Origin of the sequence: Paraburkholderia sejongensis, assembly GCF_020880815.1 — a bacterium.
Taxonomy (GTDB): domain Bacteria; phylum Pseudomonadota; class Gammaproteobacteria; order Burkholderiales; family Burkholderiaceae; genus Paraburkholderia; species Paraburkholderia sejongensis.
In genome coordinates this window covers 1-55,826 of sequence record NZ_JAJITD010000009.1, presented here as the reverse complement: position 1 = coordinate 55,826, position 55,826 = coordinate 1, and the positions used below count along the sequence as shown (strand labels likewise).

Genomic DNA, 55,826 nt, shown 5'->3' with positions numbered 1-55,826 from the left:
CACGCCGTCCGGGCGGTCGCGTTCGAGCAGTTCGTCGAGCGTGCGGTACAGCGGCACGCGCGCTTCGTTGGCGATCGCGACGGCCGCCGGCGACGGATCGACGATCGCCGCCAGCGTGCAGGTGTCGCTGCCTTGTGCGACCGCCATATGCGCGCGGCCGATGTAACCGGCGCCGGCCACGGCGATCCGGGTGCTGTTCATGACTCGGTTCCTCGGAAGTCCTGATTGAAATGGCTGGAAGAATGCGCGCTCAACTAGCCGATCAAGAGCGCGGTTAACTTCTCGCTTAACCGCGCGCTTAACCGCGCGCTTGAGTTCGCGTCAGGCGATGGCCTTCTTGCCCTGCGCCATGCTTTCCGCGCGCATCGCCTCGTAGCTGTCCTTGTCCATCGGCACCGCGCCCGGTTCGCCCAGATCGCTGAGCCTGACGCGGAAGTTCTCCCGCGCGCTCCACGCGGAGACCGCGCAGATGATCGTGATCGCGAAGGTGATCGCGCCGATCGTCAGCGGCACGTTGTTCGATCCCGGCGGCGCGACGAATGCGAACAGCGCCGGCAGCAGCGCGGTGATCGTCGTGCCGATGTTCTGGCCGATCGCCATCGCCGAGACGCGCGAACGGGTCGGGAACAGTTCCGGATAGAAGCTCGGGAAAATCGCGTTGTAGCCCTGATAGATGACGCCCCACATCAGGATCGACATCACCAGCGCGAGCGGCACGTTGTGGATGCTGATCGCGTACAGATAGCCGAACGACATCAGCCCGGCGCCGAGCGCGCCGACGACGATCGGCAGACGCCGGCCGATCCGGTCCGACAGATTGCCGACGTAGGGGATTACCAGCACCGCTACGATGTTGCCGATCACCGGAATCCACAGATACAGGCTCTTCGAAAAGCCGATCCCGTAGGCCGGCTGGACCGCGTACGCGGCGCCGAAAATCGTCGCGACGACCGGGATCACGTTCATCAGCGAGCACAGCACGACGCGGATCATGTCGCGCCAGTTGTACTTGAACGCTTCGACGATCGGCGAGCGCGGCACGCCGCCGCTCGAGTCTTCCTTCTCGAACGCCGGGGTTTCCTCGACTTCGCGACGGATGATGAAGCCGGCGATCAGCACCACGGCGCTCAGCAGGAACGGAATGCGCCAGCCCCACGAATTGAACGACGCGTCGTCCATGTAATAGGCGAGCGGCAGGAACACCGCGGCGGCGAGAATCTGGCCGGCCTGCACGCCTTGCAGCGTGAAGCTCGCGTAGTAGCCGCGGCGTCCGAATGGCGCGTGTTCGAGAATCATCGAACTGGCGCCGGAAATTTCGCCGGCCACCGCGAAGCCCTGGATCAGCCGCAGGACCACCAGCAGCACCGGTGCGAGGAAGCCGATCTGGTGGTAGGTCGGCAGCAGGCCGACCGCCATCGTCGAAATCCCCATCAGGAACATGCAGACCAGCAACACGTTCTTGCGGCCGTGGGTGTCGCCCCAGTGGCCGAGCACCAGCGCGCCGATCGGTCGCGCGACGTAGCCGACGCCGTAGGTCGCGAGCGACGCGACGATCGCGATTTTCGGATTACCGGACGGGAAGAACAGTTGCGGGAAGATCAGCGCCGCGGCTTGCGCGTAGATGAAGAAGTCGTAGTACTCGAGCGCCGAGCCGATCCAGCCGCTAGCGGTTGCCTTGCGAGCCTGCGAGCTGTGCCCGCCGGCCAACGATGCATTGGTTTGCATATCGCCTCCTGAATTGAATGTGTTTTTGTCAGCTTCTATGGCTGACTCATTGGCGCGCTTTAAACGAAGGAGCGCAAGCCAGGATTTTCCTCGGCATGGTTGCCGATTGCCTCGTTAGTCGGACGGCTCGAAGCGGCGTGAAACTTGCCGGCGCCGCTACGGGTTAACCATTGTTTGGCTATCCCGAGCATTGCTGAACCCATCCGTTGCCGCTAGGGTAATAGAGTTACAAGCCGACACAATGCGTCCAGATGCAAAATCAGAATGCGCTGACAGCCAACAATGAATCGTTCCTGCGCGATCTGCAGCTGTTCTGCCATATCGCGCGGCGCGGCAGTTTCGTCGCCGCGTCGACCGAGATGGGCTTGTCGCCGTCGCACGTGAGCAAGCGCATCGCGATGCTCGAAGCGGGGCTCGGTGTGAAGCTGTTTCAGCGCACCACCCGGCGCGTGAGCGTGACCAGCGACGGCGAGGCCGCTTTGCAGTGGGCGCAGAAAATCCTCGACGACGTGCAGGGGATGGCCGACGCGTTCGCGGACCGCCGCACCGAGCTGAGCGGGCTGCTGCGGATCAGCACCAGCCTGCGGCTCGGCCGCAAACACGTGTCGCCGATTCTCGCGCTGCTGCGTGAGCGCCATCCGCAGCTCGAAATCTGGCTCGAACTGCTGGACCGGCGCGCGGACGTGGTCGGCGAGAACTTCGATATCGACGTACGGGTCGGCGAAGTGCTGGAGCCGCATCTGATCAAACACCGGATGGTCGAGAGCGCGCGGATTCTGTGCGCGTCGCCCGCCTATCTGGAGCGGCGCGGCGCGCCGGCCGAACTGGCGGATCTGACCGGCCACGACTGCCTGCTGTTTCGCGGCCGCGACGACCGCTTCGGCGTCTGGCGGCTGAGCGGGCCGGACGGCGAGAAGAGCGTGAAGGTGACCGGCACGGTCGCGTCGAACTTGAGCGACATCGTCGTGCAGTGGGCGAAGGACGGTTACGGGATCGTGATGGTGTCGATCTGGGACGTCGCCGAAAGTCTGCGCGCGGGCGAACTGGTGCGGGTGCTGCCCGATTATCAGCAGTCCGCCGACGTGTGGGCGGTGACGGCCGAACGGCTGTCTTCGTCGGCGCGCATCCAGGTGTGCATCGAGTTTCTCCGCGAGCAGTTGACGAGCGGCCCGTATGCGCTGGTCACGCGCGGGGTCGGCGGGTTCTGAGCGAAGCGCGCGCGGCCGCGTGGTTCGCTCACACGCTCGACGCGGTATCTTCTTCCGCTTCGTCCAGCACGCTGCGCTGCACCGTCGTGACGGAATCCGGAACAAGCGCGGCGCTGACCGGGCGTGGGTCGTCGATGCTGTAACGCGGGCGCCAGCCTTCCACGTAGAAACGCAGCTGCCGGTAGCGCATCAGATAGACGAGGCCGACCAGCGCGGCGCCTACGCCCGACGCCGCGCCGACCCCGAGCGCCCAGCGCGGGCCGAAATTGTCGGCGACCCAGCCGACCACCGGCGCGCCGAGCGGGGTGCCGCCGAGCGACAGCGCGAGCAGGATCGCGATCACGCGGCCGCGCATCGCCGGTTCGGTAGTCAGTTGTACGAGGCTGTTGGTCGAGGTCGTGAAGGTCTGCGTCGATACGCCGATCACCACCAGCACGAGGCCGAACAGCAGATAGTTCGGCATCGCCGCGGCCGCCGCGCAGCCGACGCCGAACATCGCGGCGGCGCTGAGCAGCAAGCTCATGTTGGGGCGCGCGCGCCGCGCCGCGAGCAGCGCGCCGGTGACCGAGCCGATCGCCATCGTCGAGCTGAGCACGCCGTACTCGCTCGCGCCCGCATGAAACGCGGTGACCGACATCGTCGAGATGAAGATCGGGAAATTCAGGCCGAACGTGCCGATCAGGAACAGCATCAACAGCGCTGCTTTCAGATCGGGGCGCGTCCATACATATCTGAAGCCTTCGACGAAGCTGCCGCGCGAGCGCACCGCGCGCGGTTTGATATGCAGCTCGTCGAGACGCAGCATGCGCAGCGCGCCGAGTACCGCGACGAACGACAACGCATTGATCAGAAACACCCAGCCGCTGCCGACCGACGCGATCAGCAGACCGGCGACCGCCGGCCCGAGCATGCGCGCGGCGTTGAACGACGTGGAGTTGAGCGCGACCGCGTTGGCCAGATCGCGTTCGCCGACGAGGTCGGATACGAAGGTCTGGCGCGCCGGCGAATCGAACGCGGTCACGCAGCCGAGCAGGCCGGCAAACACGTAGACGTGCCATAGCTGCACGAGTCCGCTGATCGTGAGCAGACCTAACGCGAGCGCCAGCGTGCCCATTGCCGCCTGGGTCGCGAACAGCAGCTTGCGGCGGTCGAAGTGATCGGCCGCGTAGCCGGTGAGCGGCAGCAACAGCATCTGCGGCCCGAATTGCAGCGACATGACGATGCCCACCGCGGTCGCGTTGTGATGCGTGAGGCCGGTCAGCACCAGCCAGTCCTGCGCGGTGCGCTGCATCCACGTGCCGATGTTCGAGACGATCGCGCCGCTCGCCCAGACCCGGTAATTGAAAGTGCGTAGCGAACGGAACGTGGAACTCACAGCGGGATTTTCCTCAGCGCGGGGTGGGCCACAGGCGGGCAGGGCGCCCGCCTCGGTACGCGCTCGTCAGGCGCGGGTTTTTTCGAGCAGGTCGAGCACTTGCTGCACGGTGCCGGTTTCGCCCAGGCGCGGGAAGATGCGCGTGATGCTGTTCACGTGCGCGTCGGCGTTCAGGTCGGTCATCGCGTCGGTCACCAGCGTAACGTTGAAGCCGTGCTCGCTCGCGAAGCGCGCGGTCGACTCGACGCCGATGCTGGTCGCGATGCCGACCAGCACCACTTGCGTGACGCCTTGCTGGTGCAGCCATGCGGCGAGGTCGGTGTTGGTGAACGCGCCCCACGTGCGCTTGGTGACCAGATGGTCCGACGGCTGCTGCTTCAGTTCCGGCACCAACTGCACGAACTCGGCCGGGAACTCGCCGGTGTGCGCGCCCTGATCGGTGCGGCCCGGCGCGCCGGCGGCGACGTTCACCAGCACGACCGGCAGGCCGTGACGGCGGAACGCATCGAGCAGCACGGCCGAACGTTCGACGATTTCGTTGCTCGGATGCGGGGCGGTCGGCAATCCGACGATGCCCCGTTGCAGATCGATGACGACCAGAGCGGTCTTTGCGTCGAGAGTGGTGAGTGCCATGTTGTTACTCCTGCGAGTGGCGACACGCGTGATGCGCATCGCGAGTTACAAATCGACGAGACGTTTCAGTAAATCGACGCCCGTCGCGAGTTGGTGCTGTTCGGTCGAGGTAAAGCGCGTCTGGATGGAGCGATACAGCCAGTCTTCGCGCGCCGCGCGGCTGGCCTTGACCTTCTTGCGAAAAGTGGGAGTCAGCGAGAGAACGGTTTGCCGCCCGTCGTTCGGATCGGGCGCGCCGGTCACGAGACCGGCCGCTTTGAGCACCGCGAGCGTTTCGCCCATCGATTGCGGGCGCATTCCGAGGCTGCGCGCGAGCGCGGTGACCGTGGCCGGCCCTTCGCGTTCCAGCAGATTGAGCACCTGCACCTGCGACGGCGTGAAGTCGCCGACATGCGATTCTTCGCGCAGACGCCGGCGCAGCTTGCCCGCCAGCACGCGCAGATCTTCGGCGAGCGTGTGCAGCGCTTCGGGCGTGACTGGGGGAGGGGGCTTGCTCATGCGGAGGTTGTGCGCAAACTCAGGCTGCGAGGTGATGCGAAGGTTACCTTCGCATCTCGCCGAAGTCAAGTTTGCGAGCGGTCGGCCGGTCGGCCGGCCGGGCGGCGTTGCGGCGGCTTCAGCGCGCGCGCATGCGGCGGCGCTGCAACAGCCGCCATGCGGCGCCGCCGCCGAGCAGGATGCCGCCGAGCACGAAGCCCAGCACCACCAGCGAACTCAGGTGGTCGCGCAGCACCGGCGCGTTGCCGAACAGATAGCCGGCCGCCATCAGCGACACGACCCACAGCGCCGCGCCCGCGCTGACGTACGACACGAAGCGCGAGAAGGTCATCCGCGAAACGCCGGCGGCGAACGGCGCGAACGTGCGCACGACCGCGATGAAAGGCGACAGCAGAAAGGTCAGGCGTCCGCGCGCCTCGCTGAAGTCGTGCGCGCGGCGCAGCGCGTCGCGGTTCAGCCAGTAGTAGTTGCGTGTGTAGACCTTGTCGCCGACCACGTGGCCGAGCGCATAGCCCACGATGCTGCCGCCGATCGTCGCGACGAACAGCGACGGAGCGACGATCCAGATGTTCAACGCACCGGTCGCGGCGAGCGCGCCGCAGATGAAAATCAGCGGATCGCCGGGCAGGAAGAACAGCGGCAGAAACGCGTATTCGACGAACACGACGACGAACAGCAGCAGGTAGATGCCGGTGCCCAATTGCAGGATCAGCGCGCTCAGATGCTGGTCGAGGTGCAGCGCGATCTGCAGAAGGTTCATCAGATTCATCGGGGGATGCGTTCGGGGCGGGTTGAGAGTTTCACGAGTGTAGCCCCGCGCGGCGGTATTCAGTGAGTTCGCGCGGACGCGACGTTTCCGGCGCGCACGCGGATGCTTGTCGAACCGGGGTGAGGGATGTCAAGATCGGGCGATCTCTTCAGGACTGCCCGATGTCTGCCGAACCTGCCGTGAGCTTTCGTTTCGCCGTGCCGCCCGATGCGCACACCATTCGCGCGATCGAATTCGAAGCGGGCTTGCGCTTTGTCGGCGTCGGTATGGCCGGCATTGCCGATGCGCCGCCGATGGCGCTGGAACTCGTCGAACGCAAGATCGACGCGCGCGAGATCATCGTCGCGCTCGATGAAGATGGGCGTTGCGCCGGCTTCGTGATGTTCGAGCCGCAGCCCACCCGCATCTATGTGCAGGAACTCGACGTGCTCACTTCGCACGCGGGCCGGCGCATCGGCGCCGCGTTGCTCGACGAGGTCGCAAGGCTCGCGCGCTCGCGGCAACTGATGCAGCTCGTGTTGTCGACGTATCGCGAGGTGCCGTGGAATGCGCCGTATTACCGGCGGCTCGGCTTTCGCGAGCTGGCGGTCGACGAACTCGACGCGGCACTGCTCGCGCGGCGCGACGCGCATATCGCGCGCGGGCTCGACGAATCGAAGCGGGTCTTCATGCTGCGTGAGCTGGCCTGATTGCGAGGGCAAACCGCGCGCGGGCGGCAAAAAGCACTGCGGGCGTGAGCGCAGCGAACTGCGGTCACGCCCGTCAGGTCAGGCAGTTTCAGGCCCCGGCTGCGCCGATTACACCGCTTCCAGCGCCGGATAATCGGTGTAGCCGACTTCGCCGCGCGCGTAGAACGTCGCCGGATTCGGCTTGTTCAACGGCGCATCTTCAGCGAAGCGGCGCACCAGATCCGGATTCGCGATATACAGCTGACCCCACGCGACCGCATCCGCTTCACCGGCGTCGAGCACCTGTTGCGCGCTTTCCTTGGTGAACTTCTCGTTCGCGATGTACGGGCCGCCGAATGCTTTTTTCAGCTGCGGGCCGAGGCGGTCGTCGCCGAGCGCTTCACGCGCCGCGATGAACGCGATCTTGCGCTTGCCGAGTTCGCGAGCGACATAGCCGAACGTTTCGGCCGGATTCGAATCGCCCATCGTGTGCGCGTCGCGGCGCGGCGCGAGGTGCACGCCGACGCGGTTGGCGCCCCACACGCCGATGCACGCGTCGGTGATTTCGAGCAGCAGGCGCGCGCGGTTTTCGATCGGGCCGCCGTATGCATCGGTGCGCTTGTTGGTGCTGTCCTGCAGGAACTGGTCGAGCAGATAGCCGTTCGCGCCGTGAATTTCGACACCGTCGAAGCCTGCGGCCTTCGCGTTTTCCGCGCCCTTGCGGAACGCTTCGACGACGCCGGCGATTTCATCGAGTTCGAGCGCGCGCGGCGTCACGAATGGACGCTCCGGACGCACGAGGCTCACGTGACCGCCGGCCGCGATCGCGCTCGGCGCGACCGGCAGATCGCCGTTCAGGAACACCGGATCGGAAATGCGGCCGACGTGCCACAGTTGCAGGAAGATCAGGCCGCCCGCGTCGTGCACGGCTTTCGTGACGAGCTTCCAGCCTTCGACCTGCTCCTGCGACCAGATGCCCGGCGTTTCCGCGTAGCCGACGCCCTGCGGCGTGACCGAGGTTGCTTCGCTGAGGATCAGGCCGGCGCTTGCGCGTTCGGCGTAGTAGCTTGCCATCAGTGCGTTCGGCACGCGGATTTCTTCAGCGCGCTGACGCGTGAGCGGCGCCATGATGATGCGGTTCGGCAGTGTGAGATCGCCAATTTGCAGCGGATCGAAAAGAGTCGGCATGAGAGTTCACCTTTGGCGGCGGGCCGGGCCCGGGGCCTCAAAAAGACTGCGTGAAAAAGGAAGCGCGGCGATGCGAATGCGGCGCTCAGAGCTGCGTGTTCATGTATTCGAGGAACGCCTGAATCACGGGCTCGTTGCGCTTGAAAAACACCCATTGGCCGACCCGTTTCGACGTGACCAGCCCCGCGCGCTGTAGCGCGGCGAGGTGCGCGGACACGGTGGACTGCGACAGGCCACAGCGCGCGTCGATCTTGCCCGCGCATACGCCGTGGTCGAGCGGGAGTTCCTGGTCGGCGAAATGCCGCTGCGGCTCGCGCAGCCAGCCGAGAATCTCGCGGCGTACCGGGTTGGCCAGCGCTTTGTGGATCGCGTCGAAATCGGGCGTCATGTGGATGGTTTCAAGGTGATTCGACAACCGGCGCGCGGCACGCCGGGGCATGCGCGCGCTTGCATCGCTACGGGACGAATCATATATCGGAATTTGACGATATGTGTGAAGGCACTACTGCCAATGGGGGTGATAGGTGTCGACATACAAAAAAGTCCGCGACCACGGGGGAATCGACCGCGATTTCATCTGAAGTGGCGAGCACCCGTCCATGCGAGCCGTAAATATTGAATCCTGATAAACATTCCATTTGCACATGAAGTGATGCTGCCCGGCGAAAAAGGAAAGTCCGATTCATTGTTTGGCGGGATGCAGGACCTGGCCAATACTCGAAGCTTGCGCGCCTCTTCTGTGCGCGCCCTTCGCAGGACGTCCTCATGAGTGAACCCACGCTGCACGACCGCCACGCACACGAAACGCTGCGTCTCATCGGTCCCGATCCGGACGACTGGGTCGTCAGTCGCGCAGGCATCGATCACAATGTCGTCGTCGTGGGCGGTGGCCAGAGCGGCACCGCGTTCGCGTTCGGCTTGCGGCGCGCGGGTATCGGGAAGGTCAGCGTAATAGACGGCGCCGCCGCCGCGCCGCTCGCGGGCGTCTGGACCACGCGCGCGCGCATGCAGCGGCTGCGCACGCCCAAAACGCTGGCGGGGCCGGAAGCAGGCTTGCCCGCGCTGGGCTTCCAGGCGTGGTACGAAGCGCGCCACGGCGAGGCCGCCTACGCCGCGTTCGATCGCATCGGCCGCGAGGAGTGGGCCGACTATCTCGCGTGGTATCGCCAGTTCCTGGGCATTGCGGTTCGATACGGCACGACGCTCACGCGCATTGAGCCTGTCGGCACGCACTTCAGGCTGCATCTGCTCGTTCGCGATGGCGAAGCCGTCGAGCAACGCGTGGAAACAGCGCGCAAGGTCGTTCTCGCGAACGGGGTGGCGGGCAACGGCAAGCCGAATCTCATCGCGCCGCTGGCGTCACTGCCGCGCACGCACTTCGCGCATACGTCCGACGCCATCGACTTCGCCGCTTTGCGCGGACGCACAGTCGCGGTCGTGGGCGGCGCTGCCTCGGCTTTCGACGCGGCGGCTACGGCGCTCGAAGCGGGCGCCGCCGAGGTGCATCTGTTCGTACGGCGCGCGTTGCTGCCGAGCCTGCCGGTCACGCGCGCCCGCGCGTACCCGGGGGCGTACGACAACTATCCCGCGCTGCCCGACGCGCTGCGCTGGCGTCAGGCGCTACGCTTTCGCCGCGCAGGCTCGACGCCGCCCGCCGACGCGGTGTCGCGTGTGACGCGCTTCCCGAATTTTCATCTGCATCTGGACGCAGCGTGGCAACGCGCGCAGGTCGAAGGCGCGCGCGTGCAGGCGCGTGTGAACGACGCGACGTTTGCATTCGATTTCGTGATTGCGGGGACGGGCTATGGCGTCGATCTTCACGCACGGCCCGAGCTTGCCGATCTCGCCGCGCACGTGCGGCTCTGGCGAGATCACTACACGCCCGCCGCGCACGAGCAGGACGATGCGCTGGGCGCGCATCCGTACCTGGGCGCGGCGCTCGAGTACCTCGAGAAGACGCCTGGCTCGGCGCCGTTTTTGCGCAACGTTCACGTCTACAATCCGGCCGCGTTCGTTAGCCGCGGGCTGCCGGTCGGCGACGTGCCCAGCATGAAGCGTGACATTCCCGCGGTGATCCGGCGCATCAGCGAGGACTTGTTCATCGAGGATCTGGACGCGCACGAGGCGCGCATGAGTGGCCCGGTGCCCGCCGATTTCGAACCGTCGTTCTATGCGGACAGTGTGTACCGCGAGGCCCGCGCGGAGCCGGTGGATTTCCGCTAGGGGCTGCGTAGGCTATATGCGTTTTCGCGGGTTCGATAGCAGGAGATATTGGATTTAACGCGGCGCGTGTGGCGTTAGCATGGGCGTCCCTTCTTTTTACCTCTTCATGCAATGTCCCGTTCTTTCCCACGCTTTGGCATCTGGGCGCTCGTGCATGGAAGCCGCGCGGCGCTGCAGGACCCCGCTGAGCCCTACGACGCATCGTGGGCCCGCAACAAGGCGCTCGTGCTCGAAGCCGAACGCCTCGGTTTCGATTCCGTGCTCGTCGCGCAGCATACGGTCAATCCGCACGACCCCGCGCTCGATCAGCTGGAAGCGTGGACGGCCTCGGCCGCTTTGGCGGCGCTTACGTCACGTATCGAGATCATCGCCGCCATCAAGCCGTTTCTCTACCATCCGGTCGTGCTCGCGAAGATGGCGCAGCAGATCGAGCACATCAGCGGTGGACGCTTTGCGATCAACCTCGTGAACGCATGGAACCGGCCGGAACTGGAACGCGCGGGCATTGCATTTCCGGAACACGACGACCGCTACGCCTATGGCCGCGAATGGATCACGGTGGTCGATGCGCTGCTGCGCGGTCAGAACGTGAACCATCACGGCGAGCGCTTCCAGATCGACGATTACCGGCTGCTGCCCGCCGATCCGTTCCGCGCGCGTCCGCGCATTTATGTGGGCGGCGAATCGGAGCCGGCGCGCGAGCTGGTGGCCGCGCACGGCGACGTCTGGTTCATCAACGGCCAGCCGCTCGACGACGTCGCGGGCCTGATCGCCGACGTGTCGGCACGTGCCCGGCCCGACGGACACGATGCCTTGCGCTTCGGACTTTCCGCTTTCGTGATTGCGCGCGAGACTCAGGCGCAGGCTGAGGCGCACCTCGATTATCTGTTCACGCTGGCGGAGCGCGACAAGCCGCTGCGCGAGCGCCAGAAGGCCAACATCGATCCGAACGTCGAGATGTTCAAGACGTTCGCACGCTCGGCGCGCGTCGGCTCCAATGGGGGCACGGCAGCGGGACTCGTGGGCGACTACGACACGGTTGCGCGGCGCATCGCCCAATTCCACCGTGCGGGGATCGAACTCTTCATGCTGCAGTTCCAGCCCTTCGAGGAAGACATGCGCCGCTTTGCGCAGGAGATCGTGCCGCGCGTGCGCCGCGAACTGGCGGCATGAAACAACGGGCACGCGGCCTGCATCAGAAGAACGCACCCGTTGGCGGCAGCTGCCCGGTCAGCAGGTTCTGACCGAGCAGGCGCTCCTTGTAAAGGCGCGGGTTGTGCGAGGCGATCACCTTGATGTTGCGCCAATGGCGGTCGAGCGCGGCCGCGTTCGACACCACCGAGCCCGAGCCCAGATCGATGAGCCAGCTCGCGACTTGCGGCGCGAGATCGTCGATCACGACTTTGGCTTCCGAGGCGGCGAGCGTCGCGGCGAGGGTGTTTGCATACTCGTCGCGCGTGCCTCGGCTCTCTGAAGCGCGTTGCAACGCCTGCACGGCGCGCTCGGCGCTAGCCTCGATGCTCGCGGCGTAGGCGCGAATGCGTCCCAGCAACGCCTGTAGCGCCGGTTCGTCAGCGGGCCGTGCCGCGTCGCCATGGTAGAAGTTGCGCTGCCGCGTGCGCAGCACTTCCACCGCATCCAGAACCACGCGCCGCACGATGCCGGCAATGCAGTTGGTGAGGTAGACCTGATGGAAGGTGAAGCTCCACGGCGCGGCTTCGGGCGCTTTCGGCGGGTCTGGCGGATAGACATGCTCGGCCTTTACGGCTACGTCGCGAAATCTCGCGGTGCCGGAGCCCGTCAGGCGCTGGCCGAAACCTTGCCAGTCGTCTTCGGTGCCGACGCCGTCGCCACGTTCGAGCACGTATTGCACGGTGCTGTTCGCACGGCTCTCGACGGCTTGCCCGACAAATGCATCGTTGTAGAGATTGCCTGTCGCGTAGACCTTGTCGCCCGAGCCCACGTAGACCTGCTTGCGCTCGTCCCATTCCAGCCGGCTCAGCACGCGGCTCGGCCTCGCGCCCGCCGCCGTTGCATCGCTTTCTACGAAGCTCAGGCCGATCGTCTTGCGTTGGCGCACGAGGTCGAGCACGTGTGCGTGGAAAGGATGCTCGCGCCGTTCGAGGGCGGCCTCCACTTGCCAGAAGTGATTGCGAAAGGCATGGGCGATATTCGAATCGGCCGCGGCGACGTCGCGCGCCACGGCGAAAAGCTCGCTCAACGACACGCCGTGGCCGCCGTCATCGGTGGACAGGCGCAATGCGCCGAAGCCCTGTGCCTTCAGTGCGGCGATCTCTTCGTGCGGCAAGCGCTGCTCGCGCTCGCGCAGCGACGCTGTCGCTGCGATTTCGGCCAGGGTTTCGGAGAACCCGAGCGACGCCGACAACGGCGAGACGAGCGCAATGCCGCCGGACGGTGGAGTGTGGGTTTCAGACATACGCTTTCCTGTTCATCGCGCGTCATACCTTGACGCTGTAATCGGCGACCTTGATGGGCGCGCTGATGATCTTGCGTTGCGCGAGCCAGTCCGCCGCGCGTTGCAGTTGCGCCATGAAGGCCGCATCGTCCGGCTCGTGGAACTGGTTCACGCGCTTCAGGCTTGCCAGATAGTCGCGCACCTGATCCGGATACTTCGCCTCTCTTTGCACGAGCGCTTCCGATTCGGCAGGGTGCTGCGACTGCCAGGCGCCTTCCACGTAATACGCATCGAGCACGGCGCGCACCAGCTCCGAGTTTTCCTCGGTGAACTTGCGGCGCGTCACGAGCGAGCTATAGTCGATGAGGAAGTCGAGATCGCGCCCCTCGTTGAAAATGTCCCTGGCGTCGTTCGCATGGCGCGAGATATCGACGGCGGGCGACCACATCGACCACGCGTCGACTTTTCCTTGCGCAAACGCCGGTGCGGCATCGGGCGGATTCAGATAGACGAACTCGACCTTGCTGCGGTCGACGCGGTGCTTTTCCAGCGCGGCGATGAGCAGGAATTCGCCCAGCCCCGAGCGGTTCACCGCGACCCTGCGGCCGGCGAGGTCGGCCACCGAATTGATGCCGCTCGTCTTCTTCACGATGATGGCGGTGGAGCGCGGCGAATACACGTCGAAGCCGGTGAAGACGATGGGCGAACCCGCGAGCATGGCGGCGAGCGCGGGTGTCGTCGATCCCCAGAAGCCGAAATCGGCGCTGCCGCCGACCACCGCCTGGATCGACGGAGCATGGTTCGGAAACGGCCCGATCCATTCGACCTTGATGTTCTTCGCCGCGAGCGTTTTCTCGAATACACCACGTTGTTTGGCGATGTCGGGCAGCGCGCCGTAGCCCCAGCCAATGCGCACGGTGTCGGTGTTGCGCGTGAGCTTGCCTGGCTGCGCTGCGCGCGCGGGAAGGAGATGCGCGGCAGCGGCGCCGGCCAGCAGGCCGCCCGCCGCCCGCAGAAGCTGGCGCCGAGTCAGTGAGGCGTCGATCATTCGTGATCCTTGGTTTCGTGCGGAGGCGGCGGCTCAGTGAGACTGAACGCCGAGTTCCTCGAGTAGCGTGAGCCGCAATGTCTGCGGCGCGTGGTCTTTGGGTTGAAACGATGCGGCGATGCGCCCCGCGCGCATGACGAGAATCCGGTCGGCGAGCGCGAGCGCCTCGTCGACGTCATGCGTCACGAGGAGTACGCCCGGTGCGTGGCGTGCGACCAGTTCCTTGACGAGTCCGTGCATCTTGATGCGCGTGAGCGCGTCGAGCGCAGCGAACGGTTCGTCGAGCAACAGCAGCGCGGGGTCGCGCGCGAGCGCGCGCGCCAGGGCGACACGCTGCGCCTGGCCGCCGGAAAGGTTGCGCGGCCAGTCCTGCTCGCGACCCGCGAGGCCGACTTCCGCCAGCGCGCGCAACGCGCCGGCGCGGCCGATGCTCGACTCGTGGCCGAGCGCGACGTTCTCCCACAACGTGGCCCAAGGCAGCAGACGATGCTCCTGAAACACCACGGAAGGGCGCTCGGGTGCGCGAATCTGCCCGGCATCCGGCGTGTCGAGGCCAGCGAGTGCGCGCAGCAGCGTGGTCTTGCCGCAGCCGCTTTCGCCGAGCAGCGCGACGAATTCGCCCTTACGGATATCGAGGTCGAGTGCATCGATCACGACGCGCGCGCCATAACGGCGTTGGAGCCCGCGCACCGACACGGCCAACGGCGAGGTGACGGTTTCGGCTTCGCTTTCGCGGCGACTGACGGTGTTCGCGTGGCGCGGCAACGTGGCGGTGGCGCTCATTGCTTCTCTCCCTTCGCGTAGTTGGCGTGCCACGACAGGAAGCGTGCTTCGAGCGAACGCACAAGCGAGTCGGCGGCAACGCCGATGATCGCGTAAATAATCATGGTCAGCAGGATGACGTTGGTCTGCAGGAATTCGCGGGCATCCATGGCGAGAAAACCGATGCCTTTGGTCGTCGCGAGCGTTTCGGCGATCACGAGTGCGAGCCACGCGTGCGCAAGCGCATAACGCACGCCTGTGAGGATTGCGGGCATCGCGCCGGGCAGAATGATCCGGCGCACGACTGCCGGCCATTTCATCCCGATCACCTTGGCGAGTTCCTTCAGCTTCGGATCGATCTGCCGAATGCCGAGCATCGTGTTGATGTAGATGGGAAAGAGCACTGCGAGCGCGACGAGGAAAAACTTCGCGACTTCACCCACGCCGAACCACACGATGACGAGCGGCAGCATCGCGAGAAAGGGGATCGCGCGCACCATCTGGATCGGCCGGTCGATGAGCGCCTGGGCGAGCGGGGAAAAGCCGACCAGTACGCCAAGCGCGAGCCCGATTGCGCCGCCGGTCACAAAACCCGCGATAGCGCGCAGCAGCGAGACGCCGAGGTGAACGAACAGGTCGCCGTTGCGGGCAAGATTCCACGCCGTAACGGCGACGCTGCTTGGCGCGGGAAGCACCTGTGGCGTGATCCATTGCGCGCGCGCGGCGATTTCCCAAAGCACGACAATGAGCACGGGCACGGCCCACGAGACCCAGTAGTAAAAGCGCTCCGTCGAAAGCCGCGAACCCGCGCGCGACGACGCAATATGGCGGGTCGAAGAAGTGGTTACGTCAGCCATGGGGTTTCCCTGGTCATCGGTGCCGGGGGCATTGGGAAACCGACATAAGCGCGGACATAAGCGCGGACATAAGCGCGGACATAAGCGCGGACATAAGCGCGGACATAAGCGCGGACATAAGCGCGGACATAAGCGCGGCGCATGAAATGTTCCCTGGATAATGCGTACGAAGAGCAGACACGATACGGAGCGCATGCCTATAAGGCAAACGCATTGTTCTTCTATGGAAATATGCAGATTGCAAATACGAAGCGGCGCGAACGGATTCGTGATGCACTTGGGCGTGGCGCAAACCGTTACCCCGTTCAACCCATTATCTCTACAGGCATCCAGACCGCGTAGCGCATCACACTGCCTGATCCGCCAGCGCGTAACGGCTAACGGGGTACGAACGGTCAAACAATAAAGCGGAATATGGAAAGCCGAAAATATTGGTTCGGTCGGCATGAGGTGATTGCACACTATGTCCGATTGCCGTGTGACCGACATCGGTGTCGTCACGCTGGCGCAAAACATCAATCGGTTGAATCGACAGGACGACATCATGAGCGGGGTGCGTAGACGGCTGAAGACGTTGGTAGGCGCGGCGAGCGTGCTGTATGCGAGCGGCGACACCGACGCGGCATACGGCATACGCCGTGCGGCTGCGCTTGCACGCAAGGCGGAAGCGCACAAGGTCACGGGCCTCTTTACGGCCGACCTGTTGCACGCGGATGCAGCCGGTCTTTCCGGCATCACCGGCAGCCAGGAACCGATCGTCGCGCTCGCGGCGTTGAGCCAGGCCACGGAGCGGATCGGCCTCGTCGCGACGGTCTCGACGACCTACCACCATCCCTACAACATCGCGCGGCTGATCGGCACGCTCGATCACGTGAGCGGTGGCCGCGCGGCGTGGAATGCCGTAACGTCATCGGTGGGCGAAGAAAATTTCGGCGACGGCGCGCTCCCCGCCCCCGAGCGACGCTATGCGCGCGCCACCGAATTCGTCGAGGTGGTACAGGCGCTGTTCGATGCGAACCATCCTGCGGCGACGCGGCGTTCGGCAAGCGGCGGCGTCGCTGTCGACCCGGCCAGGCTGGGCGCGATCCACTATCGCGGCAGCCACTTTCAGGTGGAAGGACCGCTTAACGTTGCGCCACCGCCGCAGCGTATTCCAGTCCAGTTCCAGGCAGGTCAGTCGGCGAACGGCGTCACCCTTGGTGCGCGGTACGCCGAAGTGGTGTACACGTCGCAGCCGACGCTTGACGATGCCCGCGCGTTCGTCACCGAACTGCGCCGCCAGGCGATCGGCTTCGGGCGCGCGAACCGGCTGCCGTTCGTGATGAACTCATTTCATTCGTTGATCGGCGAATCTGATGCGGATGTCGCACGACGGCTGCGCGAGAAGCACGAGCGCATCGACTATGAGCAGGGACGGCTCAAGCTCGCCGACATGCTGGGCGGGGGCATCGACCTGGGCGATCTGCCGCTCGACCAGCCGCTGCCGGAATCGCTGCTGCCAACGGTCGACAGCGTCCACCGGCGGCGCGGGCGCGTGGCGATCTTCCTGGCTTATGCGCGGCAGCGGCTCAGCTTGCGTGAGCTGATCATCCGCGCGCAGGAGACCGGGCACTGGTTCGTCTCCGGGACGCCCGAACAGCTCGCTGACGCGATCGAGGAGCGCTACCGGGCCGGCCTCGTCGACGTACTCTCGCTGCACGGCCTGGGCCAGCCAGACCAGGAGGACCTGTTGCTCGACGGACTGCTGCCGGAGTTGCGCCGCCGCAAACTGATCGATGCCGACTATGTGGGCGAGGACTTTCGCTCGAATCTGGAATTACCGGCGCTGCAAGCATGGTCCGGCGGCAACACCCTGCGCGCGGCGAACGGAGGCTAAGCAGGCACTTCGTCATTCCTCGTTGTGCCAAGCATCGGAATTTCTGTATAGCCCGGCCTGTTCCTTTTTTTGTCATTCGGCGAGGGAAACGCTACGGCACTGGAAGATGCGCATCGTCACGCTGGTATTGCTGGGGCTGGCGTTCAATCAGGCCGTTGTAGTAGCCGAGCGGCGTCTGACGGCGTGGAAGGGCGAAGGCTGATGAGCTGTTTTCTAATGATGTTCTTCAGGACACGGACATACGGATGAGCGAAACAGCGGCAAGCAGAGGTCTCGAGCGCGTGGCGGCAGCCGACGCGCAGACATGGCATGACGCAGACGTGCTGGTGATAGGCGGCGGACCGGCCGGGACATGGGCGGCCATTAGCGCGGCAGCGAAGGGCGCGAAGGTCATTCTCGCGGACAAGGGCTTTTGCGGGACCTCGGGCGCCACCGCGCCGTCGGGGACGGGCGTCTGGCACGTCGCGCCGGAAGAAGCCGAGCGCTCGCGCGCCAAGGCGAGCCGCTATGCGCTCGGCGGCGAACTGGCCGAGCACGCGTGGATGGACCGCGTACTCGAACAGACGTGGATCAACAGCGAGCAACTCGCGCAATGGGGCTATCCGTTTCCCATCGATGAAACCGGCATCGAGCGGCGCAATTCGCTGCAAGGGCCGGAGTACATGCGGCTGATGCGCAAGCACGTCAAGCAGGCGGGCGTGCGCATTCTCGATCACAGTCCGGCGCTCGAACTGCTCGTCGACGAGCATGGCGTCGTCGCGGGCGCGGCGGGCGTGGACCGTCAATCGGATGAGACATGGATCGTGAAGGCGGGCAGCGTGGTCATCGCGACAGGCGGCTGTGCGTTCCTGAGCAATGCGCTCGGTTGTAACGTGCTGACGGGCGACGGCCAGTTGATGGCTGCGGAAGCGGGGGCGTCACTTTCAGGGATGGAATTTTCGAATGCCTACGGACTGGGTCCCGCGTTCGCTTCGGTCACGAAATCGTTGTTTTACAACTGGGCCACATTCTATGACCGTGAAGGCTCGGTGATCGAAGGGACGGGCTCGTCGCGCGGCCGTGGTGTGATCGCGAAGACGCTGGAGACGCAGCCCGTCTATGCATGCCTCGATCGCGCCGACGAAGCGATTCGCACATGGATGCGCAGCGCGCAGCCGAACTTCTTTCTGCCCTTCGACCGGCGCGGCATCGATCCCTTCACGCAGCACTTTCCCATCACGTTGAGGCTGGAAGGGACGGTGCGCGGTACCGGCGGTCTGCATCTGGTCGACGAGACGTGCGCGACGTCAGTGGAAGGCCTGTACGCAGCAGGCGATGCAGCCACCCGCGAACTGATCTGCGGCGGCTTCACGGGCGGCGGCAGCCACAATGCGGCGTGGGCAATGTCGTCGGGGTTCTGGGCAGGCGCGGGTGCCGCCGATCATGCGCGTTCGTCACGACGCACGCGAAGCACACGCACGCTGCTTCACGCTGGCCGTGTCGCGTTGCGCAATGGCGGGGGCGTAGCATCCTTCGATAGCGAGGCTGTGATCCGGGCAGTACAGCAGGAAGTATTTCCGACCCAACGCAACTGGACCCGAAGCAGTGATCTGCTCGACGATTCGCTGAGCCGTCTCGACGCGCTCTGGCTGCGTTTGCGTCACGCGGGCGCACCGCGCGATATACGGCAGGGCGTGCGCGCACGCGAAGCGGCTGCGATGCTCGCCACATCGCGCTGGATGTACCGCAGCGCATTACAGCGCAATGAAACGCGCGGCATGCATCGGCGGCATGAATATGCTGCGACCGATCCTGGTCAACGTCACCGGCTGTTGAGCGGCGGCCTTGATGAAGTGTGGGTCGAACGTGTCAAGGTGAAAGGAGACGTGGCACAGGTCGAAGGAGTGGCGGCATGATCGAGATCGTCGATACGTCGCGCTGCACCGGCTGCAACATCTGCGTGCGCGCCTGCCCGACCAATGTGTTCGATGCCGTGCCCGAAGGCGTGCCAGAGATCGCGCGGCAGCAAGACTGTCAAACCTGCTTCATGTGCGAACTCTATTGCCCGGAAGATGCACTGTTCGTCGCGCCTGAGACCGCACAAAACCTGGACCTCGCCGTCGACGCCGCATTGATGGGCAGCTATCGCCGCGCAGTCGGCTGGGGACGCGACAGGCGTTCGACCGCCAGCGACGACGCCAGCTTTGAACTGCTCAGCCGCGCGCATTGATAACTTTGTTGCCCCACCAGGATCTCCGGCGTTGGACGAAAACAGGCGGTTCAGTCACGTGGCGCCGACTCCACCGGCGCCACGACCTCAAGCCCTCTACCCGACGGCTAGATATCGATGAACGAATAACCGAACGGATCGCTGACGGCAGCCGGTGTGCCGGCCACGATTGCTGTGCGGTCTTCGTGGTGCCAGCCCGTCTGGAAGTTAAACCACAGCGCGTGAACGTGGCCGTCGGCCGAACGGAACAGGTTGTGTTGCTCCACCAGCCCTGTCGCGCTATTGACGAACGCGTATCCAAACGGATCCCCCACGGCGGCGGGCGCCCCTGCGGCCATGGCAGTGCGGTCTTCGTGGTGCCATCCGGTTGCGAAATTGAACCACAACGCGTGAATGTGACCGTCGGCGGTACGGAACAGGTTGTGCTGCTCCGTGACACCGGTCACTTCGTCGACGAGCGTGTACGCCCGTGGATTGCCGACCGAGGCAGGCGTGCCGGCCACCATGGCCGTGCGGTCTTCGTGATGCCACCCGCTCGCGAAGTTGAACCACAATGCATGGATGTGGCCGTCGGCCGTACGGAACAGATTGTGTTGTTCGACGACGCCTTCCTTGCTGTTCACGAAAGCGTAGCCGAACGGGTCTCCGACGGCAGCAGGCGTGCCTGCGACGATGGCAGTGCGGTCTTCGTGATGCCAGCCGGTCGCAAAATTGAACCACAGCGCGTGGATATGTCCGTCTGCCGTGCGGAACAGGTTGTGCTGCTCAGCGAGCCCGGTGGGAGGATTCACCAGGGTGTAACCGAAGGGATCTCCTATTGCCTTTGGTGTGCCCGCAACGATCGCGGTCCGGTCTTCGTGGTGCCAGCCACTCGCGAAGTTGAACCACAACGCGTGAATGTGGCCATCGGCGGATCGGAAGAGGTTGTGCTGCTCCGCTATCCCTGTCGGGTTGTTGACGAACGCATAGCCGAATGGATTGCCGGCGGCGGCTGGAGTGCCCGCTACGAGCATGGTGCGGTCCTCCTGATGCCAGCCGCTTGCAAAATTGAACCACAGCGCGTGGATATGTCCGTCAGCAGATCTGAAGAGGTTGTGCTGTTCGAGCAGACCTGTTGGATGGTTGACAAATGCATAGCCGAAAGGCCCGCCGACGGCTGCGGGGGTGCCGGGAACGATCGCGCTGCGGTCTTCCTGATGCCACCCGCTCTGGAAGTTGAACCACAGCGCATGGATGTGGCCATCGGCGGAGCGGAAAAGGTTGTGCTGCTCTGTGACGGGTCCAGCGGCGGCGGGCGCGATCACGCAAGCTGACTGTGCATTCGACCATTCTGTCTGTACGAGGAAATTGCCCAGTCGTACGCTCTGACGATTGCAGATGTCACCTATCTCGTCGCCGGGACCGGTCACAGGATCCCACCATGCATTGAGTTGCGGATCAGTTACAGCCTCTGCGAACTCGTGGCTGGCGACTTCGGTCAGCGTGTCGATGAAGTTACCGGGGAAGACACAGCCCGAACAGTTAACGAAGGGGATGACTGCGTAGTACATCCCTCCAACATGGTCGTGATAGCCGCAGTAGCCGCCCGCTCTGCAGGAGCCCGTACCGAAGCTCAATGAGGTAACGTTCGGCGGGAGAAACACGAAATAGAGCGTGTTGGCCGTCGTCGCCGGAGCGGTGCCAGCGGCGATCCAGCCTTGCAACGCGGTCTGGATCTGCGCGTCTGTGACCTGTCGGCCCGCCGGAGTGACCGTGCCCGGTTCGCTTGCGCTGACGTGTATAGAAGTCAACCGCGTCCCGTGCCCAATGGTGGTGGTCGGTGTGCTGTACTCCTTCAGCAGATCCATATAGGAACTGGTAACAATAAAATCGAAGAACGAGTCGAGTTGAGTCGCCAGGGCAGCGTTGGTGCCCGTGGCCCACGCCGCCCCCCAATAGATCGGAATCACTTCGACAGACCCGATGACCGGGCCCCCGTGATTCACCAACTTTGGAACGGGTGCGCCGGGAATGGGCGACACGCCGCGCGGCACGAAGTCGCCCGTCGGAACAATGCGCCGTGGACCGGTCACGATCGGAAAGGTGTCGTCTTTGATGGCAGCCACAAGGTCATCCATGATATTTCCCTCTATATGTCGGAAAAGATTCCAAAACCGAGGCGGGCAGCGCGAAGAACATGAGATCGTGTGTGACACCACGCACATCTGTACTGCTAACGACTTAATCGAAGGCTCGTTTCTTGTGTGGCGATGCAGTTCCGGAACGACGAACCGATACGGTCCGATACCCGCTCTCGAGAGAAAATCGACCTGCGCTACGCCTGATTCTTATATCCCCTTATTTCCTGTTTCCTGGCAACTGTCCACATAGAGGCACGCCGTTGCTTGATTGCCCGCGAAGGATAGACGAACGGCGTGCGCCAGTTTGAAAGCATGGCAAAGGGCCGTAACCCTGCCCCAGGAGCGAACTGATGCGAATGGCAGGAACGATGTCGCATAGCTTCGCCATTTCCGTCGCGGTGTCGACGGTTGACGGCCGGGCGACGAAGGAAATGACCTGCGCGCTCGCGGGCGATCTCCAGGCAATCGAGTGACCGTTCGTGAAGTGAAGCTGGCGGGTTTCACAGGAGGTCGAATGAATGGAGGGAGTAAGCCCGGTGTCCGGAACTGGTCGGTCACGACCTTTAGAATCGCGAACTTTTTCCGGGAGCGGAAAATGTCGTGGTTTATCTATGAAGTGCCTGAATACAACGAACATGGGGCGCGCATCGAGCCCTTCAGTGACCCAGCGCCGTGTCCGCGAGGTGAAGGTCGCGGGGAGCGGCGAACGCGGCTTTCGTTTTTCAGGCCGTCACTTCTTTGAATTGATTTTCATTAGAAAGAACGTGAGAGCGGCGATGACGAGCGACAAGGTGGCGCCGAACGGGGCGATTTCACGCGTGCCATCCCATGCGACGGCCTCGCGCAGGAACAGCACCGCGAGGACGGCAATCACCACGCTAACCAGATTGCCTTTCAGATCCTCGAGGTCGGCGACTTTCAGCCATTTGGGTAATAGCGCCGGTGTGTCGTCGATGAATAGCGAGTAGAGACCGATACTGGTGATATAGACAGCGACCGCGATCAGAAACACATCCACGGCCTCGACGATACCGACCGCCAGTATTTTTACCGACTTGGCGGAAAAGGAACCGTTCGCGATCATGTGGATCGTACTGGAACCCAATGCGATCAACTCGAAGATCGTCAGCGTGATGAAGCACAGGAAAGTCCCGAGGATAGGGATGAGCATGATGTAACGGCTCAAAACCAGAACGCGACGCAACATCAAGGCTCCTCCAGTAGTTAATCTGTCATGCGCCACCACCGGCGCATCATATCAACACTTCCAGCCACGGACGGCCCCCCGCGCGGGACGACGTTCTTGAAACGGTAGCCGAGGCTTTGTATATGATCGACGTAGCGCCCCGTCATTGCGGTCCTTATCGGGGCCCCTATTGCGGCCCTTATCGCCATCCGCGGGAAATGCCATGAGCGACACCACGCAGCCGCCGTTTTCGGTTCTGTTCGTCGACGACGAGGAGATCTCCCGCAATCACTTCGCGCGCGCGATCCGCGCCGACTACCGTGTGCACGTCGCGCAAGGCGCCGACGAGGCGATCGACGTGCTGGCCCGTCACGGCGCCGAAATCGCGGTGCTGGTGACCGATTTCCGGATGCCCGGCCGCGACGGCGACGATCTGCTGCGCCAGGTCGCGCACGAGTATCCGCAGATCGTGCGCATCCTCGTGACCGCGTATGCGGACAAGGACATGCTGCTGCAAACGGTCAATACCGGCGACGTATTCCGTATCCTCGAAAAGCCGCTGCGTGCCGACAAGGTGCGCGAAGCGCTGCAACTGGCGATCGCCCGTTATGCGGAGCGCGAGACCCGCCAGCAACGACTGCTCGCGATGAGCGAAACGCTCGGCTTTCTGGCCCACGAACTGAACACGCCGCTCGCGGCGATCTCGCTGTTTGCGCGCTCGGTCGAGAACGACGTCGCCGCCGACTACGATCCCGAACGGCAGAAGGACATCGGCGCGGCCGCGCGCGCGATGCTGAACAACGCGCAGTTCTGCCTGACGCTGCTGTCGTCGTTCTGGGCGACCGTGCACAAGAGCGGCGGCCAGCAATCGGTCGCGGAGGCGGGCGGTCGCGAAGTGCGGGCGACGCGGCTGATCGCGTCGCTGCTCGATACCTATCCGTTCGCCGGCGCGCAGCGCGACTGGATCGAGGTCGACGTGCAGGGCGATTTCGTCGTGCGCACGATGCCCAATTGCGTCGCGCTCGTGCTGTCGTCGCTGCTGTCGAATGCGCTGCGCGCGCTCGCCGACGTCGACGCGCCGTCGTTGCGGCTCGAGGTGGTGGACGGCTCGGAGCCCGAAATCCGCATGCGCGACAACGGCGGCGGCATCGCGCCGGAAATCCGCGCGCGGCTGTTGCAGGACCCTGTCACCACGCACGCGGGCAACGGCGGTCACGGCATGGGAATGATCTTCTGCAACCGGATCATGCAGTCGTTCGGCGGCCGGCTCGGCATCGAATCGACGCCCGGTGAGGGCACCACCGTGACGATGAGCTTTCCCGGGCCGAGAAATCGCCTGTAGCGTCGCTCAATCGCTCAATCGCTCAATCGCTCAGCGCATCGCGATGATCGCGGCGCGCCTTCGCCGTCGAGTAATAGCGTTGCAGCGCGTCGGTCGAGCGTGCGCTCAGCGCGTTCAGTTGCGCGAGCCAGTCGCCTGGCTGCGGCCATTGGCCGGCAATGACGCGTGGGTAGAGCTGCCGCGCATAGCGATGCAGCGCCTGCGCGCCGAGGTTGCCGCTCACGCCGAGCAGCGCGTGCAGCGTGGTGTGCGCGGCCTTGATATCGGCCGCCGCGCTGTCGGCCGCGAGTCGCGCGGTGTAAGAGCGAATCTGCCCGATGCCGTCGACGAACGATTCGTCGAGCAGATCGAGCGTCGCCAGCTCTTCGAGATGATCGGTATCGAGCAGGTCGTCGTCGGTGAAAGTGGCGGTGGGGGACGTGGTTGCCGAAGAATCGGCCAGCGCGACCGGCGTGGCCGCAAAACCCGCCTGCTCGCCGAGGCCGAGGCCGAGGCCAAGGCCAACGCCTGCGCCTGCCGCTTCGTTTGCCGGGCCGCTCGCGTTTGCGTTCGCAGCTTGCGCAGCCCCCGCGGCGTCCACCGCCTCCACCTGAGCGCCCGCCGCCTCTACCCGTGCGGCCGTCACCGCCGCAGCATCGCGCGTACCGAATTGCCGCGCGAGACACGCGTGCAGCGCGCCCGGCTGCACCGGCTTGGTCATCACTTCGTTCATCCCGGCGGCGACGCACGCCTGCACTGCTTCGGCATCCGAATGACTGGTCAGTGCGATGATCGGCACCGTCGCATACGCATCGCTGCGCGCGCGGATTGCTCTGGCGGTCTCGATGCCGTTCATCCCCGGCATGTTCACGTCCATCAGGATCGCGGCGATAAAGCCGTCCTCGCGCAGCCGCGTCAGCACCGCCTGGCCGTGCTCGGCCTCCAGCACGGTCGCGCCGCAGCGCTCCAGATAGGTCTTCGCGACGAGCCGGCTATAGGTGTCGTCGTCCGCGATCACGATCGTCTTGCCGGCGAAGCCGTCGTGCTGGCCGTCCGGATCGTGGCGCGCGCCGTTTTCGAACAGCGTCTGCACCGCGGTGATCAGCTCCTGCACGTTCGACGCCTTGCTGATGATCTCGTCCATGCCGGCGCGCCGCGCGCGCAGCCGCACCGCGTTGCCGGGCTCGGCGGTGTACGCGACGATCAGCACGTTGCGGTTCGGGCTGTCGCGCTCCGCGCGGATCCGTTCGGTGGTCGCGTAGCCGTCGAGTTCCGGCATGCTGATGTCCATCAGCACGAGGTCGTACGGCGCCGCGTGCCGCAGCGTCGCGAGCGCGAGTTCGCCGCTGGCGGCCTCGCTCACGTACGCGCCGGCCTTGGTCAGCACCTGGCGGGTGCGGGCCCGCAGCGTGTTGTCGTCGTCGACGACCAGCACGCGCTTGCCTTTGAACGCGGGCATCGCGCGCTCGAACAGGCGGCGCTCGTGCCGCGCGAGTTCATCGGCCGAGACCGGCGGAAAGCGCAGCGTGAACTCGGTGAATTTGCCGAGCTCCGACTGGCAGTCGATGCTGCCGCCGAACGCGCGCATCGCCCGCTGGCAGTACGCGAGCCCGAGGCCCGTGCCGCTCGAATTGCCGGCCGTGCGAAACGGCTCGAACAGATGCTGGACCATCTCCGGCGCGATGCCCGGCCCGGTGTCGCGCACGCTGACCGCGCCGTCGTCGACGGTGAGCGTCAGCGTCGCCTGCGGATGCGGCGCGATGTGATAGAGCGCGTTCTTGATCAGATTGAACAGCGTGAACAGATAGACCGTTTCGTCGCCCCGGAACGCGAAATCGCGCTTGACGACGACCCTCACCTTCGCGCGCTCCTTGTCGCTGTCGAAGCCGTATTCGTCGAGCGCCTTGCGGGTGGTGGCGCCCGCATGCAGATAGCCGAGGCTGTCGGTGCGGATCGATTTGGCGCTGACTTCGTCGAGCGTCATCGCGATGATGCGCAGCCCGCGCTCGATCGACAGCTGACCTTGCGCGACGTGGTTGTAAAGCAGCGACGTGGCGCCTTCGCTCAGGGTGGGCGCGGCGCCCGGTTCGGTGGTTGCCGGCAGTGCTTCCTCGACGCGGTCGAGCACGTGGCGCAACTGGCTCAGCGGGTTGCGCATCTCGTGCGCGATCGAGCCGGCGAGCGCCTGCAGCGCGCGATTCTTTTCGACGAAAATGCGCCCCTTGCTGATCGCGTGACTGAACGCCATGCTGCACAACACGACCACCGGCAGCAGCGCGAGATTCGATTTGTCGTCCGCGCTGAGCACGATCGGCTCCGGCGCGCTCAGTACCGCCGCGAAGCCCCCGGCAAACACGCCGATGCCGATGCAGGCCATCAGCAGCCACGGGCTGTCGATACACAGCGCCAGAATGAAGATCATCATCACCTCGGTCATCATCCACATGGTGGAGAAACCGTTTCTGACGGTGAGGAACGTGCAGACGAACGGCAGCACGTAGATCAGGCAGCAATGCCAGTAGATCAGCAGGTAGTGGTTATAGCGTTTCGGCCAGCGCGCCTGGAACAGCAGCGGAATGCACACCGCCGCCGCGCTGAGGCGTAACCACAGATTGTCGTACGGCTGCGGAAGAACGTAGGTCCAGACGATGTAATAGATGGGGTGGCACAGGAGGCCAAGTGCGCCTCCCCATCGAATTGCAAACCTGCTTCTTTCCAGCATATCCCGCAGCGTGTCGCGCGATATCGCCATCAGGCCTCCGTTTTCATCAGGACCCCATCATTTCATGCGTATTGGATTTCTGGGTTTCCAGCCCTTCGCCGCGGATCGGTTCGCCGTTCTTGCCGTGGAATGGGCCGACCGAAAAACCGTACTTCTTCAGGAGACCATGAGTATAAGAGACGGACCATACAGGCGGACTGCCGATGATGAAATCCGATGCAATTCCCTCATGCCATGCCGAATAGCCTTCGGCGAAACAGGTGTAGCAGTCGCGGGTGGACGGCAGCCTGAACGGGAATGCGGTATCGAGTCCGGCGGGGCCGCGCGCGAAGCATTCAATATAGAGCGTATGACCGCGCGACGCGAGTTCCGCTTCGACGCTGGCCGCGCGCGGATGCGAATCGTCGATCCAGAACTGCGCGCGCTTCAGATCGGCGGCGGTGAGGTAGGGCACGCTGGTGCTGCTCGCGAGAATCGCGCCGTCGAATTGCGGCAACGGCGTATCGGGGCTGAACGTATGCACCGACACTTTCGATTTGCCGAGCAGGTCCGACGCAAGCAGTTCGTTCGCCTGATCGATCAGCAGGTTCAGTTTGTCGGGCAGGTCGATCAGCACCAGTTCGCGCGGCGCGTCCTTATAGAGCAGGTATTTGGCGACCGTGGTGCCGAGCCGGCCCGCCGCGCCGAACAGCGCGAGTTTCGTCTTGCCGAACTCGAGATCGAGCTGTTCGCAGCAGTGCATCGCCCAGTCTTTGAGCATCGCCGCGGTGGCCGCGTGGCCGGTCGTGATGTGAGGCGGTTTGACCGGGCGCGGCAGCGCGCCGTAATTGCACGCGTAAGGGGTCGAGGCGCCCATCGCGACCATGTTCAGCCCGGCTTTTCTGGCTAATTCGAGAGCCGGAAAAAATTGCTTCTCGCGAAAGCGCTTGATGCCGCGCGCACTGCCGAGCCACATTTCGAGCGGTACCGGACAGGCGATATTGGCGCCGATCATCTGGGAACCCGAAAAGATCGGCGACGCGATAAAAGGTTTCGTATTCCACAGTTCCTCTTCGAATGATTCGTCGCGTTCGCGCACGTTGTGAAAAGAAAATGAAAGGGTTTCCCAGTCGGTTGCATGAAACAGGAAGCCGACGCCGCCTTGACGGGCCGGCAGGTTGTCGCGGATCTCGTCCGGATGGATTTCGTGTCTGAGCGTGAGGGGAGCACTATTTCGAGGCACTGCAAGACGGGTAGGCTCGTTTGAAACGGTCGACGTGTCTTGAAGGAGAGCGGTTTTCATTGGTCTTTTCCTTGGTTTTGAGTTGACGCTGTAAAGAATCAGCGCGGCGTGGCCGGTCCTGATTGACCGGCGACCCTTCAACTCTAGAGAAAAGCGCGTCAACGTGCCCGTCTGTTCGTCCACACAAACTGCCCCGGCCGTTTAAGTCGGGCCGCCGGCGGGGGAGAACGCGTGGGCGCTCAATTAGCGGTCGCCCAATGAACAAAGGGCCGCGCGAATATCGCGCGGCCCTTTGCCGGCATGCCGGGAGAACTTCGAATTAACGCGTAATGCTGTAGCCGATCCGTGCAATCCAGCGGTGCTGGTTGTAGTCGAGAATGTCTTCTCCATAACCGGTGAAGAAGCCGACCCACAGGAAGCCGCCCCAACGGTTATTGATCAGCTTCGCCAATGGATAGGTGAACTGCGTATCGACGCTGCCTTTGCCGCCCTTGGTCCCTTTGCGCAGCGTGGTGGCGAGTTGCCAGCCATCGTAACTGCCGTACTTGATCAGCAGGTCGACATAGCCGCGATAGTCGGTGATGTCGTGATTCTCGCCGGCGATGTGCGTGTAGTAGTAGATCTTCGGCGCGACGGTCAGGTGGTTCGCGTTCAGGTCGCCGAATTCCCAGATCGGCTTCACGAACAGCGTATCGATGCCGCGCGATTCGGGGCCGTCGCGGCCATTCGATTCGTGCTCGTAGCCGGCCGTCAGCCCCATCTTGCTCCACCATTTGCTTTTCCAGCCGGTGTCGTCGAGGTGGTAGATCATCGCCGGCATGTAGCTGGTGTCGCGGAACGGCGCGGAATACGAGCCGAGGTCCCACAACGAGGTCTGCGTATACGCGAAGTACAGGTTGTCGAGGAAGCCGCGCGAACGGGGATCGTCCGGCGTGACCATGCGGAACTTGAAGCTCAGCTGGAATTTCGCGAGGTTCTCGCCATTCGAGCCGTCGGCGAAATACATCGGCTCATAAGAGGAGAAGCGGCTCAGGAAGCTGTTCAGTTGCGGCGTCGGCAAATCGGGTCGGGCCGGCTCCGGCGACGTCGCGACAATGCTCGTCGACGTCCCCTCGAGCGCGCCGGTGCCGGTGGCGCCCGCCGAGCCCGCGGCGCCTTCAGCCGACGCGAGCGCGCTGTCCTTGCCCGGACGCGTGATCATCACGAAAGAGGGCGACACGTCGAGCGTCGGCACGTCGATCTTCATCGCGCCGCGCGCCCATTTGGGCCATTCGCCCACATAGCGCACCGCCTTCAGTTCGCCCGCGGCGAGTTTCAGGTGCTCGGGCGCGCCGCTCTCGCGCGTCAGCGCGAGCGGTTGCGGGAGCCGGTCGGCATTGCTGAGCGCAATGTTCAGCTGCGCGGGCACATCCGCTTCGGTGCCGCCGGGCTGATCGCCGGAATAGACGATCGTCACTTCGAGCGGCTTGCTGGACGACGCTTCGCGCGGCGGCCGCAACACCGACACGCCGGCTACGCTGGACGCGCAATAGCCGCCGAGCAGCAGCGCACTCACACAGATCGACAGGCTGGGAAGCCGCTTCGACAACGGGCGGGGAGACAAACTGGAAACACGCGAGCGGGGGCTGCTTACTGCGGACTTGCGGTCGTTCTTTACGCCAGACATCAATCGATTCCGCACACGGAGCTCCTCTTGGTCTACGAATTCAGGTCGCAACGGCAAGACAGCATTAAAGCGTGCGACTGGGAAAAAATAACGGGGCCGACGCGTTCCGGTACGGCAATCGCCCTGCAGTGCGATTGCCGGCTTCTGGTTTCGCTCATTCTGCCAGCGCAATCGCAAATTGCGAGTGGGAAAAAGAATTGGCGACGCTATCCGCGTAAATAGCGGGTCAAACGTGATGGAATGGGTTTTCTTCGTTGCATTGACGCAACGAAGCTTTAAATCTCGGAACGGCGAATTCGCGTAGTAAGCGCTTTTATGCCGGCAACGGAATAAGTCATTGCCCGTAGTGCGATTGCCCAGAATCGCAATCGCTAATAGCTGATTCGAGGCCGCGCAATAGAAGAAACCCGAAAGTAAAACCGGCTTTCAATAAGCAAACTTCCGATATTGCTCGGTCGGCGCGCCGTTCTCGGGTTCGGCGACGCGCGGCATATGGCGCAGCAGCCGTTTGGCGCGCGGGCTCAACTGGTTGTACACCGCGTTCGGCACGTCGATACGCACCTCGGGTCTGAAGTACCAGCTGCGGCTATAGCCGATCACGACCATCGGCCGCGGCTGGTCGGTGCGGTTCGGCGTGCCGCGATGCAGCGCGCGCACGTCGCGGATCATCACGTCGCCCAGTTCCATCGTGATCGCCCGCAACGGCGCGCGGCCGTCGCGCGATGCCTGCAGCGCGTCGTCCGCGCGCATCCGGTGGGTGCCGAGCGTGGTTTCGAACGGGCCGTTCTCGAGCGTGACGTCGCACAACGGGAAGTTGACCGCGAGCTGGAACGACGGCGTTTCGGGCTCGCCGTCGAACAGCGCCGGCGTGTCGCGATGAATCTCCTGCCAGGTGGAGCCTTGCAACGGCGTGTCGGTCGCGAGCTGGCACATCACCGGGTCGTCGCCGGCCACCCGCTCGACGATGCCGACGATGTCCGGATCGCAGAAGATCGCCGGATCGGCGAACACGCCGGTAAACGGCAGCGTGATGTAGTGGCGCTGTTCGCCGCGCACGGCGGTCGCGTTGGCGGCAATCCGCTGCTGCAGCAACGGCGTGAACGCGTCGCGCCACGCGAGCAGCGTTTGCCGCGGGAAGTGCCGGCGCAGTATCACCATGCCGTCGCGCTCGAAGGTCGTTGCGAAGTCATCGAGCTGTTCGGTCGAGTAGCGGGCCACGAAAGTCTCCTTGTCGAATCGTTGTGTCGGGTTCAATTGCGGGGAATGGGCGGGCCGGCGGGTTCGCGGCGGTCCGCCCGGTCAAACTGCAATCACGGCGGCAATCGCGGCGGCGCTCACGGCGGCTATAACGCCGGCGCTACGGGCAGCGATGCAGGCAGCGATGCGGGCGGCGACACCAGCAGCGACACCGGCACGCCATGACAATCGACCTCGCCGACCCGCGTCGCGGCGAGGCCGGCGCCGGCTCTCGCGCTCAGGTCCAACGGGCGGGTTTGCCGGTCGATCCGCAGCAGATTGAGCGGCCACGACGGCCGCGTCAGCCGCTCGTGCGCGAACGCGCCGATCCACAGCGGCGCGGCCGCGTTGCCGGTGTCGACCGTATAGCCGCTCGGCCAGAACCGCAGCACATAACGTTCCTCGCGCGAGTCGCCCGGCCGCATGAAGACCAGCGTCGACGGCACGCCGTTGTTGAGCTTGGGCAGCACCGGCAGCGCGACCGCGGCGACGTCGGGCGAGGCCAGCGACAGCAGGCTGTGCGCGGACACGTCGGTGCCCTCGACCCAGCCCTGCGCGAGCAACTGGCCGCGCAGCGCCGCCGGCTCGCCGGCCCATTGCAGCGTGAACGGCTCCTTGCGGTCGCCGCCCATGTCCGAGCGATAGCACGGCAGGCGGCGCCACTCCGACTGCTGCCACTGCGCCTGGGTAAAGCGCACCGGCGCAGGCCGCGGCGCGCTGTCCGGCGGCGCGGGCCGCGCGACGCCGAGCTGCACGCCGACGCTCGTCAGCACCACCGCGCCCACGACCAGCGGCATGAAGCGGCGCTGCGGCGGCGGGTGCGGATGCCGCCAGATCGCGGTCAGCGCGACGATCGCGACCCACGCATACGCGAGCGCCGCGCCGCCGATCGCGTCGGACACCCAGTAGCGGCCGAACGACACACCGGCGAGCGCGACCAGAATCACGACGATGATGCTCGCGCCGGCGACCAGCACGCCTTCGAGCTTGCCGACCCGGCGCGCGAGCAGAAACGCGAGAAAGCCGTAGACGATCACCGTCGCGGCGACGTGATTGCTTGGGAATACGTAGTGACTCGTCATCAGCTCGTTGGGCGGCGCGCGGCGCATCGCGAGTTGCAGGGCGACGATCAGCAACTGCGAGAACGCAACCGCCGCGAGCCAGTAGCCGATCGTGTGCCAGCGCCGCTCCCACATCATCCACAGCGCGACGGTGACGATCAGCGCGGTCAGCGTGAGGCCGCTCCCGAGCGTCGCGAGACCGGCCAGCACGGCGTCGCCCCACGGCGTGCGCACCGATTGCAGGAAGTGATAGACCGACAGATCGACGGCGGTCAGCGGGTCGCCGCTGACCACGTCCTCCAGTACGCCGAAGAACAGCGCGCCGGCCACCAGCACGATCAGCGACGTGACGAGCAGATGGGTCGCATCGGGCGTGTCGGGGTCGAGCATCCGCCGTGCGATCCGGCCGAGCGGCCCCGGATGCCGGCACGCCCAGTCGCCGAGCCGGCGGCCGGCCGCGCTCGACCACGCGTTCGCGTGCGCGACCAGAAAGCCGGCGCCGCGAAAGCTGAGCCAGACGATGCACACCAGCATCGCGATGATCACGACCAGCCGGAACGACACCGCGCCGGCGAGCAGCACCGACGCGCCGAACACCACGCCGGGCAGGATATGAGCGGGCGCCCACAACAGCGCCGACAGCACGTTGATCGCATAGAAGCGCAGCGGCGGCATGTCCATCATGCCGGCGACGACCGGCACGATCGCCCGCAACGGCCCGATGAAGCGCGCGAGCACCACGCTCTTGGTGCCGTGTTTGACGAAGAAGCGCTGGCCGGCGTCGAGGACCTCGGGATGGGTGCGGAACGGCCACAGATTGACGATGCGCTCCTTGTAGCGCGCGCCGATCCAGAAGCTCATGCCGTCGCCGGCGATCGCGCCGAGGATTGCCCACGCGAACACCCAGCCGAGACTGAGCGAACCGGTGCCGGTCAGCGCGCCGGCGAGAAACATCGCGGTGCTGCCGGGGATGAAGGTGCCGATCACCGCAATGGCTTCGAGGAACGCCGCGAGGAACACGACCGCGAGCATCCACGATGCGTGGCCCGCGAGCAGATGCAAGAGGTGGATGTAGGCGTGCTCCATCGTGCGCGTTCGGCCGTTCTGGCGTGATCAACGATCATAACGCGCACGGGTATGCGCCGTGCGCAGTGCGGGGGCGTGATGCTGCAGCGGGCGGGCGATCGGCTCAGAATGTGGGAGCGGGGGCGCCGATCCGGCGTCGGCGCGATGGGCGGACGAGGGGGCAACCGATGAAACCTGAAGCGAATGGGAGCGGGCGGGCGTGGCTGATGGCAGTGCTGCTGATGCTGGCCGCGCCCGTCACGGTGAGCGCGCAGCAGTCGGAGCGGCTGGGCGGCGCCGCGGCTACGGGCACGGGCACGACAGCGCCCGGTGCGCTCAATGGCGGCAGCGGCGGCAGCAACGACAGCGGTGGCGCGGCGACGATGGGCGGCACCTCCACCGGTGGCACCTCGATGGGCGGCGGGGTCGGCTTGAGGCCCAATTCGATGCCCGCCGGCCGCCCGGCCGCGAGCCCGGGTGATGGTACCGGTGCGGCGCGGCCTGGCGGCTCGGGCGGTGGCTCGGGCGGTTCGGGCTCGGCGCTCAACAACATGCGCGCGAACGGCACGGCGCTGTACATGAGCCCCGATCCGCGTGCGCCGAACGTGAGCGGCCGGCCGGCGCCAAGACGCTAGCCGGCGCGTATAGAATGCAAATCCGATCCGACCACTGGGGCAGGCAATGGCGCACGGCGAGCACAAGTACCAGGTAGCAGTGCAATGGACCGGCAACCGCGGCAGCGGCACCTCCGGTTATCGCGATTACGGTCGCGAGCATGTGATCTCGTCGGGCGGCAAGCCCGACATCGCGGGGTCGTCGGACCCGGCGTTTCTCGGCGATCCGGCGCGCTGGAGTCCCGAGGACCTGCTGGTCGCGTCGGTCAGCGCGTGCCATAAGCTGTGGTATCTGCATCTGTGCGCGGATGCCGGCCTGATCGTGCTCGACTATCGCGACGACGCCGAAGGCACGATGCTCGATACCGCGCAGCAAGGGCGGTTTTCGGAGATCGTGTTGCGGCCGCGCGTGGTGATCCGCGCGGGCGGCGATGTGGAACTGGCCGCCCATCTGCATCATGTGGCGCACGAGAAGTGCTTTATCGCGAACTCGGTGAACTTCCCGGTTCTGTGCGAGCCGCAGATCGAGACCGCCGCCGGCTGAAGTCCCGATGCCGATGAGCCCGGCGCTGGCCGCGGCTCGTCGCGCTTCGATTCGCGGCCGCTCATTGCTCATTGCCGCTCCAGTGCGACATCAGCGCGACATCAGCGCGGCATCAGCGGCGCTTACCGCCGCTCAGCGATTGCCGTCGAGCAGGTCGCCGAGCATTTCGTCGAACGCGGCCTGCGCGTCTTCGAGTTCCTGCAACGCGGCGTCGAAGGTTTGCAGCGCGAACTGCGAGGGCTTGCCGCTGCCGGCCGGCGGGAATTGCGATTGCAGAGACGCAAATGCGCTCTGCACACGCCGTGTCGCGGTCACTACGCGTTCCATTGCGGCGGTTTCTTCGGCTCGCGCCTTGTCGTGGTCCATGAATACTCCGGGGTGGTCGGGTTGCATCGAAGCGGCTCGCGCCGCGTAAAACGGTGACTATGCCACGTTCTATCCCGGCTTCGCGCTCACGTGAGCGGCAGGCCGCCGAACGCTTTCACCTCACGCAACGATAACGCCGACTCCACCGACGTCACGCCCGGCAACCCGCGCAGTTCGTCGCGCATGAAGGTGCCGTAATCGTCGAGATCGCGCGCGACGATCTGCAGGATGTAGTCGGCGCTGCCCGACACGTTGTGGCACGACAGGATGCGCGGGATCGCCTGCACTTCGCGCTCGAAGCGCGTCGCGGTCGCGCGGTCGTGCACCGCGAAGCGCACGTGCACGAAGCCGATTACGCCCAGACCCAGCGCGGCGCGCGACAGTACCGCGCGATAACGCTCGATATAACCATCCTGTTCGAGCCGCTTCAGGCGCCGCGCGCACGGCGTTTCGCTGAGACCGACCATTTCGGCGAGGCGTGCATTCGACATGCGGCCGTCGGTTTGCAGCGCGGCGAGGATCGCGCGGTCGGTTTTGTCGAGGTCGGCGGCGGACATGATTGGGTGTTTTCGCGGTTGGGGGAAAGCGCTCTTGGATTGCCGAATCTTAGCGTATTGCGCTAATCATGCTCGTGCGCGGGTGGAAATTCGCCAGCAAACCCTCACGCTCCGATAGCAAGATGGAGTCTCTAAAAACAAGGAGGCTTCGATGATTTCCGCTCACCTGCTGGCCGTCTACGTGGCGGCGTTATTCGTCGTGTACGCGGTGCCGGGACCCGACATGGCGATGCTTGTGCAAACCAGCATTGCGCGTGGCGCGCGCAGCGGTTTCGCGGCCGCCGCCGGGCTCGGGCTGTCGCGCGCGATTCATGTGACGCTGTCGGCCTGCGGGATGGCGGCGCTGCTGCGCAGCGCGCCGTGGTTGTACGACGCGGTGCGCTATGTCGGCGCGGTGTATCTGGCGTGGGTGGGGATTCAGATCTTCCGCTCGCCGGGTTTTGCGTTGCCGGTTGCGGACGGGCAGGGCGGCGCATGCGTGGCAGGCCCGACGAGCACGGCGAGTGCGACCGCTGCGGCCCCTGCCACCCCCGCGACCCGCACGGCAGCCGCTGAAGCGCCCGACACGTCGCGGCCCTTGCGCGCCGCATTCGTCAAAGGCTTGCTGACGAATCTGCTGAACCCGAAGGCGTTGCTGTTCTGCTCGGTGCTGCTGCCGCAATTCGTGCGGCCCGACGCCGGCCCGGTCGCGCTGCAAATGGTCGAACTCGGTGTCGTGCTGCTGGCGATCGGCTTTTGCTTCGATGCGTTGTACGCGAGCGGCGCCGCCCGTATCGCCGGCTGGATGCGCGCTCATCCGCTTGCGCAGACCTTGCAGCGCTGGACTTTTTCGGCCGCGTTGATCGGCTTTGCGTTACGCCTGTCGCTGGATTGACGTGTGCAGCGATGCGGCAGGCGCGCGCCCACGCCGCTCATTTTTTCAACTTGCGCTCGCGCCGCGGCCGATCCTCGACGATCTTCCTGCGGTGCTTGTCCTTCATCTTTTTCCAGCTCCTGCATTCGTCGCGGGTGCGCATGCAGCCGATGCAGAAGCCGGTTTTGTCGTCGAACTTGCAGATGTCGTCGCAGGGTGACGCGATGCTCATGACCGATAGCCGTTCGAATTGAAGTAGCGCTGACTGTCGCATGGGCAGAGCCCGTGGCGCCAAGTGATTGTGTTAATAAAAACGATAGCGGAGCCGGCGATAATGCCGCTCGCGCCTTAACACCAGCCGTGCGCGACGCGCGGCGGCACAACGACACCACCCGCGCTCTTTCGCCGATGAAAACTTTCCTGCTGTATATCGTGACCGCTCTGGCCGAAATCATCGGCTGCTACCTGCCGTGGCGCTGGCTCAAGGAGGACGGCTCCGCGTGGCTGTTGCTGCCGGGCGCATTGAGCCTCGCGCTGTTCGCGTGGCTGCTGACGCTGCACGGGACCGCCGCGGGCCGCGTGTATGCGGCGTACGGCGGCGTGTACGTAGCGGTGGCGATCGCGTGGCTGTGGACCGTGGACCGGGTCCGGCCCACGCTGTGGGATGCGGCCGGCGTCGCGCTGACGCTCACCGGGATGGCGGTGATCGCGTTCCAGCCGCGTCTGCACGGCTAGAGCGCCAGCGTCTGAGCGACTGGCCGCGACGTTCGGCGGCCGGCTCACACCGCTTACTGCGGCGTGCCCAGATAGTCGAGCTTGCCCAGTTCGACACCGTTGTGACGCAGGATGTCGTACGCGGTGGTCACGTGGAAAAAGAAGTTCGGCAGCACGAAGCCGAGCAGATACGACAGCCCGGTGAACTCGACCGGGCCCGGCCGCAGTTTCAGCGTAATCGCGCGGCTCTCGGAACCGTCGATCTGCTCGGGCTTGAATTCCTTCAGATAATCGATCGTCTTCTGGATGCGGGCGTGCAATTCGTCGAAGGTCTGCTCGATGTCGTCGAACTTCGGCGGCTCGACGCCGGCCAGACGCGCCGCGCAACCCTTCGCGGTGTCGCTCGCGATATACACCTGACGCAGCAGCGGCAGCATGTCCGGCGCGAGTCGCGCATTCGTGAACACCGTGGGCTCGATCTGCTTCGCGGCGGCGTGGGCCTCGGCTTTGCCGAGGATCGCCTGGAGGTTCTTGAGACCGCGAATCAGCACGGGCAGCGACGCTTGATACATCGAAATTGACATGGGTTCCTCTAGTTTCTCGGGCCGGCGCGCGGACGCGCGGGCCAATCAAACGGCAGGAATGCCGCCCCAGCATCATAGCGCGGTGCGCGCACGCCGCGCATTGGCCGATCGGACGACTGCCGCGGCTGCCGGAACTGTGTTGGAATGCCTCGGTCGGATGCTCAGACGAAGTCCTTGAAGCCGGTCCGCGGCGGGTCGTGCGAGCGCCGCCGGCGCGCGGGCGCGCGATGTGCTGACGAGCCCCCGGGCCGGCGCGATCGTCAGCGATTGCGCCGGCCGCCAAGTCAACAGGAGAGTCGACACCATGAGCACCAAGCATCCATTGCCGGGCAGCGAGCGCAAGCTCGAGCAGGGCACGCAGGTCGTCGGGCAATGCGATCCCGCCGAGCGGATCGAAGTCTTCGTGATGCTGCGCCGCCAGCAGCAGGCGCAGTTCGACGCGCTGATGAGCCGGATCGAAGCGGGCGACCCCAGCGTGAAGCCGCTCTCGCGCGAGGCGCTCGCCAAAGACTACGGCGCCGCGCCCGCGGACATCGCGAAGATCAAGGCGTTCGCCGCCGCGCATGGGCTCACGGTCGTGCGCGAAGACGCGGCCGCGCGCTCGGTGCTGCTGAGCGGCACGGTCGCGCAATTCCAGAGCGCGTTCGAAGTGAAGCTGCAGCAGTTCCAGCACCACATGGCCGGCTCGTTTCGCGGCCGCACCGGGCCGGTCAGCGTGCCGGACGATCTGCGCGACCTGATCGAGGCGGTGCTCGGGCTCGACAACCGTCCGCAGGCGCGGCCGCATTTCCGCATCCGCCCGCCGTTCGAGGCGGCGCGCGCGCATCAGGCGTCGTTCACGCCGCCGCAACTCGCCGCGCTATACAACTTTCCGCAAGGCGATGGCGCGGGCCAGTGCGTCGGCATCATCGAGCTCGGCGGCGGATACAACACGGCGGATCTGCGCAGCTATTTCGGCGCGCTCGGCGTGAGCATGCCGAGCGTGAAGTCGGTCGGGGTCGATCAGGGCGGCAACAAGCCGAGCGGCGATCCGAACGGGCCGGACGGCGAAGTCACGCTCGACATCGAGATCGTCGGCGCGATCGCGCCGGGCGCGAGCATCGCGGTGTACTTCACGCAGAACAGCGACGCCGGGTTTATCGATGCGGTCAGCCGCGCGGTGCACGACACGGCCAACAAACCGTCGGTGATCTCGATCAGCTGGGGCGCGCCGGAATCGGTCTGGACCGCCCAGTCGATGCAGGCGTTCAACAGCGTGCTGCAATCGGCGGCGGCGCTCGGCGTGACGATCTGCGCGGCCTCGGGCGACAGCGGTTCGAGCGACGGCACCGGCAGCGGCGATCAGGTCGACTTTCCGGCGTCGAGCCCGTACGTGCTCGCGTGCGGCGGCACCAGCGTCACCGCGTCGGGTTCGTCGATCACCCGCGAGGTCGTGTGGAACGACGGCGCGCAGGGCGGCGCGAGCGGTGGCGGCATCAGTGCCGCGTTCCCGGTACCCACGTGGCAGAAGGGCTTGTCAGCCGCGACCAGCGGCGGCGGCCAGAAGGCGCTGAGCGGGCGCGGGGTGCCCGATGTCGCCGGCGATGCGTCGCCGCTCACCGGTTACAGCGTGCTGATCGACGGCACGCAGACGGTGATCGGCGGCACCAGCGCGGTCGCGCCACTGTGGGCGGCGCTGATCGCGCGGATCAACGCTGCCAAAGGGCAGCCGGCGGGCTTCGTCAATCCGAAGCTGTACCAGAGAGCCGGCGTGTGCAACGACATCACCCAGGGCAACAACGGCAGCTTCGCGGCGGCGAAGGGCTGGGATGCGTGCACGGGGCTCGGCAGTCCGAATGGTCAGAAGGTGGCGGCCGCACTATAGTCAGCAACACGGGCCGCGCCGGTTTCCCGGATCGGCAAGCGGCGCGGCCCAGCCAGGCAGAAGCGGAACACGCGGGACGCACGCGGAGCAGCGCGGGCAAACGCAGATGAGCAGCAGGCGTGCGCAACGCCCCGGCATCGCGAGGACGTAACAACGAGGACGCGCGGCACGTCAATACGAACCCTTGGAGCGATCATGACGAATCCAGCATCAGCTTCCGACACGCAACATCCTTCGCACGATGCGCCCGCCACAGCCAGCCCGGGTGCAGCCGGCGGCCCCGCAAGCACTGCCAGTGCGACGAGCAGCATCGCGGGCAGCGGCGCGGGCAGCGTAACGAGCGGCGTCACCGGCAGCGCCAGCCCGGCGGCCAGCGCCGGCACCCATCGCGCGACGGGCACGACGAGCGCCGCCGCCACCGCGCACCGCGCCAAATCCGGCGACCAGCCGTTCTTCGATCCGGTCGCGTACGGCAACGGGCCGGACGACTCGGTCACCGACACCACCGAGAGCGCCGCGATCACTCATCACTCGGTCACGATCGGCGGCCACAAGATCAATTACACCGCGACCGCCGGTCATCTGGTGATCGTCGATCCGAGCAGTTCGCAGCCCGAGGCGCGGATGTTCTACGTCGCCTTCACGCAGGACAACCAGAAAGAGGAAACCCGTCCGCTCACGTTTTTCTATAACGGCGGGCCGGGGTCTTCATCGGTATTCGTGCTGCTCGGCTCGTTCGCGCCGCGCCGCATCAAGACCTCGATGCCGAACTTCACGCCGCCCGCGCCGTATTCGATGGAAGACAACCCGGACAGCCTGCTCGACAAGAGCGACCTGGTGTTCATCAACCCGGTCGGCACCGGCTATTCGGCGGCGATCGCGCCGAAGAAGAATCGCGATTTCTGGGGCGTCGATCAGGACGCCGATTCGATCAAGCAGTTCATCAAGCGCTTTCTGACCAAGAACAATCGCTGGAACTCGCCGAAGTATCTGTTCGGCGAGTCTTACGGCACCGCGCGCAGTTGCGTGCTCGCGTACCGGCTGCACGAAGACGGCGTCGATCTGAACGGCATCACGCTGCAATCGTCGATTCTCGATTACACGCAGGCCGGCAATCCGGTCGGCGCGCTGCCCACCGCGGCGGCGGACGCGTGGTATCACAAGAAGCTCGGCGTCGCGCCGCGGCCGACCGATCTCGGCGCGTTCGCCGAGGAAGTCGCGCAGTTCGCACGCACCGATTACCTGGCCGCGTTGCGCAAATTCCCGACCACGGATTCGGCGACCGTCGAGAAACTGAGCGAATACACCGGCATCGACAAGACCACCTTGCTCGCGTGGAGCCTCGATATCGCCGGCTACGACAGCCGCGGCAACTCGCTGTTCCTGACCACGCTGCTGAAGTCGCAAGGTCTGGCGCTCGGCGAGTACGACGGCCGCGTGACCGCGATCGACACCGGCATCGCCGGCAAGATCGATCCGAACTCGGGCGGCAACGATCCGACCATGACCGCGGTGACCGGCGTCTACACGACGATGTGGAACGTGTATCTGAACGAGCAGTTGAAGTACACGTCGAACTCGGCGTTCACCGACCTGAACGACCAGGCATTCAAGTACTGGGATTTCAGCCATATCGATCCGACCGGCGCGCAGAAGGGCGTCGACTCGAAGGGCAACATCATCCTGTACACGGCCGGCGACCTCGCCGCGGTGATGGCGCTCAATCCGGACCTGAAGGTGCTGTCGGCGAACGGCTTCTACGATTTCGTCACGCCGTTCTATCAGACCGTGCTCGATCTGCAGCAGATGCCGCTGCTCAGTCAGCAGGTGAGGCAGAACCTGTCCGCGCGCTTCTATCCGTCGGGCCACATGATCTATCTGGACGGCGCGTCGCGCACCGCGCTGAAGGCCGATCTCGCACACCTGTACGAAAAGACGGTGAGCGATACGCAAGCGCTCGGCCGGATCCGCGCGTTGCAGGCGCGCGGCGCGAAGTAGCGAAGTAGGGGCGCGCGGGGGAGCACCAGCGGCAGAGGCGGCAGCGGCAGAGGCGGCAGCGGCGTATGCGGCAGCGGCATATGCGGCAGCGGCATATGCGGCAGCGGCATGGGCGCCCACGGCATGGGCGAAGCACAGGCGCCATAAGCCGCTGGCCGCGCCGCGCGCGGCACTGCCCGTGCGCGGCTTTTCGCGTTACTTATATTGAATGTGTTTTAATTGCCTTGCGAATTGAACTACCGCGCGCTGCCGCCGGCGCGCCAACCGATGAACGCAGGCATCGCCAACCCGCATCCCGACGCTGTTTCCAGCGATCTTTCCCCCAGCAGTGACGCAGCCCGTCCGGCGCCGTTCGCGTGCGAGCGCGGCCGGCGCCATGGCGTTCGCACGCGGCCGCGTGCGTGGCTGCTGGCCGGCGTGACCGCGCTGCTCGCGCTGCAAATCGGCGACGCCGTCGCGCAGCTGAGCGGGATGCTCGACGAGCGCGTGACGCAGGAATCGGTCGGCGAGACAATCTGCCGGCCCGGTTATGCGCGCACGGTCGCGCCGCCGTTCGACGAGCTGATGGCGCACAAAGACCGGCTGCTCGCCGAGCGCGGCATCGATGCCGATGAAGGCGCCGGCCTCGCGCTCGATCGACGGGTGCCCGTCATGCTCGGCGGCTCGCCGGACGCGCCCGCCAATCTCGATCTGCTGCCATGGGCGGGTCCGCAGGGCGAGCGTCGCAAGGCGCGCGCGGCGGCGATGCTCAAGCGCTGCGTCTGCGACGGCCAGTTGAGTCTCGCGCAGGCGCAAGCGGCGATCGCCGGCAACTGGTCCGCGGTGTACGGCGGCTTCGGCCGCACGTCTTGCGACATCAGCCGGCTCGACGTCGCCATCGGCGACGAGCAGGTTGACGGCGACGACCGTCAGCGCGGCGAGCCGCAGGCGCGCACGCGCTAGACGCGGTAGTTCGCAGTCCGCTGTCCTTAATTTTTTCGGAGAAACACCATGACCTATTCCCGTTTTGCCGCTTTCGCGCTGACGCTCGGCGGCCTGTGCGGCAGCGCCGCCGCGGTGGCGGCCGTGCCGGCGCTGCCCGCGCACTGCGCGCCGGCCGATGCGTTGGAGATTCGCGGCGACGTGCCCGCGGCAATCAGCTTCGACGTGTACCAGCAACTGCGCCCGCTGAGCGCGCGCCGCATCGCGCTGTTCCAGGCGGCCGGCGAAGTGAAACCTCTGCGCGACGGCCAGCCGGTCTGCCAGATCACCGACGACGGCGTCGACGATCCGTCCGCGGTGCTGGTTCGTCTGCCGCGCGGCGCCAATGCATGGTGGGTCAGCGCGGCGAACGTGCAAGCGGCGGACTGATCCACGGGCGCCGGCCGGGCATGCACAGTGCTCGATCAACGAATGTTTTTCCAGGGTTTTACGCAGCTGATTCGGGTACAGTGCATTGACGCAGACGTTGCGCCGTTTGCCACAACGCGGGGCCGCGGCGCTCGCGAAGTCGAACGTGGCAATCCTGACGACAGGACGAAATTCGCAAAGGAGATTGGAATAATGGCCTTCTATCTGTCATTGCTCGCTATGGGACTCGCCGGCACGACCGGCGCCGTTGCGCTGCGCGTGTTCGCCGCCGCCCAGGCGAAGCAGCGCGGTGCGCTGCGACCGCTGCGGGTCGAGCGTGCCGCCGGTCGAACCGGCCGCGCCGGGTGGCGCGGGTAGGCCGTATGAATCTGACCGTGCGCAATATCGCCGAATCGTGCAGTGAACAGGAGGTGCGAGAGTTCCTCACGCGCGAACTCGGCCATTACGCGAAAAACATCGAGGTGGTGGACGCCGGCACACCCGGCGCCTACGCGACGGTCGAACTGGATGCGGACGTGCCGTATGTCGGCGACGTGATCGCGCGGCAGATTCAGGGCAAGCAGCTGGGCGGGCAGCCGCTCGAAGCGAGCGCCGATCTGTTTACCGACGAACCGCCGTCCGACGCGCGCTAGGCACTCGCGCTGGCCGGAAGCTTTCCAAGGCGGTGGCGATACGTGATTTACGCGCGTATCGCCACCGCCTTGATGCGTTTACGGCGAGCGCCGTTGCGGTAGCGGCAATGACGCGTGCCCGCGGGCACGCGTGATCGCTTGCAATCGCCTGCAATTATTTCGAGCTGCCTCTTATTCTTCGTCCGACCGCGTCGGCCAGTCGAACGGCGTGTACGGCAGCGCCCGTTTGTGACGCGTCGCGTTGTAAAACTGCAGGATCACGTCGCGCGCGGGATCGCTGACCGGATTGCCTTCGAGGAAATCGTCGATCGCATCGTACGGGATCCCATACGCGTCTTCGTCCGGGCGCAGCGGGCGCAGCATTTCGAGGTCGGCGGTCGGCACCTTGTGGGTCAACGCGTCGGGTGCGCCGAGCGTGTGCGCAAGAGCCCGCACGCGGCGCTTGCTGAGGCCGGCGAGCGGCAGCACGTCGGCGCCGCCGTCGCCGAACTTGGTGAAGAAGCCCATCACCGATTCGGCCGCGTGGTCCGTGCCGATTACGACTCCCGTGCGCGCGCCGGCCACCGCGTATTGCGCGATCATCCGCTGGCGTGCCTTGATATTGCCGTGCACGAAATCGCGCTGCGCCGCGTCCCTGAACGGCACGCCGCTTTGTTCGAGCGATGCGAGCATCGTGTCGGCGGCGGGGCGGATATCGATCGTCAGATTTTCGTCGGCGCGGATAAATCGTAAGGCCTGCTGTGCATCGGCTTCGTCGCGCTGTTCGCCGTACGGCAGACGCACCGCGACGAAGCGCGCGTCGTACTGCGCGGCGCGCAGGCGCTCGACCGCAAGTTGCGCGAGACGTCCGGCCGTCGTCGAATCGACGCCGCCGCTAATGCCGAGTACATAAGTCGCAAGGCCGCTGGCGCGCAGATAGTTCGCCAGAAAATCGACCCGGCGCTCGATCTCGCGCTGCGCATCGAATTGGGCGGCGACGTGTAACTCGGCTGCAATGGCGGACTGTCGGGCGAGCGGATCGGTTTGGGTCATGGTGATGCTGTCTCCTCGCGGGAATCGATTGAAAGAGGAATTGAAGTGGAATTGAAACCGCAGCTCCAAGCGTAATTGAAAGCGGCTTGAAACTGGTTTGAAGCGTTTTGCATGGCGAGTGCCGCGCCGGCTCTGAAAACGGTTGCGAGCGCATTGAATCGCATCGGCAAACGGCGGATTACTGCCGGGTGCGCGACGCGGGGAATCGGCGGATAGGACGGCGCGCGTGAGCCTTTGACGGTCTTTGCATTGATCGACATGCGTCGGTGTGCTGAGTAATATCGTCGTGCCGGGCGCAGCAGGGACCCGGCGGGCATTCAATAATAATCACGTTTGCTGTGATACGCGATGAACTACCTGGATCGGCCTCTCCAGCCTCGATCGAATCGCCCGCGTTTCATCGCGCGAGTGAGTCGGCGCGCGGTGACGAGCATGCTGTCGATACGCGCCGTACCGCGCGGGATTCGTCGCGCGGGCGGCCTGGGGAGCGGGCCGGGTTCGCTCGGCGCGACCTTATGTGCATGGGGCTGCGCGGCGGTTTGCGCACTGTCTGGCGCGGTCGCGCTGGCGGCGTCGCCTGATAGCGCGGCGCCGGGCGCAAACGCGGCGGCGCCGCTGCGAGCCCAGGCACCCAAGCTTGCCTCCGCGTCAAAACCGATCGCCGCGTCGCCCTCGGCCTCGTCGCTCAAACGCGCTGCCAACCCGAATCCCGCTTCCGCGCCAGTCGCCGCCAACCGTCCGTCGGCCGTGCTCGACGGCGCCGCTGTCGCGGCGCCCGACGCGGCCGGCGTGGTCGATCCGCAGCGCGCCTTTCTATTGCGCGACGTGTTCGCCCGCGACGTGAACCGCCGGCTCAAGGTGCCGGCCGCCGAACAGCGCGCGTACGCCGCGCGCCTGCAGGCGGCGCTCGATGCGCACGAACTCGGCAGCCTGTCGGGCGAATACGTGGTGCTGGTCGATCGCAACGCCAATGTGCAGGCGCTGTTCATCTACTTTCGCGCAGTGCCGGCCGATAACTGGCAGATGATCGGCGCGGCGCCGGTGTCGACCGGACGGCCCGGCGAATACGATCACTTCATCACGCCGCTCGGCGTGTTCGAACACACGCCCGACAACATGGATTTCCGCTCCGAGGGCACGCAGAACGAAAACCATATTCGCGGCTACGGACGTCGCGACATGCGCATCTTCGATCTCGGTTGGGCCGACGGCGAACGGGGCTGGGGCAAAGGCGGCGTATCGCCGATGCGCTTGCAGATGCATGCGACCGATCCCGATCGGCTCGAAGGGTTGCTCGGCATGCGTCACTCGAAGGGCTGCGTGCGCATTCCCGCGACGTTGAACACGTTTCTCGACCACTACGGAATTCTCGATGCCGGATACGCGCAGCTGATCGATGCGGGCCAGGCGCTGTGGGTGCTGAAAAGCGATCGGCGGATCTTGCCGTGGGCGGGACGTTATATCGTCGTCGTCGATTCACAGCGCCAGGGCCGGGCGGCGTGGGCGCCGGCGCCGGGCTCGGCCGCGCGCGCGAAGATGCCGGCTAAAGCGGATACCGCGGACTGACAGCGACTTGACTGCGGCGTGACGGAGGCCGGGGTTGCGGCTCGATGGCGGCTCGCCGCCGCTGCGTTATCGAGTCCGCCGCGGGCCTCCCGCGATCACGACCGCGCCAGCAACACCCCCGCCAACGCGAGCACGAAACCGGCGATCTGCACCGGCAGCAAAGTCTCGCCGAAGCCGAGATAGCCTTCGAGCGCGGCCAGCGGCGGCGCGAGAAACAGCAGCGCGGTCGCGCGCGACGCGTCGCCGCGCCGGACCATCCACACCAGCAGCGTCACGCTGATCCCGGACAGCATCACGACACCCCAGCCGAGCGATACCCACAGCGTCGGCGAACCGATCCAGCGATGCTCGCCGAGCGCGAGCGCCAGCAGCGCGGCGACGATGGCCGCACCGATGTTCTGCACCGCGCTCGCGCTGCGAATATCGGCCTTCGCGAGCGAGGTCTTCTGAAACAGCGTACCCGCGGTGATCGCGCCGACTGCCAGAATCGACACGAGCACGACCAGCCACGCGGGCGCGTTGCCGTGCGTCGGCGGCGTCGCGGCGGCGAGCTTCGGCGCGAGCACCAGCACGACGCCGGCAAGGCCGAGCGCCATCCCGCTCCAGCCTCGCCGCGACAGCCGCTCGCCGAACAGCGGCGCGGCGACGGCGGCCGTCGCCAGCGGTTGCAGCGCGCCGAGGAGTGCCATCACGCCCGCGCTCAGGCCCTGCGCGACGGCCCAGTAGCCGGCGCCGAGATAGACGCCCTGCAACAACGCGCCCGCAGCCAGATGCTTGCCGAGATCGCGCCCGCTCGGCCACGCGGCGCGCGCGATCACTGCGGCCAGCGTGAAGATCAGCGCGGTGCCGCCGAAGCGGGCCAGCAGGAACAGATTGGGATCGGCGTAAGGCGTGATCGCGCGGGCGACCACGAAACCGGTCGACCACAGCACGACGAAGACGGCGGCGAGGAAAGAGGCGAGCATCGAAACGGACGGGGTGAAAAAGCCGTCATGATGGCGAGCGGCGCGGCGCGTGTCTTGTTCGAAGCTGCAACGCGCGGCGCGGCGCGGTGCATGCGGCGCGCAGTGGCGTGGCCGCGGCCCTCACGTCACATCGCGCCAAGCAGCGCCACATCACCCGATCAGCAGCATCATGCCGATGCCGAGCATGCCGCCGCAGATCGCGCAGCCCCACAGCAACCGGCGGGTGCGCCGGTATTCCCGCGCGAGCTCGGCGAGCAGTTGCGCGTTCCGCTGCGGCGTGCGACCGCTGTCGTGCTTCTGTTGCAGATAGCGCACCGCGAGTTGCGGCACGCGCGGCAGCATGTGCGCGAGGTGCGGCAACTCGCGCGAGATGCGCTTTATCCAGCCGCGATGATCGATGTCGCGCCGCGCGATGCCGGCCAGCACGTCGCGTGTGATGTTCCATGTATCGACGCCCGGATGCAGTGCGCGCGCGAGCGTCTCCGCCTGCTGGAACGAGCGCTGCGCGGTTGCGAGGCGAGCGGACACGCGGCCGTCGAACGGCTGCACCCCGTGCAGCAGATGATGAAACAGCGCGCCCGCCGAGCGCTCCGGCGGCGCGGCCGCGAAGTGCGCTTCGGCGCGCGTGCGCAACTCGGCTTCGAGCATTTCGGGGCGGGTGTCGTGCGGCACGTGGCCGGCCTCGCGATGCATGTCGGCGAGCCGCGCGTAGTCCTGCTCGAACAGCGCGCTCGCGCCGTGCACGAAGAACTCGCGCTCGCCGGTCGACAGCGTCGACATGATCGAAAATTCCGCCAGCACCAGCCGGCCGAGCGTGTCCGGTTCGATGCTCACGCGCACCCGGCGCGCATCGAGCGTCGCGTGAAAGAAGCCGTGCTCGAAGGCCTGCTCCGTGACCACTTCGACGATATGCGCGGCGAGCGGCGCGAGCTTGATGCGATGCGCGTGCAGCCCGGCGAGATCGCTTGCGGGCAGCGTGTCGATGCGCTGCATCGTCAGCGTGTGCTCGGTGCACAGCTCCCAGATCACGTCCGGGATCAGGATGCGCGGATCGGCGTCGAAATGGTGGCCGCTCTGGCTCAGGTTGGCCGCTTCGGCGCGCAGGTCGAAGCGGCGCAGGATATCGTCGGTGAAGCTTTGGGTTAGCGCGCGCAAGCGCAGGCGGCGCGCGGTGCGCGAGAGCTTTTCGAGCCAGCGCGCGACCCAGCGCAGCAGCGCGAGTTCGTCGCCGAGCTGCTGCAACTGTTGCGCGCGCACCAGTTTGATCGCGACTTCGCGGTGGCCTTTGAGCGGCGCCGCGAGCCGCGCGAAATGGGTCTGCTCGGCCAGGCCGCTGCGCACCGGCACCAGATCGACCGCGCTGAACAGTTCGCCGAGCGGGCGGCCGAACGCGCGCGTCAACGCGAGCGCCGACTCGTCCGGCGGCAGCGGCTCTTCGATGTGGTCGAGCGCATCGAGCGCGTCGTGCAATGTGCCGCTCGCAAGTTCGGGACGCTCGGCGAGCGTCTGCGCGAAGCGGCTCGCGAGCGGGCCGAGCGCCGGCAGCATCGCGTGCAGTTGCGCGCCGCTGCGCCCGGACGCGTGCACGCGGCCGATCAGCTCGATGATCCAGTGGAGTTTGTGGTCGCTCGGCGCGGCGAGCCAGATCAGGCGCGCGCCGTAACGCAGCGCATGGAACAGCAGTCGGAGACGGCGAAACAGTGGCGGCATCGTGGTTCGGTTGACGGCGAGGCGAAGTGCGCGGAACGCGGCCGGCAGCGCGCGGCTGCCCGGCCGGCCCGCCGAGCCCGTCAAGGTTAGCAGGTCGGCGCGTTCGCGTGCAGCGTGGCCCGGCTCCGCGCATCGTCGGTGAGCGCCGACCATGCGTAATACAATACGGCGGCCTTTTTCAACGACGAAATCCCAGCGTGCCGGCTTCCGGCCTCGACAGATGCTTGCAGAACAACGTCATCAATACATCCTCGCGCAAGTCGCCAAAAACGGCGCGCTCTCGGTTGCCGAACTGGTGCGCGAACTGAACGTGTCGCGCGAGACGATCCGGCGCGATCTGAACGCGCTGGCCGGCCGCGGCCTGCTCGTGACGACGCACGGCGGCGCGTTGTCGAACGAGCGGCGCGAGCCCGATCTCGACACCCGCGAAGCCGAGAACGCCAGCGCCAAGCGCGCGATCGGCGAGCGCGCGGCCGAGTTCGTGCCGGACGGCGCGTCGCTGATCATCGATTCGGGCAGCACCACCCAGGCGGTCGCGCGGGCGCTGCTCGACCGCCATCGGCTGACGGTCTACACCAACGACTGGCGCATCGCGCTGCTGCTCGGCCGTCGCAACGACAATCGCGTGACGCTGCTCGGCGGCGAGCTGTCCGATATCGAGGACGCCACCTTCGGCCTCGATACGGTCCATCAACTGACCCAGTATCACGCGGACTTCGCGTTCATCGGCGCGGGCGGGATTTCGCCGGACGGCTATCTGACCGACTACAGCCGGATGGCCGCCGAGGTGCGCAGCCGGATGATCGCCGCGGCCGACATGGTCGTGATCGTCGCCGATCATTCGAAGTTCGGCCGGGTCACGCCGGTGCGCATCAACGGCATCGAGTCGGCGCGTTACCTGGTCACCGAACTGGCGCCGGAGCGCGCGCTCGGCAAAGCGATCAGCGCGCACGGGCCGGAGATTCTGATCGCCTGACAGCGGGCGCGGTTGCGTGGTGTCGTGCGATCCTCGCGCCAACGCAGCCACCGGCTGCTCCACAATTTCTTCCTGCATACATCGTTATTTTCGCCGTGTAGGATCCCGACGAATCGGGCAGCGGCGACACGCATTTCGCACCCTCCCACTATCTGCGTAAGTTGGCTTGAATTGGCAATTTGTGTTTATTTTTGGAATTCGCCACAATCGTCACGGCCTTGTCATCGAAACCTGTGATTCTTGCCGGGCTTTTCCTGGCGCGGCAGGCAGCACGGGTGTCGAAGGCCGGCTGTCAGTGGGGCCAGGCGAGAAGCGGCCGGGTTGTCGGCAATCTGCAATACCCGGCGCAGCCGCCCGGAAACGTCGGCGAGTAAACGGCAACCGGCAAGCGGCGCGTGCCGCGATTCAATCACTACACAGGTACGGGGTTACCCCAGACCGTCTGGTTTATTGCGTTTCGGAGAGTGCGACATGACAAAAACGAATTCCCGCCACGGCGCGGCCGGCCTCGCGCGCAGACTGCTGCCGGCGCTGGTCGCCGCAGCCGCTTTCGGCGGCACCGCGATTCAGGCGCAGGCGGCTCAGGCGGTCGTGCTGTACACCGCCGACGGCCTCGAAAATCTCTACAAGGACGTGCTGCCGGCCTTCGAGAAGAAGGAAGGCGTGAAGGTCAATATCGTCACCGCCGGTAGCGGCGAAGTCGTGAATCGCGCGACCATCGAAAAGGATCAGCCGAAGGCCGACGTGCTGGTTACGCTGCCGCCGTTCATCCAGCAGGCCGACCAGAACGGTCTGCTGCAGGCGTACCAGAGCGCGAACTACCAGAACGTGCCGGCGATCGCGAAGGCGCCGAACGGTGCGTGGGCGACCTTCGTGAACAACTACTTCTCGTTCGCGATCAACCCGGAAGTCACCAAGACTCAGCCGAAGACGTTCGCCGACCTGCTGCATCCGGACTACAGCGGCAAGGTCGCTTACTCGAACCCGGCGACCGCCGGCGACGGCATGGCCGTGATCATCCTGACCTCGTCGCTGATGGGTGAGGACAAGGCGTTCGATTATCTGAAGAAGCTCGAACAGAGCGCGAAATTCCACACCAAGGGCACCGGCTACCTCGACGTGCTGCTGTCGCGTAACGAAATCGCGTTTGCCAACGGCGACCTGCAGATGGACCTCGACGACGCGGCCAACGGCGGCCTGTCGTTGAAGCCGGTGTTCCTCGCGGTCGACGCCGGCGGTCAGCCGACCACGTTCCAGTTGCCGTACGCGATCGCGCTGATCAAGAACGGCCCGAACCAGGCCGAAGGCAAGAAGCTGATCGATTACCTGATGTCGACCGACGTGCAATCGAGGGTGCCGGACATTTTCGGCATTCCGGGCCGCAGCGACGTGCCGCTCGCCGGCAAGAACGGCGAGACGGTCAAGCAGTCGATCGCCGGCGTGAAGCTGATTCCGGTCGACTGGAACCACGTGATGACGAAGAAGGCCGACTGGACCGCGCGCTGGAAAAACGATGTGGTCGGTGCGTCGGGCAAGCAGACCGAAGTGGTCAAGCCGAAGTAAACGCCCGAAGCCCCCGGACCCGATGCCGGCGGCGCCGCGGCTGGATCGCGGCGCCGCCGCATGCGCTTTAAAACTGTTGGAGGACGATCCCCGGTGAATACCGCCAGCCTCGCTCACCCCTCTGCGCCTGGCGCCGCGCTGGATACGCCCGAGGCCGCGCGTGCCGCCGCGGCGGGCGGCGTGCAGATCGATCACCTGACGGTGCGCTTCGGCGCGCGCACGGTGCTCGACGATCTGTCGTTGACGATTCAGCGCGGCGAGTTGCTCACCGTGCTCGGCCGCAGCGGCTGCGGCAAGACCACGTTGCTGCGCTTCATCGCGGGCTTCATCGAGGCGGACGGTCTGGCCGGCACGCTGACCGTGGCCGGCCGCGATCTGACGCACGTGCCGCCGCACAAGCGCAATCTCGGCCTGCTGTTTCAGAGCTATGCGCTGTTTCCGCATCTGTCGGTATTCGAGAACGTCGCGTTCGGTTTGCGCGCTCGCCGCATTCCGGCGCGCGAGGTCGCGCGGCGGGTCGCCGACGCGCTGAAGCTGGTGCAGCTCGGCGATGCCGGGCACGTGATGCCCGCGCAGCTGTCGGGCGGCATGCAGCAGCGCGTCGCGCTCGCTCGCGCGCTGGTGATCGAGCCCGACGTGCTGCTGCTCGACGAACCGCTGTCCGCGCTCGATGCCAATCTGCGCGCGTCGGTGCGCTCCGAACTGAAGGCGCTGCATGAGCGGCTGCCGAATCTGACGATCGTCTGCGTGACCCACGATCAGGACGACGCGCTGGTGCTGTCGGACCGCACGCTGCTGATGCGCGACGGCCGCATCGCCCAGCTCGGCACGCCGCAGCAGCTGTACGACACGCCGGCCGATGGTTTCGTCGCGCGCTATCTGGGCGCGGCCAATCTGCTGCCGCCGCAGATCGCGTTCGCGATGGACGACGCGCGTCACAACGAACGCGAGCGGGTCGCCTGCCTGCGGCCGGAGGCGCTGCGCATCGTCCCGCTCGGCGACGGGCAGTTGCATGGCGTGATTGCATCGGTCGAGTGGTATGGCGCGGTGGTGTCGGTGGCGGTCGTGCTCGACGCGCTGCCCAACGAGCCGGTGCTGGTTACGCTGCAGCGCGGCCACGGGATGGCGCCCGAAAAAGGCGCGCGTGTTTCCCTGCGTTACGAGGCCGGCGATGTCGTCCTTATCAAGCCCTGACGCGCCGCAGCCGCTCGGCCTCGGTTCGGTCGATACCGGCGCCGTTGCGATCGCCGCGGCAGCCGCCGCCTCCGAAGCCGAGGCCGCCGCGCGGCGGCAGGCGAGCGCGGCCGCGCATACGGCCGCCGTGAAACGGCGCGAACGCGTCGCGCAATCGCATCTGCTGTTTATCGTGGTGGTCGTGCTCGGGCCGCTCGTCGTCTATCCGCTGCTGCGGCTCGTGATGCTGAGCTTTACCGACGCGCACGGTCTGTCGGTGCACGCGTACGCGACGTTCTTCGGCAATCCCGAAACGCGCGGCGTGATCGGCACCACACTGTGGATCCTGTTCGCGAGCGCGACTCTGGCGTCGCTGCTCGGCGTCGCGCTTGCGTCGCTGCTGTTCTTCAAGCCGTTCCCGGGCGCGCGGATGGTGACGCGCTTTCTGGAACTGTTCGTCGCGTTCCCGTCGTTTCTGGTCGCGTTCACGCTGATCTTTCTGTACGGCTCGCAGGGCTCGGTCAGCATCGGCTTGCAGCGGCTGTTCAATCTGCACGAGCCGCCACTGAACTTCCTGTTCGGGATCGGCGGGGTGATTCTCGCGGAGGTGGTGTTCTACACGCCGTTCGTCGTGCGGCCCACGTTGGCCTCGTTCGCGCTGCTCGACCGGCGGCTGATCGAAGCCGCCCGCAGCCTCGGCGCGAACGGTCCGATGGTTGCGTTTCGCGTGATCCTGCCGCTCGCGTGGCCCGGTATCGCGGCCGGCACGATCCTGTGTTTTCTGCTGACGCTGAACGAGTTCGGGATTCTGCTGGTGCTCGGCAGCGCGCATCTGATCACGCTGCCGGTCGCGATCTACAGCGCCGCGACTGTCGATCTCGATCTGCCGACCGCCGCCGCCGGAGCGGTCGTGATGCTGCTGATGTCGTTGTCGCTGTATGCGCTGTACCGGCGCGTCAATCGACGCAACCTGAAAGGAGCCCGGTGATGGCCGCCGATCTCGATCCGGCCGTGCTGCCGGTCATGCACAAGAAAGGCCGGCCGGTGCGTCACAGTCTCGCGGTGCGGCTGTGCGGCGCTCTGTTTCTCGGCTTCGCCGCGCTGCTGTGCTTCTGGCTGTTCGTGCTGCCGGTGCTGGTGGTCGCTTTATCGAGCGTCGCTGCGCACTGGTCCGGCACGATCCTGCCCGACGGCTTCAGCATGCGCTGGTTCGAACGCCTCGGTTCGAGCGACTTCGATGCGTTGACGACCAGCCTCGAAGTCGGCATGGGCGTCGCGGTGCTCGGCACCGTGCTCGGCCTGTGGCTTGCACTCGCGCTCGAAGGGCGCGACCGCCGCGGTCTCGGCGCGCTCGTCGACACGCTCGCGATGATGCCCAACGGCGTGCCGAGCGTGGTGCTCGGTCTCGCGGTGCTGATCGCGTATCACAAGCGGCCGCTCGATCTGTCGAGTTCGGCGGCGATCGTCGTGTTCGTGCAGCTCGCGCTGGTGCTGCCGTTCTGCTACCGGTGCGCGGCCGCTGCGCTGCGGCCGGAGTTGACCGTGCTGCGCGAGGCGGCCGCGAGCCTGGGGGCGCCGCCGTCGATGGTGCTGCGCCGCGTGGTGCTGCCGCAGCTGGTGCCGGCGATCCGCGCGAGTCTCGCGCTCGGTTTTGCGCTGTCGCTCGGCGAGCTCGGCGCGACGCTGACCGTGTACCCGCCGGGTTTCGCAACGGTGCCGATCGTGGTGGTCGGGCAGGTGGAGCGTGGGTATTACCTGCCGGCTTCGGCGCTGTCGCTGATCTTGCTGCTGGTGTCGCTGGTCGCGTTGCTGCTGATCGCGGCGCGCGCGCCGCGGCGGCGAGTCGATTGAGTGGCGGGCCGGGCGCGCGCCGCTACTGGTGTGGCAATTCAGTCAAAGTGACCGGAAATATGCACGCTGATCCTGTCGCTCCGCTCGATATCCTGCGCCGCCATTCGCTGACGACGCTGGTGCGCGACGAGATCGAGCGGCGGATCGTCGACGGCTCGCTCGCGCCGGGCGACAAGCTGAACGAAGCCGACTGGGCGGCGCGGCTGCGCGTGTCGCGCGGACCTGTGCGCGAAGCGTTTCGCGCGCTCGAACAGGCGGGGCTCGTGCGCACCGAGAAGCATCGCGGCGTGTTCGTGCGGACGGTGTCGCCGGCGGAGGCCGACGAGCTTCACGCGCTGCGCGCGGTGCTCGAAGAGGCGGCGTGCCGGATGCTGGCCGCCCGGATCGACGCGGCTCGGCTGGCCGGGCTGCGCGACTGGATCGAGACGATGCGCGCGGCCTTCGCGGTTCAGGATGTCGATGCATATGCGCGCGCGAACGTCGCGTTTCACGACGCGCTGGTCGCGGCTGCGGGCAACGCGAAGCTGCTCGACACGTATCGGCGGCTGATCGGCGAGTTGAGTCTGTTCCGGCGGGCCGCGCTGGCGGTGCAAGGCGATGCGATGGCGCGCTCGCTCGCCGGGTATCGCGCGATTCTGACGGCGCTGGCGTCGCGCGATGCCGAACGGGCCGCGGCGTTGATGCGCGCGCATATGCAGGGCGGTGCGCAGTGGCTGCGGGACGGGTGCGGTGAGTGCGGTTAGTGCGGCGGAGAAGCTGAAGTGGCGGCGTGCCTGACCAGTTCCGCGTGGACGATGAAGCGCTCGCAATGCCAGCTCCGGCCTGATCTACAAGGAAGGCGTCCAGCAACCGATGACGATCTTCTCATTACCGTGGGAGTGACGAACCGGTGGCATTGAATCTGAACGATATTCGCGCGCTATTCGAGCGCCACGGCCAGCTCGCCTACAGCGGCGAGCCTGTCACGCAACTCGAGCACGCGCTGCAAAGCGGCGCGCTGGCCGAGGCCGAAGGCGCGAGCGACGAACTGGTCGCCGCGGCGTTTTTGCATGATCTCGGACATCTGCTCAATCAGCAGGGGGACACGCCGACGCAGCGGGGCATCGACGATCTGCACCAGTATTACGCGCTGCCGTTCCTGCGGCCGATGTTGCCGGATGCGGTCCTGGAGCCGATTCGCCTGCACGTCGACGCGAAGCGCTGCCTGTGCGCGATCGACGCGAGCTATTTCGGCCAGCTGTCCGCCGACTCGGTGCGCAGCTTGCAGTTGCAGGGCGGCATTTTCAGTAGCGAGGAAGCCGACGCGTTTCTGCGCAAACCGTACGCCGAGGATGCATTGCGTTTGCGTAGATGGGACGATCGCGCGAAGAAGCAGGATCGCATCACGCCGGATCTCGGTCACTATCTGACGATAGTGGAACGGGCGATGCGCCGAAACGCAACTGCCTGACTACCGACATTGCTGCGGACCACGCCCCGGTTCTGGGGCGGTTCACGCACGCCAAAATAACGCTTGCAAGCCCTCCGGCCAGCGACTAGAATCTCGCTCTTTCGTGCTCCGGACGCCGGGGCACGGGGAAGCGGGAGAGCCTTAAGTGGTGCGGGCTTCAGCGACGTGGGCAGGTCAGGAAGTTGATAAAAACCTGTTGACGATCGGATGAAAGTTCTCCATAATCCCGTTTCTCTGCTGCAGACGCAGCGGCGCAAAACGAAGCTGCGCCGGGTAGTTGAAGTAATGGCGCAGCGCGTTGAGCGAATCGATCTTTAAAAACTAACAGCCGATAAGTGTGGGCACTTGATGCGGAATGCGGCGGTGGTTCTTCGGAGCCACCGGATAGCAAAAGTATCAAAAGCCTCACA

The 55,826-nt window shown here is 65.7% G+C and carries 55 protein-coding genes (1 of these 55 running past the window's edge); 27 read left to right on the top strand and 28 right to left on the bottom strand.

The annotated features are described in order from the left end of the window. Both LJ656_RS18630 and LJ656_RS18625 read right to left on the bottom strand, forming a co-directional pair. Window positions 1-201, bottom strand: partial view of a Gfo/Idh/MocA family protein gene (locus tag LJ656_RS18630; protein WP_230510851.1) — the beginning only. It extends 870 nt beyond the left edge of the window; 201 of the gene's 1,071 nt are visible here — the first part of the coding sequence; its start codon is at window positions 199-201; the stop codon falls past the left edge of the window. Window positions 202-321: 120 nt separating this feature from the next. Then, on the bottom strand, window positions 322-1,725 hold the full coding sequence (locus tag LJ656_RS18625; RefSeq protein ID WP_230510850.1) for an MFS transporter: 1,404 nt from the start codon (window positions 1,723-1,725) through the stop codon (window positions 322-324). A 251-nt stretch (window positions 1,726-1,976) separates the two neighbouring features. On the opposite strand from LJ656_RS18625, the gene LJ656_RS18620 reads away from it, so the two are divergent. Further along, window positions 1,977-2,933 carry a LysR family transcriptional regulator gene (locus LJ656_RS18620; protein WP_230510849.1) on the top strand — a complete coding sequence of 319 codons (957 nt, stop codon included), beginning with the start codon at window positions 1,977-1,979 and terminating at the stop codon, window positions 2,931-2,933. Between the two features lie 28 nt (window positions 2,934-2,961). Here LJ656_RS18620 and LJ656_RS18615 read toward each other — a convergent pair whose 3' ends face one another. The 4 genes from LJ656_RS18615 to LJ656_RS18600 form a co-directional block, all read right to left on the bottom strand. Then, window positions 2,962-4,308: an MFS transporter gene (locus LJ656_RS18615; RefSeq protein ID WP_230510848.1), complete on the bottom strand. Its 1,347-nt coding sequence runs from the start codon at window positions 4,306-4,308 to the stop codon at window positions 2,962-2,964. 66 nt (window positions 4,309-4,374) lie between these two features. Continuing rightward, the gene (locus LJ656_RS18610) at window positions 4,375-4,941 is read right to left on the bottom strand and encodes an isochorismatase family protein (RefSeq protein WP_230510847.1); all 567 of its coding nucleotides are present in this window, start codon (window positions 4,939-4,941) and stop codon (window positions 4,375-4,377) included. 45 nt (window positions 4,942-4,986) lie between these two features. Then, window positions 4,987-5,439 carry a MarR family winged helix-turn-helix transcriptional regulator gene (locus tag LJ656_RS18605; protein WP_230510846.1) on the bottom strand — a complete coding sequence of 151 codons (453 nt, stop codon included), beginning with the start codon at window positions 5,437-5,439 and terminating at the stop codon, window positions 4,987-4,989. Window positions 5,440-5,557: 118 nt separating this feature from the next. After that, window positions 5,558-6,208, bottom strand: coding sequence for a VTT domain-containing protein (locus LJ656_RS18600; RefSeq protein ID WP_230510845.1), 651 nt, complete (start codon window positions 6,206-6,208; stop codon window positions 5,558-5,560). Window positions 6,209-6,369: 161 nt separating this feature from the next. Here LJ656_RS18600 and LJ656_RS18595 point away from each other — a divergent pair, with 161 nt between their 5' ends. After that, entirely contained in the window at window positions 6,370-6,897 is a 528-nt protein-coding gene (locus LJ656_RS18595; protein ID WP_230510844.1) for a GNAT family N-acetyltransferase, read from the top strand. A 108-nt stretch (window positions 6,898-7,005) separates the two neighbouring features. Here LJ656_RS18595 and LJ656_RS18590 read toward each other — a convergent pair whose 3' ends face one another. Beyond that, window positions 7,006-8,064 carry an alkene reductase gene (locus tag LJ656_RS18590; RefSeq protein WP_230510843.1) on the bottom strand — a complete coding sequence of 353 codons (1,059 nt, stop codon included), beginning with the start codon at window positions 8,062-8,064 and terminating at the stop codon, window positions 7,006-7,008. Between the two features lie 85 nt (window positions 8,065-8,149). After that, entirely contained in the window at window positions 8,150-8,452 is a 303-nt protein-coding gene (locus tag LJ656_RS18585) for an ArsR/SmtB family transcription factor (RefSeq protein WP_230511092.1), read from the bottom strand. A 377-nt stretch (window positions 8,453-8,829) separates the two neighbouring features. On the opposite strand from LJ656_RS18585, the gene LJ656_RS18580 reads away from it, so the two are divergent. Both LJ656_RS18580 and LJ656_RS18575 read left to right on the top strand, forming a co-directional pair. Continuing rightward, window positions 8,830-10,287: a SidA/IucD/PvdA family monooxygenase gene (locus tag LJ656_RS18580; protein WP_230510842.1), complete on the top strand. Its 1,458-nt coding sequence runs from the start codon at window positions 8,830-8,832 to the stop codon at window positions 10,285-10,287. Between the two features lie 111 nt (window positions 10,288-10,398). Continuing rightward, window positions 10,399-11,460: an LLM class flavin-dependent oxidoreductase gene (locus tag LJ656_RS18575; protein ID WP_230510841.1), complete on the top strand. Its 1,062-nt coding sequence runs from the start codon at window positions 10,399-10,401 to the stop codon at window positions 11,458-11,460. Between the two features lie 22 nt (window positions 11,461-11,482). On the opposite strand, the gene LJ656_RS18570 is transcribed toward LJ656_RS18575, so the two are convergent. The 4 genes from LJ656_RS18570 to LJ656_RS18555 are packed head-to-tail and all read right to left on the bottom strand — an operon-like array spanning window position 11,483 to window position 15,370. After that, complete coding sequence (locus LJ656_RS18570; protein WP_230510840.1) at window positions 11,483-12,724, bottom strand: acyl-CoA dehydrogenase family protein; 1,242 nt, start codon at window positions 12,722-12,724, stop codon at window positions 11,483-11,485. Between the two features lie 22 nt (window positions 12,725-12,746). Beyond that, window positions 12,747-13,751: an NrtA/SsuA/CpmA family ABC transporter substrate-binding protein gene (locus tag LJ656_RS18565; RefSeq protein ID WP_230510839.1), complete on the bottom strand. Its 1,005-nt coding sequence runs from the start codon at window positions 13,749-13,751 to the stop codon at window positions 12,747-12,749. 33 nt (window positions 13,752-13,784) lie between these two features. Next, on the bottom strand, window positions 13,785-14,534 hold the full coding sequence (locus LJ656_RS18560; protein ID WP_230510838.1) for an ABC transporter ATP-binding protein: 750 nt from the start codon (window positions 14,532-14,534) through the stop codon (window positions 13,785-13,787). Beyond that, a complete protein-coding gene (locus LJ656_RS18555; protein ID WP_230510837.1) occupies window positions 14,531-15,370 on the bottom strand; it encodes an ABC transporter permease subunit in 840 nt (279 codons plus the stop codon). The genes LJ656_RS18560 and LJ656_RS18555 overlap by 4 nt, the downstream gene beginning before the upstream one ends. Before the next feature lie 478 nt (window positions 15,371-15,848). Here LJ656_RS18555 and LJ656_RS18550 point away from each other — a divergent pair, with 478 nt between their 5' ends. The 3 genes from LJ656_RS18550 (at window position 15,849) to LJ656_RS18540 (ending at window position 19,455) form a co-directional block, all read left to right on the top strand. Beyond that, a complete protein-coding gene (locus LJ656_RS18550; RefSeq protein WP_230510836.1) occupies window positions 15,849-17,246 on the top strand; it encodes an NtaA/DmoA family FMN-dependent monooxygenase in 1,398 nt (465 codons plus the stop codon). 245 nt (window positions 17,247-17,491) lie between these two features. Further along, complete coding sequence (locus LJ656_RS18545; protein WP_230510835.1) at window positions 17,492-19,141, top strand: FAD-dependent oxidoreductase; 1,650 nt, start codon at window positions 17,492-17,494, stop codon at window positions 19,139-19,141. After that, entirely contained in the window at window positions 19,138-19,455 is a 318-nt protein-coding gene (locus LJ656_RS18540) for a 4Fe-4S dicluster domain-containing protein (RefSeq protein ID WP_230510834.1), read from the top strand. The genes LJ656_RS18545 and LJ656_RS18540 overlap by 4 nt, the downstream gene beginning before the upstream one ends. A gap of 107 nt (window positions 19,456-19,562) precedes the next feature. On the opposite strand, the gene LJ656_RS18535 is transcribed toward LJ656_RS18540, so the two are convergent. Then, window positions 19,563-21,572 carry a hypothetical protein gene (locus LJ656_RS18535; RefSeq protein ID WP_230510833.1) on the bottom strand — a complete coding sequence of 670 codons (2,010 nt, stop codon included), beginning with the start codon at window positions 21,570-21,572 and terminating at the stop codon, window positions 19,563-19,565. A gap of 353 nt (window positions 21,573-21,925) precedes the next feature. Here LJ656_RS18535 and LJ656_RS34875 point away from each other — a divergent pair, with 353 nt between their 5' ends. Then, complete coding sequence (locus tag LJ656_RS34875) at window positions 21,926-22,048, top strand: hypothetical protein (protein WP_268998684.1); 123 nt, start codon at window positions 21,926-21,928, stop codon at window positions 22,046-22,048. Between the two features lie 257 nt (window positions 22,049-22,305). Here LJ656_RS34875 and LJ656_RS18530 read toward each other — a convergent pair whose 3' ends face one another. Next, window positions 22,306-22,782, bottom strand: coding sequence for a YqhA family protein (locus LJ656_RS18530; RefSeq protein WP_230510832.1), 477 nt, complete (start codon window positions 22,780-22,782; stop codon window positions 22,306-22,308). A gap of 202 nt (window positions 22,783-22,984) precedes the next feature. On the opposite strand from LJ656_RS18530, the gene LJ656_RS18525 reads away from it, so the two are divergent. Continuing rightward, window positions 22,985-24,103 (top strand): hybrid sensor histidine kinase/response regulator, encoded by a 1,119-nt coding sequence (locus LJ656_RS18525; protein ID WP_230510831.1) that lies wholly within the window; start codon window positions 22,985-22,987, stop codon window positions 24,101-24,103. A gap of 22 nt (window positions 24,104-24,125) precedes the next feature. Here LJ656_RS18525 and LJ656_RS18520 read toward each other — a convergent pair whose 3' ends face one another. The 5 genes from LJ656_RS18520 to LJ656_RS18500 form a co-directional block, all read right to left on the bottom strand. After that, window positions 24,126-26,834: an ATP-binding response regulator gene (locus LJ656_RS18520; RefSeq protein ID WP_230510830.1), complete on the bottom strand. Its 2,709-nt coding sequence runs from the start codon at window positions 26,832-26,834 to the stop codon at window positions 24,126-24,128. 16 nt (window positions 26,835-26,850) lie between these two features. Continuing rightward, window positions 26,851-28,086, bottom strand: coding sequence for a hypothetical protein (locus tag LJ656_RS18515; RefSeq protein ID WP_230510829.1), 1,236 nt, complete (start codon window positions 28,084-28,086; stop codon window positions 26,851-26,853). Between the two features lie 259 nt (window positions 28,087-28,345). Then, window positions 28,346-29,581, bottom strand: a complete 1,236-nt coding sequence (locus tag LJ656_RS18510) for a phospholipase A (protein ID WP_230510828.1) — start codon at window positions 29,579-29,581, stop codon at window positions 28,346-28,348. 537 nt (window positions 29,582-30,118) lie between these two features. Beyond that, the gene (locus LJ656_RS18505) at window positions 30,119-30,910 is read right to left on the bottom strand and encodes a phytanoyl-CoA dioxygenase family protein (protein ID WP_230510827.1); all 792 of its coding nucleotides are present in this window, start codon (window positions 30,908-30,910) and stop codon (window positions 30,119-30,121) included. Window positions 30,911-31,035: 125 nt separating this feature from the next. Further along, window positions 31,036-33,075 carry a bifunctional DedA family/phosphatase PAP2 family protein gene (locus LJ656_RS18500; RefSeq protein ID WP_230510826.1) on the bottom strand — a complete coding sequence of 680 codons (2,040 nt, stop codon included), beginning with the start codon at window positions 33,073-33,075 and terminating at the stop codon, window positions 31,036-31,038. Window positions 33,076-33,242: 167 nt separating this feature from the next. Here LJ656_RS18500 and LJ656_RS18495 point away from each other — a divergent pair, with 167 nt between their 5' ends. Both LJ656_RS18495 and LJ656_RS18490 read left to right on the top strand, forming a co-directional pair. Next, on the top strand, window positions 33,243-33,689 hold the full coding sequence (locus tag LJ656_RS18495) for a hypothetical protein (RefSeq protein ID WP_230510825.1): 447 nt from the start codon (window positions 33,243-33,245) through the stop codon (window positions 33,687-33,689). 46 nt (window positions 33,690-33,735) lie between these two features. Beyond that, window positions 33,736-34,212, top strand: a complete 477-nt coding sequence (locus LJ656_RS18490; protein ID WP_230510824.1) for an OsmC family protein — start codon at window positions 33,736-33,738, stop codon at window positions 34,210-34,212. Window positions 34,213-34,344: 132 nt separating this feature from the next. On the opposite strand, the gene LJ656_RS18485 is transcribed toward LJ656_RS18490, so the two are convergent. Continuing rightward, window positions 34,345-34,578, bottom strand: coding sequence for a hypothetical protein (locus LJ656_RS18485; protein WP_230510823.1), 234 nt, complete (start codon window positions 34,576-34,578; stop codon window positions 34,345-34,347). A gap of 86 nt (window positions 34,579-34,664) precedes the next feature. Continuing rightward, window positions 34,665-35,135, bottom strand: a complete 471-nt coding sequence (locus LJ656_RS18480) for an Lrp/AsnC family transcriptional regulator (protein WP_230510822.1) — start codon at window positions 35,133-35,135, stop codon at window positions 34,665-34,667. 151 nt (window positions 35,136-35,286) lie between these two features. On the opposite strand from LJ656_RS18480, the gene LJ656_RS18475 reads away from it, so the two are divergent. Beyond that, window positions 35,287-36,009, top strand: coding sequence for a LysE family translocator (locus tag LJ656_RS18475; protein ID WP_230510821.1), 723 nt, complete (start codon window positions 35,287-35,289; stop codon window positions 36,007-36,009). 37 nt (window positions 36,010-36,046) lie between these two features. Here LJ656_RS18475 and LJ656_RS18470 read toward each other — a convergent pair whose 3' ends face one another. After that, on the bottom strand, window positions 36,047-36,220 hold the full coding sequence (locus LJ656_RS18470; protein WP_230510820.1) for a DUF1289 domain-containing protein: 174 nt from the start codon (window positions 36,218-36,220) through the stop codon (window positions 36,047-36,049). A 176-nt stretch (window positions 36,221-36,396) separates the two neighbouring features. Between LJ656_RS18470 and LJ656_RS18465 the strand changes: the two genes are divergently transcribed. Then, the gene (locus tag LJ656_RS18465) at window positions 36,397-36,723 is read left to right on the top strand and encodes a YnfA family protein (protein WP_230510819.1); all 327 of its coding nucleotides are present in this window, start codon (window positions 36,397-36,399) and stop codon (window positions 36,721-36,723) included. Between the two features lie 53 nt (window positions 36,724-36,776). On the opposite strand, the gene LJ656_RS18460 is transcribed toward LJ656_RS18465, so the two are convergent. Continuing rightward, on the bottom strand, window positions 36,777-37,286 hold the full coding sequence (locus LJ656_RS18460; protein WP_230510818.1) for a DUF1993 domain-containing protein: 510 nt from the start codon (window positions 37,284-37,286) through the stop codon (window positions 36,777-36,779). Window positions 37,287-37,590: 304 nt separating this feature from the next. On the opposite strand from LJ656_RS18460, the gene LJ656_RS18455 reads away from it, so the two are divergent. The 6 genes from LJ656_RS18455 to LJ656_RS18430 all read left to right on the top strand — a co-directional run bounded on the left by LJ656_RS18455 (window position 37,591) and on the right by LJ656_RS18430 (window position 43,130). Beyond that, window positions 37,591-39,150, top strand: coding sequence for a S53 family peptidase (locus tag LJ656_RS18455; protein WP_230510817.1), 1,560 nt, complete (start codon window positions 37,591-37,593; stop codon window positions 39,148-39,150). 195 nt (window positions 39,151-39,345) lie between these two features. After that, window positions 39,346-41,148: a S10 family peptidase gene (locus LJ656_RS18450; RefSeq protein ID WP_230510816.1), complete on the top strand. Its 1,803-nt coding sequence runs from the start codon at window positions 39,346-39,348 to the stop codon at window positions 41,146-41,148. A gap of 267 nt (window positions 41,149-41,415) precedes the next feature. Next, window positions 41,416-42,090 (top strand): hypothetical protein, encoded by a 675-nt coding sequence (locus tag LJ656_RS18445; RefSeq protein ID WP_230510815.1) that lies wholly within the window; start codon window positions 41,416-41,418, stop codon window positions 42,088-42,090. A gap of 48 nt (window positions 42,091-42,138) precedes the next feature. Then, window positions 42,139-42,498: a hypothetical protein gene (locus LJ656_RS18440; protein ID WP_230510814.1), complete on the top strand. Its 360-nt coding sequence runs from the start codon at window positions 42,139-42,141 to the stop codon at window positions 42,496-42,498. 192 nt (window positions 42,499-42,690) lie between these two features. Next, complete coding sequence (locus tag LJ656_RS18435; RefSeq protein ID WP_230511105.1) at window positions 42,691-42,855, top strand: hypothetical protein; 165 nt, start codon at window positions 42,691-42,693, stop codon at window positions 42,853-42,855. A gap of 5 nt (window positions 42,856-42,860) precedes the next feature. Continuing rightward, window positions 42,861-43,130, top strand: coding sequence for an RNA-binding protein (locus LJ656_RS18430; protein WP_230510813.1), 270 nt, complete (start codon window positions 42,861-42,863; stop codon window positions 43,128-43,130). 171 nt (window positions 43,131-43,301) lie between these two features. Here LJ656_RS18430 and nadE read toward each other — a convergent pair whose 3' ends face one another. Further along, complete coding sequence (gene nadE / locus LJ656_RS18425) at window positions 43,302-44,162, bottom strand: ammonia-dependent NAD(+) synthetase (protein WP_230510812.1); 861 nt, start codon at window positions 44,160-44,162, stop codon at window positions 43,302-43,304. Further along, window positions 44,159-44,422: a hypothetical protein gene (locus tag LJ656_RS18420; RefSeq protein ID WP_230510811.1), complete on the bottom strand. Its 264-nt coding sequence runs from the start codon at window positions 44,420-44,422 to the stop codon at window positions 44,159-44,161. The genes nadE and LJ656_RS18420 overlap by 4 nt, the downstream gene beginning before the upstream one ends. Before the next feature lie 172 nt (window positions 44,423-44,594). Here LJ656_RS18420 and LJ656_RS18415 point away from each other — a divergent pair, with 172 nt between their 5' ends. Then, the gene (locus tag LJ656_RS18415; protein WP_230510810.1) at window positions 44,595-45,728 is read left to right on the top strand and encodes a L,D-transpeptidase; all 1,134 of its coding nucleotides are present in this window, start codon (window positions 44,595-44,597) and stop codon (window positions 45,726-45,728) included. A 95-nt stretch (window positions 45,729-45,823) separates the two neighbouring features. Here LJ656_RS18415 and LJ656_RS18410 read toward each other — a convergent pair whose 3' ends face one another. Both LJ656_RS18410 and LJ656_RS18405 read right to left on the bottom strand, forming a co-directional pair. Beyond that, window positions 45,824-46,693 carry a DMT family transporter gene (locus LJ656_RS18410; RefSeq protein ID WP_230510809.1) on the bottom strand — a complete coding sequence of 290 codons (870 nt, stop codon included), beginning with the start codon at window positions 46,691-46,693 and terminating at the stop codon, window positions 45,824-45,826. Between the two features lie 150 nt (window positions 46,694-46,843). Then, a complete protein-coding gene (locus tag LJ656_RS18405; protein ID WP_230510808.1) occupies window positions 46,844-48,403 on the bottom strand; it encodes an ABC1 kinase family protein in 1,560 nt (519 codons plus the stop codon). Between the two features lie 220 nt (window positions 48,404-48,623). Between LJ656_RS18405 and LJ656_RS18400 the strand changes: the two genes are divergently transcribed. From LJ656_RS18400 to LJ656_RS18370, 7 genes are all read left to right on the top strand, one after another. Beyond that, window positions 48,624-49,379, top strand: a complete 756-nt coding sequence (locus LJ656_RS18400; protein WP_230510807.1) for a DeoR/GlpR family DNA-binding transcription regulator — start codon at window positions 48,624-48,626, stop codon at window positions 49,377-49,379. A 471-nt stretch (window positions 49,380-49,850) separates the two neighbouring features. Then, window positions 49,851-50,942, top strand: coding sequence for a 2-aminoethylphosphonate ABC transporter substrate-binding protein (phnS, locus tag LJ656_RS18395; RefSeq protein ID WP_230510806.1), 1,092 nt, complete (start codon window positions 49,851-49,853; stop codon window positions 50,940-50,942). Window positions 50,943-51,035: 93 nt separating this feature from the next. Further along, window positions 51,036-52,136, top strand: a complete 1,101-nt coding sequence (phnT, locus tag LJ656_RS18390; protein WP_230510805.1) for a 2-aminoethylphosphonate ABC transport system ATP-binding subunit PhnT — start codon at window positions 51,036-51,038, stop codon at window positions 52,134-52,136. After that, complete coding sequence (locus LJ656_RS18385) at window positions 52,114-53,103, top strand: 2-aminoethylphosphonate ABC transporter permease subunit (protein ID WP_230510804.1); 990 nt, start codon at window positions 52,114-52,116, stop codon at window positions 53,101-53,103. Before phnT ends, LJ656_RS18385 begins: the two co-directional genes overlap by 23 nt. Continuing rightward, on the top strand, window positions 53,103-53,966 hold the full coding sequence (gene phnV / locus LJ656_RS18380; RefSeq protein ID WP_230510803.1) for a 2-aminoethylphosphonate ABC transport system, membrane component PhnV: 864 nt from the start codon (window positions 53,103-53,105) through the stop codon (window positions 53,964-53,966). Before LJ656_RS18385 ends, phnV begins: the two co-directional genes overlap by 1 nt. A 59-nt stretch (window positions 53,967-54,025) precedes the next feature. Further along, a complete protein-coding gene (locus tag LJ656_RS18375) occupies window positions 54,026-54,709 on the top strand; it encodes a phosphonate utilization associated transcriptional regulator (RefSeq protein ID WP_230510802.1) in 684 nt (227 codons plus the stop codon). Window positions 54,710-54,855: 146 nt separating this feature from the next. Next, window positions 54,856-55,416 carry a phosphonate degradation HD-domain oxygenase gene (locus LJ656_RS18370; RefSeq protein WP_230510801.1) on the top strand — a complete coding sequence of 187 codons (561 nt, stop codon included), beginning with the start codon at window positions 54,856-54,858 and terminating at the stop codon, window positions 55,414-55,416. A gap of 157 nt (window positions 55,417-55,573) precedes the next feature. Here the strand turns inward: LJ656_RS18370 and LJ656_RS18365 are convergent. Continuing rightward, window positions 55,574-55,826, bottom strand: a 253-nt coding sequence (locus tag LJ656_RS18365) for a hypothetical protein (RefSeq protein ID WP_230510800.1), incomplete at its 5' end; no start/stop codon positions are given.

Bases quoted from the DNA above. Each gene is read 5' to 3' on its own strand.
- LJ656_RS18580 (WP_230510842.1), top strand. From the start codon at position 8,830: ATGAGTGAACCCACGCTGCACGACCGCCACGCACACGAAACGCTGCGT.
- LJ656_RS18485 (WP_230510823.1), bottom strand. From the start codon at position 34,578: ATGGACCACGACAAGGCGCGAGCCGAAGAAACCGCCGCAATGGAACGC.
- LJ656_RS18385 (WP_230510804.1), top strand. From the start codon at position 52,114: ATGTCGTCCTTATCAAGCCCTGACGCGCCGCAGCCGCTCGGCCTCGGT.
- LJ656_RS18620 (WP_230510849.1), top strand. From the start codon at position 1,977: ATGCAAAATCAGAATGCGCTGACAGCCAACAATGAATCGTTCCTGCGC.
- LJ656_RS18535 (WP_230510833.1), bottom strand. From the start codon at position 21,572: ATGGATGACCTTGTGGCTGCCATCAAAGACGACACCTTTCCGATCGTG.
- LJ656_RS18575 (WP_230510841.1), top strand. From the start codon at position 10,399: ATGTCCCGTTCTTTCCCACGCTTTGGCATCTGGGCGCTCGTGCATGGA.
- LJ656_RS18520 (WP_230510830.1), bottom strand. From the start codon at position 26,834: ATGGCGATATCGCGCGACACGCTGCGGGATATGCTGGAAAGAAGCAGG.
- LJ656_RS18560 (WP_230510838.1), bottom strand. From the start codon at position 14,534: ATGAGCGCCACCGCCACGTTGCCGCGCCACGCGAACACCGTCAGTCGC.
- LJ656_RS18420 (WP_230510811.1), bottom strand. From the start codon at position 44,422: ATGTCGATCAATGCAAAGACCGTCAAAGGCTCACGCGCGCCGTCCTAT.
- LJ656_RS18410 (WP_230510809.1), bottom strand. From the start codon at position 46,693: ATGCTCGCCTCTTTCCTCGCCGCCGTCTTCGTCGTGCTGTGGTCGACC.
- LJ656_RS18475 (WP_230510821.1), top strand. From the start codon at position 35,287: ATGATTTCCGCTCACCTGCTGGCCGTCTACGTGGCGGCGTTATTCGTC.
- nadE (WP_230510812.1), bottom strand. From the start codon at position 44,162: ATGACCCAAACCGATCCGCTCGCCCGACAGTCCGCCATTGCAGCCGAG.
- LJ656_RS18515 (WP_230510829.1), bottom strand. From the start codon at position 28,086: ATGAAAACCGCTCTCCTTCAAGACACGTCGACCGTTTCAAACGAGCCT.
- LJ656_RS18465 (WP_230510819.1), top strand. From the start codon at position 36,397: ATGAAAACTTTCCTGCTGTATATCGTGACCGCTCTGGCCGAAATCATC.
- LJ656_RS18545 (WP_230510835.1), top strand. From the start codon at position 17,492: ATGAGCGAAACAGCGGCAAGCAGAGGTCTCGAGCGCGTGGCGGCAGCC.
- LJ656_RS18440 (WP_230510814.1), top strand. From the start codon at position 42,139: ATGACCTATTCCCGTTTTGCCGCTTTCGCGCTGACGCTCGGCGGCCTG.
- LJ656_RS18450 (WP_230510816.1), top strand. From the start codon at position 39,346: ATGACGAATCCAGCATCAGCTTCCGACACGCAACATCCTTCGCACGAT.
- LJ656_RS18555 (WP_230510837.1), bottom strand. From the start codon at position 15,370: ATGGCTGACGTAACCACTTCTTCGACCCGCCATATTGCGTCGTCGCGC.
- LJ656_RS18570 (WP_230510840.1), bottom strand. From the start codon at position 12,724: ATGTCTGAAACCCACACTCCACCGTCCGGCGGCATTGCGCTCGTCTCG.
- LJ656_RS18605 (WP_230510846.1), bottom strand. From the start codon at position 5,439: ATGAGCAAGCCCCCTCCCCCAGTCACGCCCGAAGCGCTGCACACGCTC.
- LJ656_RS18590 (WP_230510843.1), bottom strand. From the start codon at position 8,064: ATGCCGACTCTTTTCGATCCGCTGCAAATTGGCGATCTCACACTGCCG.
- LJ656_RS18500 (WP_230510826.1), bottom strand. From the start codon at position 33,075: ATGGAGCACGCCTACATCCACCTCTTGCATCTGCTCGCGGGCCACGCA.
- LJ656_RS18585 (WP_230511092.1), bottom strand. From the start codon at position 8,452: ATGACGCCCGATTTCGACGCGATCCACAAAGCGCTGGCCAACCCGGTA.
- LJ656_RS18490 (WP_230510824.1), top strand. From the start codon at position 33,736: ATGGCGCACGGCGAGCACAAGTACCAGGTAGCAGTGCAATGGACCGGC.
- LJ656_RS18525 (WP_230510831.1), top strand. From the start codon at position 22,985: ATGAGCGACACCACGCAGCCGCCGTTTTCGGTTCTGTTCGTCGACGAC.
- LJ656_RS18375 (WP_230510802.1), top strand. From the start codon at position 54,026: ATGCACGCTGATCCTGTCGCTCCGCTCGATATCCTGCGCCGCCATTCG.
- LJ656_RS34875 (WP_268998684.1), top strand. From the start codon at position 21,926: ATGCGAATGGCAGGAACGATGTCGCATAGCTTCGCCATTTCCGTCGCG.
- LJ656_RS18415 (WP_230510810.1), top strand. From the start codon at position 44,595: ATGCTGTCGATACGCGCCGTACCGCGCGGGATTCGTCGCGCGGGCGGC.
- LJ656_RS18455 (WP_230510817.1), top strand. From the start codon at position 37,591: ATGAGCACCAAGCATCCATTGCCGGGCAGCGAGCGCAAGCTCGAGCAG.
- LJ656_RS18540 (WP_230510834.1), top strand. From the start codon at position 19,138: ATGATCGAGATCGTCGATACGTCGCGCTGCACCGGCTGCAACATCTGC.
- LJ656_RS18595 (WP_230510844.1), top strand. From the start codon at position 6,370: ATGTCTGCCGAACCTGCCGTGAGCTTTCGTTTCGCCGTGCCGCCCGAT.
- LJ656_RS18600 (WP_230510845.1), bottom strand. From the start codon at position 6,208: ATGAATCTGATGAACCTTCTGCAGATCGCGCTGCACCTCGACCAGCAT.
- LJ656_RS18480 (WP_230510822.1), bottom strand. From the start codon at position 35,135: ATGTCCGCCGCCGACCTCGACAAAACCGACCGCGCGATCCTCGCCGCG.
- LJ656_RS18470 (WP_230510820.1), bottom strand. From the start codon at position 36,220: ATGAGCATCGCGTCACCCTGCGACGACATCTGCAAGTTCGACGACAAA.
- LJ656_RS18400 (WP_230510807.1), top strand. From the start codon at position 48,624: ATGCTTGCAGAACAACGTCATCAATACATCCTCGCGCAAGTCGCCAAA.
- LJ656_RS18565 (WP_230510839.1), bottom strand. From the start codon at position 13,751: ATGATCGACGCCTCACTGACTCGGCGCCAGCTTCTGCGGGCGGCGGGC.
- LJ656_RS18405 (WP_230510808.1), bottom strand. From the start codon at position 48,403: ATGCCGCCACTGTTTCGCCGTCTCCGACTGCTGTTCCATGCGCTGCGT.
- LJ656_RS18460 (WP_230510818.1), bottom strand. From the start codon at position 37,286: ATGTCAATTTCGATGTATCAAGCGTCGCTGCCCGTGCTGATTCGCGGT.
- LJ656_RS18435 (WP_230511105.1), top strand. From the start codon at position 42,691: ATGGCCTTCTATCTGTCATTGCTCGCTATGGGACTCGCCGGCACGACC.
- phnS (WP_230510806.1), top strand. From the start codon at position 49,851: ATGACAAAAACGAATTCCCGCCACGGCGCGGCCGGCCTCGCGCGCAGA.
- LJ656_RS18495 (WP_230510825.1), top strand. From the start codon at position 33,243: ATGAAACCTGAAGCGAATGGGAGCGGGCGGGCGTGGCTGATGGCAGTG.
- LJ656_RS18445 (WP_230510815.1), top strand. From the start codon at position 41,416: ATGAACGCAGGCATCGCCAACCCGCATCCCGACGCTGTTTCCAGCGAT.
- LJ656_RS18530 (WP_230510832.1), bottom strand. From the start codon at position 22,782: ATGTTGCGTCGCGTTCTGGTTTTGAGCCGTTACATCATGCTCATCCCT.
- LJ656_RS18610 (WP_230510847.1), bottom strand. From the start codon at position 4,941: ATGGCACTCACCACTCTCGACGCAAAGACCGCTCTGGTCGTCATCGAT.
- phnV (WP_230510803.1), top strand. From the start codon at position 53,103: ATGGCCGCCGATCTCGATCCGGCCGTGCTGCCGGTCATGCACAAGAAA.
- LJ656_RS18625 (WP_230510850.1), bottom strand. From the start codon at position 1,725: ATGCAAACCAATGCATCGTTGGCCGGCGGGCACAGCTCGCAGGCTCGC.
- LJ656_RS18430 (WP_230510813.1), top strand. From the start codon at position 42,861: ATGAATCTGACCGTGCGCAATATCGCCGAATCGTGCAGTGAACAGGAG.